The sequence below is a fragment of the Nesterenkonia maliinae genome (assembly GCF_051262655.1).
In the GTDB taxonomy this organism is placed as follows: Bacteria; Actinomycetota; Actinomycetes; order Actinomycetales; family Micrococcaceae; genus Nesterenkonia.
The window spans coordinates 226,332-282,829 of record NZ_JBIMEY010000002.1 but is presented as its reverse complement, the minus strand read 5'-3'; the positions used below and the strand labels follow the sequence as shown (position 1 = coordinate 282,829).

The window sequence follows — 56,498 nt, the reverse complement described above, 5'->3', positions numbered from 1 at the left end:
AAGCGTTGCGTGATTCGCTGACCTGGGACCAATGGATCGAGATGCGGGGTTGGAAGACGGTGAAGATCGATGCCGGGATTGGGATCTTCTTCTGCGATCCACACCCTCCTTGGCAGCGTGGGATCAACGAGAACACCAATCGGCTCTTGCGCCAGTATTTTCCGAAGGGCACGGACCTCGGCATCCACAGCGAAGCGAAACTGGACTGGCTAGCCCAAGAACTCAATAATCGACCACGGAAAAGACTAGGGTTTCAGAAGCCGATCGAACTGATCGAAGACCTCTGTCGCAATGACCGCCGGAATCCACCGTCGCGCTTCTGCACCGGAGTCCGCACAGCATCGCCACTTCTGGAGAAACCTTGATTGAACCGAATGAACCACCATACGACGACGATTTGACGAAGTCGTTCGACCTTAGGGAGGCCTTCCTTGCGAAACAGGAAGCACTCAGCATGGCGCTTCAAGTCACGGCCAGATTCACGCAACATGGCACCACCATCGGTGATGCTAGTGAGGCCAACTGGACGAGGATGCTCAGAGAGTTCCTGCCTGGCCGCTATGGCATAGGACCAGCGTTCGCCGTCGATAGTCGTGGTCGTCAGAGCCAACAAATCGACGTCGCCGTCTATGACCGACAATATGCACCGCTTTGGTTCAGCACTCCTGCCGGAGCACTTGTCGTACCCGTTGAGAGCATGTATGCCGCCTTTGAAGTAAAACCCGAGATCAACAAACCCCTGGCCGACTACGCAGCGGAAAAGATAGCGAGTGTCCGGGCACTGCATCGAACGAGCGCTCCAATCACACACGCGGGCGGGGTCTACCCCGCGCAAGACCCTTCCGAAAAGCCCATCCTGGGTGGGCTCCTAGCTGTTCGCTCGGGTTGGACCGACATAACGGGGCAGGCCGCCGTGCAGGCACTGATCGCCCGGAATGATGACCACCGGATCGATATTGGCATTGCCTTAGACGCGCTTTCGTTCAATATTGATGAGGGACAGATCACCTACAGTGAGTCAGGAACTCAACTCATCTATTTTGCGATGCGCCTGTTCGAGCGGCTTCGCGCTCTGGGGACAGCGCTAGCGATCGAGATGACAGAGTATGAGAGCAACATTCAGCCTCCCAACTAGGGTGCTGCGTTCGGAATCTAGAGAATCTCGCTAACAACGCTTCGACATTCAAGGGGAACCCCGAGGTTCAGACGTCATTTGGTGGTTATCGAATCGCGGAAGAGTGTTCGTGGACGCACCTCTCTGCGCCTGAATGTGTCCATAGTCACACCTATACTTCTTTTCAACTCGTAGTAAGGAGGGGTCATGGGTATTTTCGAAGTGTTTGATGATTTCCAGCAAAGCGTCAACGCAAACCCGCAGCAGGTGCAGATCGCACGCCACCGGCGAGCGAAGTTCAGGGAAGGACTCTTGTCTGCCCCAAATGTAGCGGAGGTCGTGGATTCCGGATCTTTGGCGCGGAGCACACAGCTTGCTCCCATTCACGACGTGGACCTAATTGCCGTATTTGAACCAGATAATGACTCGGAGTGGGGTCAGGACGGGCCCTCGTCCTCGGACGCACTCGATACCGTTCACGATTTGGTCCGAACGACCCTGGCGGACCCAGGTGGATCGCACTCCGAATTGGTTCGTCTGGCCAAGCCGCGGAACCGAGCGGTCAAGTGCTTCGTCGACAACCCGGACGCCGAGCACCCATTCACCGTCGATGTTATGCCCGCTCTACGCAACCAGGATGGAACTCTGCTTCTTCCTAGCAAACGAGAACAACGGTGGACGACAGCTAACCCTGAATTCTTGATCCGAAGAGTTCAAGAGCAGCAGGACACTTGGCGTGAGTACCGCTCCATGGTTCGCGTTCTCAAGCACTGGCGCAAGAATTGCGGTACCAGCGTGAAGTCTCTTGTGATGGAGGCTCTTGCATTGGATTACCTACCGTTGCAAACCAATCGTCCGAATGCCTTGCGCCAATTCTTCGTCGCTGCTTCCTACAACGTTTTGGGCGGGGTGCGGGATCCCGCTGGATTCTGCGGCGAGATTCAGCCGAATCTCGATTTGTCCGCCTTGCAGCAAGCCCTCAGTGACGCGGGGGACAAGTCCACACTTGCCATCGAAGCATCTGGTCGAGGCGATGACATCGCGGCGCAGTGGCATTGGAAGAGCGTCTTCGGCGAGGACTTTCCCACTCCGCCACGAAAATCCCCCGTTCCCGCCGTGGCCGCGCCTCCGATTAGGGATGCCCCTCAAGGTGCCCGTTAGCGCAAAGTGGTGGCTCTACGACGAGAATCGCCTCGAAGCAGACGTCGCCGAGATCACTACTCACTTCCCGGACCTGGAGCCGTTCAGCGAGGAAGGACCGGGAGGGGGCTGGTTCGGCCGGCTGCCGTTGTGGCCATTCCATCGTCCCGCCCCGGTGGACTTTTCAGACGATACGGCGGGGCTCGGCATCGTGTTGGCGTTTCCACCGTCCTACCCGATGGCAATGCCTAGGATTCTGCCGATTGACCCTGAGCCTGAGTTCATGGAACGGACGCAGCACCGTTGGCACGTCAATGGTGATGGTTCATTGTGCCTGCTGCAGGCCCAGCGTGCCTGGACAGGACGAGAGACGGTTACTGATCTGCTGTTGAAAGCTGCCGGCTGGCGATTGGAGTATCAACTAGTCCGAGAAGGCGTCTACCCCGGGATGTCTGCGACCGGAATTGTCACCGACACCTCCCGCGACGGAGCGATAGCCGCCTACTTTGGAGCTTCCGAATGACAACTCAAGAAGTCCTACTTGTTCCAGCAGCCGTCCGCAGGTTCGTTGAGAATCTAAGCGGAGAGTATGGCAAATTCACTCTCCGCTGGTCGGAGCCCGCCCAATGTGGAGCGATCATCGCAGCCAGTGCCGGCAACGCAGATCTCACGCCTTTTCCCGTGCAAGACCATTTTTTGCAGTTCGCTGATTCAGGGCCCGCTGGGCGATGGTTCGTCGGCACCGCTGAGCACGTGGGAATTTGGCGCGACGCGGCAGGACGCGGAGGGGCTATCCCGATTAGAGAGATGCGTGATCGGCTACCCGGTGTGTTATTCCAAGTCGGCTCTCGCCTCAAGTACTACGCGATTATCGTCTCCAAACTCAATGATGTGCCACCCATTTGGACTGGGTGGATAGTCACGTCGGACGAGGTGACACCGATGCAAATAGATGTCGAACGCGACGACGAAGGTCTGTCTACGTTGGGCAGTCGATGGCCTCTCGACAGTCTTCGTCAATCACATGTCGCCGTCATCGGAGTGGGTAGCATCGGATCGGCGGCGGCGACATCCCTTGCCGATCACGGTGTCGGCTCACTAACCCTCATCGATCCGGACAGGTTAGAATTCCACAACCTCGTCCGTCACCAACTCGGCCGCGCCGACGTTGGCAAGTACAAGGCTCCGGCGCTGGCGGACGCCATCCGCCAGAGCCACCCCACAACCTCTATCAACGCCACGAAGGACGACGTCGTCTGGAACACCGAGGCGGTTCGCTCCGCGCTCAGGGATGTAGACGTCGTCGTCGGAGCTACCGACGGGGTTGTTCCTCGTCGCACCATAATCCATACCGCCCGTCGGCTGAAGAAGACGGTGCTACTGGCGTGTGTACTCATGGATGGCGCTCTCGGCGAGATCATGCGTTTCAGGCCCGTAAGCTCACATGGCTGCCTTGAGTGTCGCCGTCGTACACACCCGGACCTGTTCACACTCGATGACTCACTCGAAATGCCCTATGGAACCGGTACAGATCATCTTCCAATGACGGCTGTGGGTACCGACTTAGAGCTTGTAGGCCGACTTCTGTCTAAGGCCACCGTGGCTACAATCCTTGAGCCGGTGGGTATGGCCGATCAGCGTCTTGCGGGGGAAACTGCAATCGTCGGGCTTCGCCCCACCGGAAACGCCCCCGCCCCATACGACGTGACCCGGACAGGCGAAGTCCGATGGCTTCCCGCTGAACCCCCGCAACCAGGATGCCCAACATGCGACCCACCAGTATGACTATCAAAGTCATATCGTCCGCCCTTGCCACTATGCGTGAAGAGATCGCGCTTACACCACCGCATCTCGAGACTGGAGGAATCTTGCTCGGCACACTTGAACCGTGGAATGTCACTGTGGCTGGACATGCTGGTCCCGGGGCAGTCCGGACACCAGCATTCTTCCTCCGCGACCTCGAGTACGCGCAACAGATGGCCGCCGTTGAATTCGAACGTTCTGGAGCGATCTGGATCGGCGAATGGCACACTCATCCCAGCGGGCCGCAACATCCCAGTGCCACGGATCTTGATACTTACCAAAACCTTCAATACCAAGCCAGGGGGCCGCTCCGCGCCGGTGTAATTTCAATCATCATCACGACTTGCAACGGGTGCCTGAACCTCACTGCTTGGTCCTGCGTAAACCGAACCGCTACGCAACTGCACGTGGAGGAATCGTGACGCAAAAAAGACTCGTCCCTGCACCCTGGTCTGCCCCAGGTTCCGAGGAGTTCAGATTTCGTGGATTCTGTATGTCCTGAGCACAGGAGGAACAGATGGGACGAAGAGGCTACCCCGCGGAGTTCCGGCGACGAGTGTTGGACCTGCTCCATGCTGGGCGCAGCGTTGCGAGCATCGCCCACGACCTACAGATCAGCGATCAGACGATCTACGCCTGGCGCCGACAAGACCGGATCGACCGTGGCGAGATCCCCGGGCTGAGCACTGCGGAGAACGCTGAACTGCGCGCGGCAAAGAAAAGGATCGTTGAGCTGGAGCTGCAGCTGGCCGTCACGACGAAGGCGGTGGAGGTGCTCAAAGCCGAGGCCAGCCCAAAAGGCGACACGCGGCGGTCGAGCTGATCGCCGCGCAAAACCTGCCAGTCCAGGTTGCCTGTCGGGTCCTCGGAGTGGCGGAGTCTAGCTACTACGCCCAACGCCGCCGACCACCGTCCGAGAGAGCGATCCGCCACGAATGGCCCGCCGGCGTCATCTCCCAGGTCCACGCGGCGTCTCACGGCCGCTACGGGGTGCGACGAGTCCACGCTGAGATCACTATGGGGCGAGGCATCACCGTCGGGTACCAGCAGATAGAGCTCCTGATGCGCCGGGCTGGATTCAGAGGTTTGACCGGGCGGCGCAAGTGGCGACGGATCCTGCCCGATCAGATCGCCACAGACTTGGTTCAACGCGGGTTCACGCGCCATGAGCCGAACCGATTGTGGGTCACCGATCTCACCGAGCATCGCACGCGTGAAGGCAAGCTCTTCTGCTGCGTCGTTCTAGACACGTTCTCCCGTCGGGTCGTGGGCTGGTCAATCGATTCCTCCCCAACTGCGGCACTGGCCACCAACGCTCTGGGAATGGCCATCGAAAGCCGGCTCGGCTCGAATCCAACGCCAGGCACGATCATTCACTCGGACCAAGGGGTGCAGTTCGGTTCCTGGGCCTTCACCTCCCGGGCCAAGGCCGCTGGCCTGCTTCCTTCGATGGGCTCGGTCGGAGACTGCTACGACAACTCCGTGATCGAAGCATTCTGGTCCAGGATGCAGGTCGAACTTCTAGATACCCGCATCTGGAACACTCGTGTGGAACTGGCCAACGCAATCTTCGAATACCTCGAGATCTGGCACAACCGCCAGCGTCGTCACGGCCGTCTCGGCTGGGTCACGCCCATAGAATATGAACGCAATCGGATCATCACCGCGGTATGAGAACCAAGAAATCCTGACGCCATCAAACTCAGGACGGACCAGATCAAGTACATGGAGGAGTTGCACGGCAGCACGATGATGCGCGGGAAGAAGCAGTGGAGCCCCCATGAGAGGTCGCTTCGCGATCTACATGGACGCGCTGGTTGCCATAGAGCAATCCCATGTGAAGGTGCACATTCAGGGCATCGACGCCAAGGTCTTCAACAAACCGATCTGGTAAACGCCTTAGGGTCTGAAGCTTCGTCAGTGTGGAGGGCGCGCGCGACGGTGGCAACGTCCTGCGCTCGCGCGAGATGTTCGTTGAGTTCGCTCACGAGTCCAGCGTAAATCCGTAATGCCGCGAGCGACCAGTCCCCATCCTCTAACAGGGCCGTTGCGCGCTGACGAGCGACTCCTCATTCGGCAGGCGAGTGCGTCCCGGCTCGCGGCGGATAGATGCCACATGCAATGGTTACCGCTCACTCCCTCCGGCAGAACTGCCTCCCTATTGGACTCGGGCGAGAGGCGGGTTGGGTGTGCCCCGCGGGTTGGGTGGAACTCCAGTGTTGGCGTGGCGATCGTCGCCGTCGTAAGGACCGTTGCCTTTAGTCATCGACTGGATCTTCTTACCTGGGTGGCCCACATGGTAGTGGGGTTGCTCGCTATGATCAGGGTATGCGTACCCGCATTCATAGACTGGCGTCTGACCCCTCACGGGGTTCTTCTTGAACAGTTCGAACATGCTGGACCTTCTCACGGTGATGTGCGCGTTCTCTCTCGAACGTACAGGCAAGCGCTGTTTAATCATCTTCCCAGAGACATTGGTCCGTGTGGTGACGGGTCCGTCGTTCGGGGAGGTTACGAACTATCGAGGTTTAAGAGGACAGCCCTAGATCGCGTGAACGACCGGCAGCTCGTCCCAATGCGTTGTGTATCGAGGACTCCGCATCTCTCGGCGCATCTCCCACGCAGGACCCGTCTTCAACCCCGCTGCACCGAGACCGATAGCCGGTTGATCGAGCTTCGCACGGATCGACTCGATCAATGGCCCGATCCCGCGGTCCTCGTGCGTGTTCGCAAACACGTCGAAGGTCGGTTCCAACCCAGTCTTTCGAAGATCTGTCACGACCACCCCAGCCCGGGCGTAACGCACTCCCTCGTGGATCTTCGGCAGAATTGCTTTCACCGCTCGCGTCAAGATCACTGGGTCCGCCGTGGCGCTGGGCAACTTGATCGTCACCGATGGCCCGTGCGCGCCATCAGTGTTGAAGTGACTCGTCATCGCCCACACCGTCACGAGCTTGGCCTGACGATGATGTTTCTGCAGCCGAGCCGAGGCCCGCTGGGCATAGATTCCGAGCACCTGCTCCATCGTGGCCCGAGTGGTCACCGGCTCAGAGAAGGAGCGGGAGAAGATCAGTTGGTCCTTGATCTCTGTGGCTTCCTCGAAGGGCAGACACGGCACCCCACGCAGCTCCAAGACCACGCGCATCATGACGATGCTGAACCGGTCCCGAATCATCACCGGATCCGCGTTGCGTAGCTGCTGGATCGTCTCGATGCCCATTGCGTTGAACCGCTTCGCCATGCGGCCAGCGATCCCCCAGACCTCATCCACTGGGAGGTTGGAGAGCAGCTGCTCGCGATGCTGCTCGGGCACGGATTCCCAGACACACACCCCACCTAGATGGTCGAGCTTCTTCGCTGCCCGGTTGCTCAACTTGGCCAAGACTTTCGTGCGCCCGATCCCAACGCACACCGGCAGACCCAGATGCTTCCAGAGGCGGTCCTTGACCATTCTGGCCCAGCTCAGAAGCTCAGGCAGAGTGCCGCGGACCTTCACGAACGCCTCATCGATCGAGTACTGCGCCACCTCCGGCGCGCACTCCTGCAAGACCGAAATAAAGCGATCCGACATCTGGCCGTAGAGCTCATAGTTCGAGGACTTCGCCACCAGGTTCAGCCGTTCGGCCGAGGCTGCGAGCTTGAACCACGGCTCCCCCAGCGGGATGCCCAGTGCTTTCGCTTCTTTGCTGAGCGCGACGCAGCAACCGTCGTTGTTTGAGAGCACCACTACGGGCCGGTCCCGGAGTTTCGGGTCAAAGACTCGCTCGGCCGAGACGTAGAAGCTGTTGACATCGATGAGGCCTATGAAGTCACGGCCCTCGGGCTCAGCGAAATTGGCTACACGTTGTGGATGCACTTGATGACGACTCCCCAGATCTCGAGTTCAGAGAGCTCCTGAACCTCGATCGGGGGGTAGGAAGGGTTCTCCGCTTGGAGCACCACTCCCCCATGGACGAGCCTCAGCCGCTTCACGGTCATTTCACCGTCGAGAATAGCGACCACCACGGACATGTCCCCCGCGGTCAGCGAACGATCCACGATCAGTTCATCACCGTCACTGATCCCCGCACCTTCCATCGAGTCACCAGAGACCCGGACAAGGAAAGTGCTGTTGAGATCTCGGATGAGGTACTCAGAGAGGTTGATTGGAGCTGTCTCGTAATCCTGGGCCGGGGACGGATAGCCAGCAGCCACAGACTCAGGAGCCCGCAAGAGGCCCCGAGCTACGTCGGTCTCATCGAGACTCTGGATCTGTTCGATACGCATGGAAGCCTCAGTATCTATCGAACATAGCTTCGATAGCAACGCGGCGGAAACGCGACGGTAAGAGAATCATGGGTTGGCCTATTTGAACCCGTCGCCGGACTCCCCTAGTCGCAGGTCACACGCGAACTGGGCCACCAGCAAGAAGATCGGCTTAGAGGTCACGCACGTCACATTGCGCGGTGTGAAAAGGCCGCCACGTATTGATGCGAATGTCATGGTGAGCGATGGTTTTACGGGCACGCAACTGCGGCAGCTCTCGATCTTCGCTCCTCGCTGGCAACCAGAACATCGTTTCTAGGTCGGCATTGTTGAACTCGCTTCCGGTACTGATCGCCCGCTACGGGGCATTCCCCGACTGTAGGGTGTGTGCATAAACATCCACAGGAAAGAGGAACGCATGCGTCGGAATGCACTTATTGCTGGTCTGGCGTCACTCACGCTCGTCCTGGGAGCCTGTGGAGATGACGGGGAGGAGCGCGCCCAGACCATAGACCCTCCCCCTTCAGAAGCTCCCGACGGTGAGACGGAAAACGCTCCGGAACCCGCGCCTGAGTCGGAGCACCTCGACGTCGAGTCGGCGCTGCTGACCCTGGAGGACATGCCCACAGGCTGGACAGAAGAGTCAGATGACGCTTCGAGTGACACAGATGACGATGCGGCCCTGTGTGACGTGGAGCTGATAGGAGACGCTGAAGCCGTTGATGATGCAAGCGCCGAATTCTCCGCGGGTGACTTCGGGCCTCTTCTTAGCCACACGGTTGCGGTATTTGACGACGATGAAGCGGAACAAGCGCTTGAGGCGTTCACGGAGGCTCTCAGCAACTGCAACGAGTGGACTGAAGAGTCTGAAGATGGACCGTTAACGTTTCGTCCAGCTCCACTGTCTTTTCCCTCCTTCGGCGATGACACCCTCGCCATCCGCTTCAATGTGGCGAGCGAAATGGTCGACATGACCATGGACATGATCGCGTGGCGGCAAGCTAACACCATCAATCTCATCGCGGTTGCTGAGGTCTTCGGAACACCGGACGCTGAGCAGACCGAGGAATTCGTAACGGTGGCGGATGAGCGTATCGCTTCGCTTCTCTAGCCCGCGGTTTGTACTCAACGCAGGTGCTGGTGCCGTTCCAGCAATCACCAACACCTCGAGGCCCTGGGGCCTGCCGCACGATCGGTCATCGAGATGTTAACCTGTCGGCTCCCTGACTGAGACATCACGCCGCCAGTAATATCAACGTATGCCGTATAAGCCCGTCGTCCCTGAAGGTCAACACCTCGGCACGTCACGCAACGTTGATGGTGCTGTCACAGGCCATCTATTCGACAACGAGACGAACGAGCTCAGAGGACACGCCGCCTGGGAATGGGTTGACGAATCCAACAATGAGCACTCGTGGGAGCCCGAGCCCTACGACTCCTCAGAATCGACACCAGAGGAGGATAGCGAATGGATCGAACTCATCGCTACACTCATCATGGCCGGGACCGCTACGGCCGTCATCGCGGCAACCCCACGCATCAAGCGTTGGTGGACTGAAATGGCCTCGCCGCTCCTGCGAGCTGCATGGGAACGGGTCAGCGCGGTCGTCGGCAAGACGAGCAACCGGGCAGACACTGTCAAGCCTTCGGCCATGCCAAGTACGGAGTTGATGACAACTACTCGGGCCTTGGAGCGTGCCGTCGTAGAATCCAGAATCAAAATGCGGAGTAGCGAGTGGGAACAACGATTCCGGGCGATGCTTGCCGCCGGAGTTTTCAAAGATGAGCAGCTATGGATCCTATCCAACGCGAAAATTGAAGATGACCACACCCTTGAGTCGAAGAGCCCTAAGACTCAACTAACGCCTCAACAGTTTGTGGATCGTATCAAGGTCATGCTCGAGACCAATCCCCTGTTGCTAGACGAAGCGACTTCCGCTGAGTTGATTCGAGTTTTCGGCGCGCCGATGACGCCAGAGAAGCCAGAGAAGCCAGGGGAAGAAGACCATGATCCGGCGGCACACACAGTGCCTCCCCATGAGAACGTGGAGATGCTCAGCGATAGTCCCCGCGCGCTTGGAGATGACAAAGAGACTAAGGATTAATTCGGGATCATGGAGGGACTAACAGGCTTGAGTTTTCCCGCCATTCATAGGGCAGCGGGTAGCTCAGCCGACCTCCAAAGAGTTCTCACCCTCGGATAGCGGTTCAATGTGCGCATAGAACATGAAGTGCGGGTCCCGTTTCCTTCTTCGTGTAGCACTGAAATCCGCGTCCTCGGAAAAAGCGACTTTGGGCTGTCGCCAACTCTGGATTGTCTCCGGAGTCTCAGTCCGCAACCACGAACGCAATCGCTCCAGAACCGGCTCTGTTGCTTGATCGACGATGTTCTCCATCGCGGCGATCAAGGCGGCGAAGTGTTCCGCGAAGGCAAGGGGCATCGGATGAGTGAGTGTTATCCCCACGACGTCACGACCCTGGCCTTCATCATTGAGGATGGCCAGCGGCAGGGGCATGACCAGTTCAGATTGGGAGTGAGCCACAGCGGTGTTGCGGTACTTCCGGATGGTGTCGTGCACGGATAGCAGCTCGAGCGGTACGGGCGGAATCTCAGACATCTGATCGAGGCGCGCCTGGACGTTTGAAGTGATGAACGGACGAATATAAGCAGTGACCGCATGCGAGGTCAGGGGTTCCCAAAGTTCGGACCCTTCACCGAGGCTGAAGGCGCCCTTCAAAGCGTTGGCCGCCTCCGACAGGTCGTTGGCATGACTGGTTAGGTCGGTCAGCAGCCGCGAATCTGCTGAGTCGGGCAGGAGCGCGATCCGAGGTGGTGAGATGGTCATTGAGGTACTGCTCCTCGCTCTAGTGACGGACCAGGAGAAGGCCCAATGCGATTCTTTCTAACCCTCAGGATCTGGCGCACGAGGTAGCCGTTCCAAAACACCTCGCTAAGCACATCACTTTCCATAGGATCATGATCTCCGTAGCTCCGCGGTGCCGGCTTCGAACCAGCGCAACGGGCTAAAGCGTGGAAAACCCGGGGGCTTCACTTCCGCCTTGGATTGGGAGCAGCGGTCCACGTCCCAATTTGCCGACTCCACCGACAAGGCTGCCATCGCTCTCCGGCGGGCTCGATGGTACCCCCTCCAACTACTCGAAGAAGTCCTCATCGATCTCGACCACGTCGTAGGACTTTTTCACCTGGACGCCGACGCCGTACTTGATCATGAGCTCTGCTAGACGTCGTCCGTCGATGAGGACGATTCTTGTCGGGACGGCGTTCGCGTAGTCGCGGGCTCCCTGCGTGAACCTGCTAGAGGTGATGAAGACGCCACGATGTGCTCCGAATCCATGAAGTGCACCCATGAATGCCTGGATTGACTCGCGGCCCACGGAGTTTCCGTCGGCGTAGCGTTTCGCCTGGACGTAGATCTGGTCCAGGCCTAGCGCATCCTGATCGATCACACCGTCCACACCGCCGTCACCGCTTCCACCAATACGTTTTCCGCGCTGTTCTGCACCTCCATAGCCCATTGCCAGTAGGACGCTCACGACCGCGTCTTCGAAGAAGGTGGGGTTGCTTTCCCGGAGTCGACGCAGCAGCTCTTCTGCCACGTTCTCCTTGAGCTGCGCGACCCCAAATTCGACCTGCTCTATGGGGTCGAGGCCGGTGATCTCAGAAATGGGCGTGGGGGTCGAACTAATGCTGCCTGCTCGTGGGGTGTCCGGCCAGTAGTCTTTGAACAACCGGTCGGCTTCGCTGAAACTCAGTGATGCGTTCGGGTTCTCCAGGAACCAAGACCGCCCCGGCTCGGTAATGCGGTAGACGGCACGTTGTGGACGTTCGACCCACCCTGCCTTATAGAGATTCGTCAGAGCCCAACCGACCCGGTTATCAGCACGACCATCGCCTGCGGCGAGAGTTTCCTTCCGCGCTTCCTCGGAAAGCTCTGCGGCATCCAGTACGCGTTCTACTAGATTCCTGCGGGGCACTGCCCCACCTGAATTGAGCACTCGCAGAACGTGGGGCAGGAAGTGTGGCCAGATCGGAACATTGGACTCTGCAGGCAATTCGCTCATCGTTCCCCTTGGGACGCGCGGGTGTGGGACACAATTCGGTCTCCTTTATTGTGATGCACTCAGCGCCGCGGAGTCCTCTCCGCCTCCGATCAGCGATCTCAGCATGCCTCCGTCAGTTGGCGTTTCCCTTGCTCTCCGCGCGCCAGAGCGCATGCTCAAAGTGCGTCACGGTCTCGGCTATCTGGGGACGCGCTTCGTAGACCTGGTTGACCAAAGCTACGACATGGTCTGAGCCCAGTTTCAAAGACTTATCCCCGTAGGCGTGTCGAGCGACGAACCGAGTCAGTAGCGAGTCTGCTTTCACCCCCGGGACCCCCAGGTGCATAGCGAAGTACGTGAAGGTGACCTTCCCGAGTCCATGCACCCGGGTGTATGACCTCCGCGCGTCCTCACGGCGCTCGGCAGTGAAATCCGCAGCACGGACGATCGGAGGCTCCAATGTTGTCAACGCGCGCGCAGCTTCTAGGACTGCCCCGCTCTTGGTCCGTTGGCTGGTCTTGCCCTCCCCCATGACCTTCTGGATGGCATGTTCGTCTAGAGAGGCAAGTACACGTAGGTCGTCAACCGCGTTGGGGTGATCGGACCTGAACTGTTTCACCCGGTTGAGCACGCCCTTGCCGGGGTGCTCCGAATCATAGGAGGCCTGGATGGAATAGACGGCGTCTACGAGTGCTAATCCGATCTCATCCGGGTAACCACCACGGTAGGCCGTGAAGAACTCTTTAGGTAGCGAGTCGATTGCTGAAAGTAGGGCCGTCATGTTTGGTTTATCAGTGGCAGCGGTCATAACTGAAGATTACATGTTCAGAATGCGCGGACCCGGACCTTATGGGAACTTCGCAGAGAGGGCCCCTCCTTTGGCTTCCGCACCTTGGCGGACTGCTGCAATACGATCGGTCAACGGACTCGCCCTTCACTCGATGGGTCCTCGCGCAGCCAAGCCAGCGGCAAGACCATGCTTCCGCCGGTGGCCCGCTGGACGAACATTTCCTCAAGCGATTCTCCCCTCCCCCGAGCTCCCTCCAGAAGAGGCCTGTCCCCCTTCTCTGGAAGCTCGTGCGTGGGGATGGGGTTGTAGGCGGAGAGGTCCTGCTACTCGAGCGCTGCGGAAGTGCGGAAGTTGTCTCACCACTTCTCTCCTCCTGCCCCATTCCTACTTTCTTCTGTGGTTAACAGGAAGGGGCGTTCCGCGGGGACAACTTCCGCACTTCCGCAGGTTTTCGCTGAGATTCGCCTGCGACCTGGGCGGATAGCTGCTCGGAACTCGGTGCGGACCTTTAGCGGATGCGCCTTCCGAGTCAGCTCCGCAGAGCTTCCGCAGTCTCACAGGCACTGATGAGCCCCGAGTGACCGTCTAAGGTTTTGTGGAGCAGATCATCATTAAGATGGCGCCAGGGCCCGAAAACGTCGGGAGAATCGCTTCTCCCCCACCATCACCTTCACATGTGGCACATGCCGTTCACCTCCGAGAAGAGCGGGAGCAACACCTTGATGGACGACCATGAGATCAGGGCCTACGGTCCCAACTACGACACGGATCACCTAGCAGTAGACCTCGACAAGAAGGTCCGCTCGGTCGGTGGTGCGACAGTCATCGTCTTCGGTGAGGATCCGGTGCTGCGTGCGATGCAGTCGCGCGCACTCGCGGATTCGCTGGGTCTGAAGCTCACGAAGAACCGAATGAAGGCCGCGGACCAGCACGACCCCGCCAACGGCGTGACGATCGCGTTGCACTGTGCTGATCCGACAGTGACCTCTGACGCCCTGGTCCGCGAATGGGTACTGGACTCCGAGATCATGGGCCCTAGGATCCTGATCGTCGAGGTCGCGGAGAACGCCGAGCTGGCGGCCTCCGCACTGAGCGCCTGCGCGCTCTTCGTGAAGGTGGACAGCAACAACCTTCCGCCGGCAGGCATGGGCAGCACCACCACGGTGGACAGCGGCACCGCTGACTACGATGATCCGAACCTCTGCCCAGGCTTCACCAGCATGAGGGACTACTCGACCCTGATGACAGAACTGGCAGGCGCTGATGGGTTTTAACGGCAGGCGGAAGCACTGTCTGGTCATACCTAAAACCCGGATCAGGATGCATATCCTCGCTTCCGCGTCCTCTTCGTCTGACACTGAGGGAGCACATCTTGGCCCAAGGCTCAGGCTGAACCGATAGACCAATATCCTGAGCTACTTTTCTCTAGGATCTTGCCGGTGACTCCTGCAGTTCGCCTGGCTGTACAGACGTTCTGCTGCCCCGACGCGTTAAACGAACACCTCCCCACGCAGCCCACCCCCTCCCGAGCTCCCTACGAAGAGGGATGTCCCCCTTCTCTGGGAGCTCGTGCGTGTGAATGAGGTTGTAGGCAGAGTGGACGAGTTACTTGAGTCGTTGCATGATTGCGGAAGTGCGGAAGCTGTCACGCTGCTTCTCGCCCCCTCTTACAACCCCACTTTCTTCTGTGGTTAACAGAAGGGGACTTCCGCTGAGATAACTTCCGCACTTCCGCAGGAATTCACCCAGATGCGCCTCTGAGCTGGGCGTATAGTCGCGCGGAACTTGTTGCGGTAGTTGAGCGGAGGGATCCTCCCCGAACCAGTTCCGCGTAGACTCCGCAGTTCCGCTGAGCCATTGCCACCACCTGGCCACGGTCGCTTCTAATCACACCGCTTCTCCGGCAGGATGAGTGGTATCGACCGCTCCGGTCTCTGGGCGTGATCCTCCGCCCCCAGTTGCCCCATGAGCCGGCGTGCCTCTATGGTTTTCGTCAAGCCGCTAGGGAATGCCCAGACGCGATCGGGACGGCGGGCCTTGTAGAGGGTCCAGTCGCGCAGCATCGTGCAGAGAGTTTCCAGCCGGCGCAAGCCAGCGCGAAACCTGGCCAACTGCTCGCAGCGAAACTCATCCCGTGGGGAGTTTGTCTCCGAAATAAGACACCACCGTCGGGTTACTTAAACCCTTTCGGGCCGCCTCTCATCGCCATGGCGGGAATTCCCACAAGGACGGCGACAGTCGCGGTTGCGACTGCCGCGGAAGGAACGACGAATATCAGGGCACCAATGCTCATAGGGGTGATAAGGAGTGAGATGGCCCGGAACGTTCCGACCGATGCGATCGCCCGCCCTCGTTCTTCCAACCCGACCGCATCCGTGGCGAGCGCTGGGCCAAGTGTCTGCAGGACTCCGGCTCCCACGCCCGAGATGAATAAGAACACCCCCGCCCACAGAAGTTGTGGCGCCAATAGCGCCATAAAAGCCAACCCTACGACTGCAAAACCCGCTCCCAGGGCCCCAGAAAGTTTCACCCCCAACCGATGAGCTGGCTTCGCAATACTGGAACCTACGAGAGCTGCGAGGTTCGCCAGCGTAGTCGTAGCTCCCACAAGTGGGATCGAATGCCCTGCCTCAGTCAAGAGAACGGGCACATAGGAGTTCAGGATCCCCCTCCACGCTCCAGCGGTCGCGCCCATCCACCCTGCCATCGTGACGCCATCGCGCCGCCACATAGGCACGGCTTTTTCGCTCGGCTCCCTCCGCGGCTTCGAGAAGGGCTCGTACCGGATAAGGAACGCACAGCTCAGCAGAGCCGGTACGGCAACGCCAGCAGCGATGAAGAGCACAAGCGTGAGAGAGAAGGCACCAATGATCCCAGCGATAAGGGGGCCAATCAGTAGCCCCACACCGTTGGTCACGTTCATGATGGCCAGAGCAGACACCGCCGGTCGCGAAGCGCGCACCACGTGCGTCTGCATACCCGTAAAGAAATAGGCTCGAGCGGCTCCTTGAAGGAGCTGTGAAACAACAAATGCCCACAGCTCGCTGCTCACGCCGAGGAGAACGCAGGAGGCCGCCAGCAGAATCAATGCTGCGAGGATGAAGGTCCGCGTGCTGAAGCGGTCCATCATCGCGCCCATTCCTGCTCTCACGACGATCTGAGCGATGGCGGATGCGCCAACTAGAAATCCCACGGCTGCTAGCTGGTATCCAGCTGCCGTGGCCACAAGCGGAACCGCAACAGTCGCCATTCCGAGTGCGACGGAGAACAGAAAGGCCGTGGTTTGCGAGAGGATGTCTTCCCGTCGCGGCGTGGGCGCCGCACTGTCATTCGCCGACGTCATGTCATATGCCCGTCCTCGCGACCTCCCGGTCGCACAAAGAGAAGCGGGCCCTTCGCCTCCGCGCAGTGTTTGCGGAGGCGAAGGGCCCGCTGGTTATGTATCTCTACCCGTCAGTATGAGGATTCAAGGACTTCGATGAAGTCTTCCGGGAGCTCCTCGAAAGCTGGAACGACCTCGTCGGTGAGTTCCTGTCCCGAAAGGTAGGACAACTCGCGTTGCATTTCCTCTGCTTGGTCAAGAACCTCGGGATCTTCCATGGCAGCTGCCAGCGCGTCCTGCAGGCAGCTGAGCGTCTCCTCTTCCATCCCCGCTGGCGCGACGAGGGGGCGGCCGTACTCGGTCAGCAGTTTGATTCCGTCAATGATGCCCTGTCCGTCTTCAGAGAGATCGAGTTCGCTAAAGACAGCAGCGTCGCCCGCGTCGTCGGGGGCCTCATCGGCAAACGAGAGCACAGCGGTCGTTTCACCGCTCTCGATACTTGCGCGGCGGCTATCGAGCGGACCAGCGATCGCGTCTACGTTGCCCTGGATAAGCGCAAGGTCGGCCTCAGACTGGCTGTCGAAACCAACGATGACCTCGGCGTTCTGTAGGTCGAATGTCTCGATCATTGCGTTGGCCACGATGTAGTCAGAGGAACCGCGGCCGGTCGAGCCAAACCTGAATCCGTCGCTTTCCTGGACGTCTTCCCACGTCTGGTATTCGCTGTCTGCGTTAGTGGTGACGACCAGGTCGTCGATCGCGACGCGGCCAAGGTAGCTGAGATCGTCGAATCCGAACTCTGGCCCTTCTGCGCCTGCCAGAATCGCAGCAGCAGCACCCGTTCCATTGACTATGCCAATTTGGCTACCATCAGCGGGCGCCGCGCTCAGCTGATTGATCGCAAGCAGACCGCCCGCGCCGGGCCTGTTGATTGGGGTCACCGTGGCATCCAGTGCGTTTTCTAGCCCTGGAATGACAAGACGGGCGAGCACGTCGTATCCGCCTCCGGCGTCGTATGGGATCACGAGCTCGATGTTGCTCCCTGCCAGGGACGAACACCCTTCAGCCGTGGCTTCACCGGCGCCTGATTCTGATGAGGACGACGCGGTACAGCCAGTCAACCCGAGAGCGGCGATCACACCTGCACCTAATGCGACACGAGTGACGTGGGATTTATTCTGAAACATGAATTTACCTTCCTTGGTAATTCTGGTGATTCGAACGGAAATTATCCGCCGGAGAACAAGACTCCGCGGGGGCTGGGAATGTATGTAACCCAACGCATGAGGATCCACAGCAGCCCGGTCAGGACTACTGCATACATGGAGGCAAAGAGCCAGGACTTCTTGCCAACGACGACCAGGTAGCTCAGGGATAAGGCGGCCGCAGCGACGAATAGTCCGCATAGGTAGAGAACGAGGAAGAATCCAACGATGAAACCGAGTGTGGACAACCACACACCTCGCGAGGTGTGCGAAAGGACATACTCCGCATCGTTTGGGTCCACGTCGACTCCGGCCTCGGTAGGATCCGGAACTGTTGTGCGTTCTTCAACGGGGCTGGTAGTGCCCACCGTTTTGGTCTTCTCGCGCCGACTTGCCAGCGCGCGCGACGTACTAGCGATCATCAATCCCGCGCACAGGATGCCCAACCCCGCAGCCAGACGCGGCAGCAGCAGGGAGACCACAGGCGAGTAGGTGAAACTCAGGGCTAATGCCCCTGCGCACAACACAAGCACCACGCAGGAGATGACGAGGTCCGGCATAGCTGACCTGGTCGTGGACTGGACCGTCATTTCTTTTTTCCGATCGTTTCGATGACTGGGGACCCGACCTTCTTGTCCCGCCCGTCCGTGCGAGTTGCACGGCGGCTACGTCGTGATGAGCGGATGCTGAAGAACAGTGAGGCCGTCACGGCGAGACCGATGATGATGACACCCGGCCGGGTGAGCCAGTCCAAGCCGAAAAGAGTGTTGGAGAGGTTTAGATACTGCTCAAGCAGTGCCCCCAGCACCAAGGCGAGCAGGAACGGCACACGGGGCCAGTCCCAGCGCAGACACACCACACCTAGTACGGAGGCTCCAAGCATGACGAGTAGATCGCCCCAACTGTTACTCGCTGTGTAGGCGCCGATCACGATGAACATGAACAGGATCGGCGTGATGACGGGGCCACTAATCCTGGTCAAGGCAGCGAGCGGCCGCACCAGCGCGAATGCCAGCACAACTCCGAGGAGACCTGCGATCAGAACCGTCCACACCATCGAGAAAGTGATGTCTAGCTGCGTGGTCAGCATGTCCTGGCCTGGATTGATGCCGAGAATCAGGAAACCGCCGAGCATGACAGCAGTGGCCGCACCACCCGGAATTCCAAAAGCAATTGTGGGGATGAGCGATCCGGCGTCTTTCGCGTTGTTTGTCGCCCCAGCCGCGGCAAGCCCATCGACAGCGCCTTTGCCAAACTGGTCAGGGTTCTTTGAGAACTGACGTGCCTGCCCGTACGAGATCCACTGGGCAACCGTGCCACCAAGACCAGGGAGCATGCCAATGATCACACCGATGGAGGACGAACGGATGGCGACAGGCCAGTGACGTAGCGCATCGGTGACCCCGCGCATCGTGCCAGTGATCTTGGCATCGCTTCGTGTGCCGCTGGCGATAGCTGACCGAGTCAACATCAACTGAAGCACCTCGGCGCCACCGAAGAGCCCGACGACGACCGGAATCAGTGGTATGCCGCTCCAGAGATACATCTGATCGAATGTGAACCGAGGGAGTCCCGCGGTTGGATCAGACCCGACGAAGGACACGAGGAGCCCAATAGCGACCATGGCCATTCCCTTAGCGAGGCTCTTGCCCGCAAGCGTGACGACGAATGCCAACCCCAGGAGTACCAGCATGAAGAACTCTGGTGGTCCGAGCATGAGCACTAGGGGCCGAATTATGGTGATGAAGAGACCCAGGACAACGGCACCAAACAGCATGCCGATGGCAGAGCTAGTCAGAACGATTCCCAGCGCTCGACCGGCCTCCCCTTTTTTGGTCATGGGGTAACCGTCGAGCACCGCTGCAGCTGAGGTGGCTTCACCGGGTATACCGAACAAGACGGACGTGATGTCGCCGGCGGTCCCGGTCACAATCCACATGCTCAGCAAAAAGACAATTCCCTGGACCGGCTCCATGGCGAACGTAAAGGGAAGGAGGAGTGCCAAAGCGACGGCACCACCGAGGCCAGGCAAGATCCCGACGACGAACCCGACGAGCATGCCAACCACCATCAGTGCCAGGGTCTCCCACTGGAGCACCTGATCGAGGCCGCTGGTGATTGCATCGATCATGCGAGACACCCCCGCATGTTGCCAACTCGCGAAGCGTGTACTGCGACTTTGTGATCGGTCTGTCGAGGGACCCGGCTCGCGACTCGCCTTCGTGTGGCAGACACCATTGAACGCCCTTCCTCATTGTCTCAACTCACAAGGCGCTGCATTCGGCGCTCGTGCGAACTCTAGCGTGTGACCCACATCATACGGTCAATGGATGGACCATACCACCAATGAGCCGAAAGGCGACAGGCGAGTATCCTCATAATGTGACCCAGAACCGTCCCCACGCGGACAGTCACTGAGCACCCAGCCCCACGACCGCGGTCTTCAACTGATCTCGGTGCACCTGAATCACAGGAGACGCTATTGTCCGACACCCCCACTAACCCCCCACCTGCGCAGCTGTTTAACCAGGTGAATGTAGAACGCGCCTCGCACGCCATCGTGGACCAGATCAAGCAACTGATCAGAGATGGAAACCTGAAACCGGGGGACCGCCTGCCGAACGAACGTGAATTTTGCCAGCAGCTCGGGGTCAGTCGCGTTACAGTACGAGAAGCCTTGCGGGTCCTTGAAGCAACCGGCTTGATCAAGGTACGGCTCGGCGCACACGGTGGGTCCTTCCTCACCTCCCCCTCGCCAGAAATCGTGGGAGACAACCTCGCGCACCTTTTAACCCTTTCGCCCATATCAGCAAGCGCCGCCACGGAGGCTCGCCAGATATTCGAGCTCGGAATCCTTCCCCTGGTCCTGGAGCGCGCAACTCCGGAGGACATCGTTGAGCTCCGCGACCTCGTAGCTGGCGCCAAGGCCGCAAAGGCGGAAGGCATCTACGCAACAGAGATGTCTGCGGCGTTCCATGTAAAGCTTTCAGCCTGTACTCACAATCCAGCGATTGAGGCGCTTATGCACAGCTTCCACGGACCCCTCATCTCATCTCTTCGTGCGGCGAAAGACGCCGCCCCAGACATGGGCATCAAGGGCGTAGAGGAGCACAGTGACCTCATAAATGCGATCGAGTCCCATGACCTCAAGCAGGCTCGAGCCATCCTGACTGAACATCTGGAGCGAACGGCACAGCGCGTCGCCGCGCAGTGACCCACGCCACAGTTTAGTGTGGTCTAATGGTCCTACCCTTAAGGAGGATCATGGATCACACAGCAACGGCGCGACCATCCGGCCATACCTTGATCATCGGTGCCGGCCAAGCGGGCCTGCAGCTCGCGGCCAGTCTTCGCGAACTAGGTGACACAGCGCCGATTACCGTAGTCGGAGGAGAGAACCGCTCCCCATACCAGCGTCCGCCCCTGTCGAAGGCATTCCTCAGCGGCAAGGCTGGCGAACAGGAGCTGCAGCTGCGCGGTGCCGACTATTACACGACCAATGACATCGCTCTTGTCTGTGGCGAATGGATCGAAACGATCACGTTAGACGATTCCATCGAGGGATCAGGCGAAGCAGTCACTCACACCGGTCGAATGCTCTCGTTTGATCGGCTCGCCTTTACGGTGGGTGGGACACCTCGTCGCATGCGCGTACATGGCTCTGAACTCGAAGGCATCCATTACCTGCGAACCGTCGACGATGCTGTCGCGCTGAGGCGATCCCTCGATCAGGCGTCTCGCGTTGTTGTTGTTGGCGGCGGCTTCGTGGGGCTCGAGATCGCTGCAACAGCGACTGCGAGCGGTAAGAATGTCACGGTTCTAGAGGCACAGGATCGCCTCATGGCACGCGTAGTCGCCCCAGAGATGTCCAGTTTCTATGCAAACGCGCATCAGCGCCGCGGCACCGAGATAGTGCTCGGTGCCGCAGTGTCAGGCTTCCAGGGAACCAGCAGCGTCACCGGGGTCGAGCTGGCTGACGGCCGTGTAATCGAAGCCGATGTTGTCATCGTTGGCATCGGTTTAATCCCACACACTGACCTTGCCGCGTCGGTGGGGCTGGCGAGTGATCGCGGGATCGACGTCGACACGTCCGGGCGCACTCGCATTCCAGGCATTGTGGCGGCAGGTGACTGCGCGGTGAGCTCCCACCCTATCCACGGTCCTGTACGGCTGGAATCTGTGCCCAATGCGATCGCGCAGGCGAAAGCCGCAGCCGCAGCATTGATGGAGCACGAGCCAACTCCGGTGGCGGTACCGTGGTTTTGGTCAGATCAAGCCGATCTCAAACTACAGATGGCCGGCCTCGCGATCGGTTACGACCAAGTCGTGGTCCGGGGTGAACCCGACAGCGAGCGTTTCTCCGCGCTCTATTACCGCAATGGCCAGCTCGCCTCAATCGAGTCAGTCAACGCTACGCGCGATTACATGGCGGTGCGGCGCTTGCTCGAAACAGGCGGCAATATCCCGCCAGAGGTTGCCGGCGACACAGACATCCCATTGAAGTCCTATTTAACGAGGTAACAGTGCAAACGGCCCGAGTGCTCCCAGAGCACTCGGGCCGAACTGTGTCAGATGACGAAGGACTCCAACGCCTCGGGGGCAAACAGGTCTTCAGGCTCTCGGCGGGTTCCAGACAAGCCCTGCTCGTGGTGATAGTGGAGAAAAGTTCCGAGGACCTTTCGATCAGATGCCCCCAGCCCGTAAGACCAGTAGTCCTCGCCTAACACGTCACGGGCTTCTTCTAGGTGGAACATCAGCCATGGGTCCATGAACCGTAGTGCAGAGGAATCATAGATACGTGCTGTCGCCTGCGCCTTCGCCACGGTCAACGCCTTCGTCAGCGATTGAGCCACCCATCGATGGCGCTCATACAACTCCCGCCGCAAAACGACCACGTGCATGATAGGAAAGATTCCAGTGTCCCGGAAGTATGCCTGCTCGGCTTCCTTCGTCTCTGGGAATAGCCGCGCGACGCGACCACCTGGTCCCTCAAAAGTACTCGGAATCCGGGGCGCGAAGATCGCATCCAGGTCGCCCCCAGCGAGCATCTCCGAGAGTGTACGGTCCGACGCGATCCGATGGACGTCGAACGGCACGTCCACCACGCCCTTCTCTATCCGCCCGGGCTTCTCTTGTCCGCCGGTGAAGAACTTCGACGCGTCGAGTGGCAGCTTGTGGTGGTCGGCGAGGATTCCTCGCTGCCACACGCATGCAGTCAGCTGCATTTCGGGCATGCCGATTCGTTTACCCCGAAGATCGGAGGGCTTCTCGATACCGGCGTCAGTGTTGATGAACATGCCGCCGTGGCGGAATTGACGCGACGTGTAGATCGGCAGTGCGACGAAGGGTGGTTCGTCTCCCGCGTCGAGCGCATTGAGGGTTGAGACGTAAGTCGACAGTGACATTTCCGATACATCGAACTCCTGGTGCCTCGCCATGCGAAAGAATGTCTCCTCCACGGGCAACCGCAGGTATGTGAGATCGATGCCGTCGACGGCCACGCTTCCATCTTCAATTCCGCGCGTGCGGTCGTAGTCGCCGCACGCAAAAGTCAGTTGCAAGCGACTCATCCCCTATTCCCTTCTATCCTCGCGGCAAGCCGCGGATAGACGCGCAATGCGTTTTTGTGTGTGATTGCGTCCCAGTCCGCCGGTAGGCGGTCAGAGCCCTTCAGATATGTGAGGGTGTCATCCCATTCCACGCTGGTCTCCGGATCGGCCCCTCGCACGGCGCCAAGCATCTCCGAGGCGAAGAGCACATTTGATGACGGGAGCACATCGAGGAGGAGGTTGTATCCGGGCTGGTGATAGACGGCCGTATCGAAGAACACGTTACGCAGGAGCTCGGAGGGGTCTTGCCACCCATTGCGCATGGCAAGTCCGCGGTAGCGGCCCCAGTGGTAGGGGACGGCACCGCCGCCGTGGGGGATGATGAGCCGTAATCCGGGGAACCGGGTGAACAGATCTGAGGGGAGTAACTGCATGAAGACACTCGTGTCGGCGTTGAGGTAGTGCGCGCCGAGGGTGTGGAAGTTCGGGTTGCATGCTGTTGAGACATGAACCATGAGGGGGACGTCGAGGTCTTCGGCGGCTTCGTAGATCGGGAACCATGATGGATCCGTCAGTGGTTTACCCGCCCATGTCCCGGAGGGGTCTGGGTTGAGATTGGCCCCGACAAATCCAAGCTCCTCCACGGTCCGGCGCAGCTCAGCGAGCACGCCTTTGAGGTTTCCTTCTGGTGTCTGGGGCAGCTGCGCGACGGGAGCGAAGTGTGCGGGAAAGAGTTCGCTGACACGGTGAACCATTTCATTGGATGCAATCGCCCACCTATCCGCGATATCTGGATCTGACTCGTGATGACCCATCCCAGAGGCACGCGGAGAGAACAACATGAGATCTCCGCCCCGCTCACGCAAAACTCGGAGCTGGTTTTCTTCGACACTTTGCCTGACCGCGTCCTCCGAGACCTTGGCACTGAGAGTTGCCACGCTCGGTGACTCTCCTCGGAGTTGGGCCTGACGGAACTGTTGAAGCGGTTCGGGTTCTGTCGTGTAGTGACCGTGAATATCGATAATCATGATGTTCTCTCCTCTTCCCATGTGCCGTAGTCGAGGTATCGAATCCCTGCAGCCTCGAGCATGGGCCGCATGGTGTTCACGTCGAGCGCGATCTCACCTGTGAGATACCGAACGCGGGAGAGTTCTTCTTTTTCTTCGCGCGCCTTCGCGGCGCCTAACACCGCATCGACCTTCCTTCGTGGCACCACTACGACCCCATCATCGTCGGCGAGGACCGCGTCCCCTGGGTGTACGATCTGACCCGCGATGGAGATGGGAACATTCACATCTCCAAGGTTGCCTTTAGTGGTTCCTTCGGCGGAAATATGCCGCGACCAAACCGGGAAGCCCATGGCTTTGAGGTCGGCAACATCGCGCACACCGGCGTCGATGACCAGGCCTCGCGCGCCCTGAGCCATGAGCGAGGTGGCGAGTAAGTCGCCGAAATATCCCATGTCGCACGGTGCCGTTGGAGTCACAATCAGCAAGTCGCCCTCCTGGCACTGCTCAACCGCGACTGCGATCGTCGTATTGTCGCCAGGCGCCACCGTGACTGTCACAGCCGTCCCCGCGACGCGCGTTCCGCTCTGGACGGGTGTGATCTCCGATGCGAGCAGCCCGTTACGGCCCTGTGCTTCGTGCACCGTGGCGACACCGTACTTGGCAAGCGCGTCGAGGAGATGGATGGGCGTGCGGGGCGCGCCCGTCACGACGAGGCCCGCCATCAGGGTGTGACTTTCGCGCTCGTTCGGCCGCCCGGTTGGCCGATCATCTCGGGCATCATCGAGATGTGTATCGCATCCTCGTCGGTCTGGCCTGCGAGCACCCGGATCGCGTGATCGACCTGATCAATGCCGTACCGGTGAGTCGCGAGTTTTTCGAGCGGGAACCTGCCTGAGGCTATCTGTGCCACGGCGAGTTCGCAGGCCCGATATGAGTGGCCCCGTGCCGACTTGATGGTGATCGACTTCTCGGTAATCTTTTTCAGTGGGAAGTCGGGGAACGCAGCCAGTTCACCCTGAACTAGGAGCGTGCCGTCGCGACGCGTCAGCACGTCGACTCCGAGCAACAAGGGTGCTGTTCCGGCTCGCGACGTGCAGTCGAGTACGTAGTCGACCCCGCGCCCCTCGGTGAGGTCCATGACCTTTTCGCGTGGGTCCTCCGTGAGGATGTCGATGACATCGTCGGCACCGAGTTCCAGTGCGAGATCGAGACGCTCCTTGTCACGGCTGGTACCTGTCACGATGATCCGTGAGGCACCCGCTTGCTTCGCGGCGACGAGTTGCGCGAGTCCCTGCTGGCCGGGGCCTTGGATAAGCACCGTGTCGTTATAACCGATGCCTGCCGTGAGCAGCGCCCACTCGATGCCGTTCGAGAGCGGCATGATGAGTCCCGCTAGTTCAGGCGACATGGTTTCGGGGACCTTGTGTAGTACCGCATTCCAGGGCAAGTACATGTACTCGGCGAAGCCGCCCCAGAGGCGTCCCGGCATATCCGAGGATGTGTACCCGAACCTACGAGCATCTGGGTTGGTGCGCCAGTCTGTAGCTTCACAGTGGCGATATTCGCCGATGCGGCACCACTGGCAGTTGTAACAGGCCACATAGTGCTCGACGAAGACGCGGTCGCCTTCTGCAAGACCGTGCCGGAGCCTGAACCGCTCTCCTGCCTCGGTGATCACACCGACATTCTCGTGCCCCATGATGACGGGCCCTTGAGTCGAGGGGGTATCGGGAGGGGAGAAGTACAGCTTGGCGTCGGTGCCGCAGATGCCCGCCACCTCTATTTTGAGCAATGCAGAGTCGGCATCGATCTGCGGCTTGGGAAACTCGCGCATCTCGGTCACCTGGGGTGCTGTACGCACCGCCGCGATCACTGAATTAGTCATGGGCACGTCCTTGAGCTCAAGATTGGCATAATGGTTATACCAGGCTAGCATCCGGTACAGAGAGTCAGCTTTCCCACGAAGCGGAGGATCCATGAACTTGTCCGTACTGATGCGCCCACAGGGGGCGAACCGCGCGCTGATAGAGGAGGGATCATCTTGCGGGCTTGGCTTCGATTTCGTCGATGAGCCCGTTTTGGTGAAGGGATTCCGGAAAATGGTCCGGGGCCTCGAGTTCGATGTCGCGGAGATGGCTCTGACCACCTATCTCACTGCCAAGGAACATGGTGTTGCGTTCACCGCGCTACCGGTATTTCTTGTCCGCGATTTCCATCACCGCGCCACCCAGGTGTTGCGAGAAAATCAGGGCCGGCCCGGTACAGATCTCGCCGGCAGTCGTATAGGCGTGAATCGCGGTTACACCGTCACCACGGGCGTTTGGGGTCGTGCGGCGTTAGCCGAGTCCGGTCTCGATCTCGACTCGGTCGCCTGGGTGTGCTCAGGCGACGAACACGTCGCCTCATATAAGCGTCCTAAGAACGTGTTCCACGCTCCCGAGGGCGTGACGTTGGAGGAGATGCTTCTGGCTGGTGAAATCGACGCCGTCGTCGGCGCGGGCATCGCACACCCCGAGGTAGTCCCGCAGATTGCGGACCCCGACGAAGTGGCTGCCGATGTGCTCCGAGAGCGCGGCGTATTTCCCATCAACCATCTTGTCGTTGTGCGTGACGAGTTGCTCGCACAGCACCCCGATCTCGCCGCTCAGTTGTTCACTGATTTCGCGGCGGCGAAGCGTCCCTACATCGAGCAACTCCGCCACAATCCCCGAGACAACCGCCAGGATCTGATTCTCGCTCAAGCTATGCAGATCACCGGTTCAGATCCCCTGCCCTACGGGATTGAGAAGAATCAGGCGACGCTCAATGAACTCATCGACCACGCCATGGCCCAACGCATCATCACCGCGCGTCCGACCATCGAAGACCTTTTCGCCGACGGCACACAGGAGCTTCAGGGATGACCTCTGACCACGCACGCATAGCCATCGCAGGTGACCACCACGGTGTGCGCCTTATCGACCGCATCGTGGAGATGTTGACTGCAAGAGGGCACGAAGTATCCGACCTAGCCCCGCGTGGCGCCACGACGGTGGACTATCCGCCGCTGTGCGCTGCGGTAGGCCGTATGGTCGCACTGGGGGAGGCTGATCTGGGCATCATCGTGGGCGGCAGCGGTCAGGGCGAGGTGATTGCTTGCAATAAGGTGCGAGGGGTCCGGGCAGGCCTCGCCTACTCAGAGTTCTCCGTCGACATCTCGCGCGGCAACAACAACGCCAACGTGATGGTGATCGGCACCAAGGTCATCGATGACGAGACAGCTCTCGCACTCCTCGATCGATGGTTCGCCACACCATTTAAAGGCGGTATCCACGCAGAACGGATCGCCCAGATTCAACGCATCGAGCTCGCTTACGACGAAGGGTGACCCTTGCTCAAGCCACCTGGGTTCAGTGCCGGGAGAGAAACTCACGCACACGAGCGGTGGACGCGTCGCGTGTCTGTTCGATGACCGGCACATCCCAGTAGTCAGTTTGCGGCAGACACTCTTCTAGGTAGCGCGCAGCCGAGCGGGTGTGCGAGAGATCTTCTCCGGGCACGATCAACGCAGGGACTTCTAACAGCTGAAGGTCCTCCGGCTCCGGTCCCGGAACGGTGTCGCGATCGAACAGAAGCCGCGCGGATCCCGCCACGATCGTCTGGTACCGCTCGAGAGTTGTTTCCGCATAGCGCCTAGCGAAGTCGTCGTCCGTGCGAAGTGCGGCAGCCCATGGGCCGACCCTGGGGTCCTTACTAAACCCCGAGGCGGTGGACTGAGCGTGCTCAACGACGGCTTTGACGCCATGCTCCAGCGCGAATCCAAGGTGTTGCGTGAAGCGCTTCTGCTGGGCCGCCCTATACGTCACCCCGCCGGCTGGCGAGAAGAGCACCATGCTGCGTACACGCCCCGGCTGCGCGATCGCCAGGAGGGCAGCCGATGAGCAGCCCACGCATCCACCCATCGTGTGCACCGCGTCGAGGCCGAGGTGGTCGAGCAGGCCGATCGCCTGGTCAACGTACTTCGGCCATGCCAGTCGCTCGAGGCGCCCGCCCGACTGCCCCGACTCGCGCCTGTCGAAGACAATGCAGGAGTATTCCTGCGACAGGGCATCGATGAATCCAAGTTCCTTGTATCGCCCGAAACTGGTCCAATTGTCCAGACTCGAGTCGAAGCCGCCTGGGCTAAACATCAGAATCGGAGGACCGTCACCGACAATCTCATAGCGGGTGCGGATTCCGTCCACATCAATAACGGGCATAACCGTCTCCTCTGTATCGTCAGCTCACGCCTGGGACATTGATGCCACCACGAATTTGACGTCCGGAGCGAATGTCCTCTGCACAGGCAGTGAGCCCCTCGTGTGCGATACGGGCGACGTTTGCGTACGTGTCGGGCTCCGCATCCAGCCATTTCTCGTTGTATCCGAGCGCCGCCGTGACCATTCGGATTCTGCCGTCCAGCCAAGGTCCCCCGCCGAAGCCCCCAAGTACGGGGATAGAGACCGCCTGCGCCACGGCTGACCCCACGACCGGTCCAGAGTTCGTGAAGTTGAGCAACACTGCGCCTGCAGCTTCCAATCGCTTGGCCTCGGTGACGAACTCCTCCGTCATTTCCTCCGGCACCTGCACCGTGTGAGCGGCGGAATAATCGAGTCCATATTTCAACGAAGTCTGCGGTGTGATCCCAAACTGGGCGAAGACCGGGATCCCCGCACGCGTGAGCTCCTCAACCCCCTCTGGAAAGTCGGCCGCCCCGTCGAGTTTGACGAGGTCGATTCCCACTTCCTTGACGAGACGGATCGCTGCAGGCAGAGCCTGACCGGATTGCAGTGGGCCGAAAGGGAAATCACAACTAAGGAGGGCGCTAGAAACCCCTCGACGCACTGCCTTGGCAACTATCAGTAGCTCATCGAAGGAAATCTCCAGCGGATTCTGCTGCCCCCACAAGTTGACCCCGACGGTGTCACCGATCGAGACGATATCGGCCCCGACCCGATCGGCGATGCGCGCCATGTGGTAGTCCCAGGCGACAAAGCAGACGGATTTCTCACCCGTCTGCTTCATCTCCTGGAGCTGAGGTATCGTCCTCACGCCCTGATCGCCTTCAACAGCTGGAAGAGGTCTTCCTCATCCGCAGGAACCAACAGGATGCGAGCATATGGGCGGAGCGCACTCAGCGCCTCGCCGCTGAGCGCCCCTGCGTCTAGCAGGAGTAGACCTGCCGTCATGATGGACCGCTCGCGGCAGGCGAGTCCCACCTCCGCGGCGGCGGCCGAGACGACCGAATTCGTGGCAACCATGATGACGGAGTCAGAGTGCTCTATTTCCTTGACCATCGGACGCCGCTCACCGCTCAGGGTAATGAGCTCCTCACCTGAATTCGACGTCGTATAGAACTGCGCTTGCCCCCAGGGGCTTTGAGAGATCGACAACACAGTCACTGCCGCCGTCTCATCGAATGCGATAACGCGGGTAGAACGGGCGTGTGCCAATGGATAATCGATGCGGTACGCGGCTTCTTCTGCCGTGGCAGCTCGAGCGCAGGCGCTGACTGATATAGGTGTAGTCATGTCTACACCGTGGTCTGCCGCACGCCTTCGCGTGCCTCGAAACCGTTTCCGATACCTTCGACGAACGGTTGGTCCGCCGGGAGAACGATCGCCACCGAGCGGATGTTCTGGTGCTCAGGGATGTTCCCCATCGGCTCCGTGCCGTGATCACGCAAGGCTTCGACGACGCGGCGTAGTTTCTGACGAGCCTTGATGATCCCGGCATCCGTCGCAACGAGCCGTTCCTTGGTGCGATCTACGATCGGCCCCATACTCTCCTGGAGAGAGGAATCTTGGATCGCGATGCCCTCGACGCCTGAGAAGAGTTCACCACTCTTCTGTTTTTCCCGATCGATCAGGTAGTCGTTCTCTTTGTTGGCTTCGGGGAGATACGTACCCGGAATGTTCTTGCTATGCACGCCTGCTCCGGCTTCCATCGCTGAGACCTCCGCCTCGGTGAGGTCGCGTGTGGGGTGGTAGTCAAAGCTCCAGGCCCAGCAATTCTCATCATCAATCGGGACCCAGAAATGACCATGCACGGGATGGTCACCGCGTGGAGGAACCAATGTGAAGTTGGGCAACACCCAGGGCGTGACGCGCCAGTAGTAGTGACCTTCTTCCGCGTTACGGCGAGCACCAATCAGGAGCCCACCCTCGTTCTCGACGACTTCGAAGGACGGCTTTACGTCGCCTTTGTTGTACTGGTTGCCCTTGGCCCCAGCGAACAACGGGTCGGCCTCAAGCCCACCGCCCGTGGGGCCACCACCGTGCAGCCACGTCACGTGACTTGAGTCGATTCCACCCTCAAGTGCCTGGAGCCAATTGCTCTCCTGGAAGCGTTTCGACGTGAAGGTCTGCCCTGAAGGAACTGTCGCGAATTCCCATGACGGAAGCGGCGGCTGCTTCTCGGGATCCCCCAGGTAGGCCCAGAGCAGGTCGCCTACCTTGACCAACGGATAAGAACGGAGTTTGACGTTCTTGCAGAATTCAGAGTTATTGAGCTCGCTGGGAACTTCAATCGCTTGTCCCCCGGCGTTGTACTTCCAGCCGTGGTAGGGACAGCGGATACCCCCGCTCTCGACCCGAGCGAAGAACATCGATACGCCACGATGCGCACAGAACTCATCCATGAGTCCGTATTCGCCCTCGGGTGTGCGAACTGCGATAAGCCGCTCTGAGAGGATCTTCACACGCACGGGTGGGCACCCGTCCTCGGGGAGCTCCTCCGTGTGCAGGACCGGCTGCCAATAGCGCCGGAACAAGTCGCCCATGGGAGTACCGGGGCCGGTCTGGGTCAGCATGTCATTGATATCTGGACGCAACATCGCTAGTTCTCTCCTGTCAGTGCCATGCTTCGGGGCGCGGCTCGACGACGAGTCCGTCGAGCTCGTCAGTCATGGGGATTTGGCAGCCGAGACGGCTGGCCTCTGTGTAGTCCGATACTCCGAGATCGAGCAGGTCAGCTTCCAACTCGCTAGGCCTCCCGACTCGCTCACGGAAGTCATCCTTGACCCACACATGGCACGTGGCGCAAGACATCTGACCGCCGCATTCACCCACGATCCCCGGGACGCCCGAGCGCACAGCCGCGCTCATCACGTTCTCGCCGACCGTCGCATCAACCGCGTGCTCGTCATCGCCGCTACCGACATAAACAACTTGTGGCATTGGAGGCTCCTCCCAAATAACTAATGGCCAGACCAATGTACCCTAAGCTCTGGATGTGTCAACAGACACACTTCGCAAACCCCTGGCCTCAACGACGGCACATGCCGAGGTCGACACCCACCGGTGAGCTAATGCGACCACCATCCAGGGGCACGATTCTGCAGAGCTTGAGAGTAAGTCGGACATTTCAACAGACAAGAAGGAAGATCATGCTGAATGGCTTCAGAGAAGAACGCTCGCTAATCGCCGACGCCTGCCGCGTGCTTGCGGGCCGCGGCCTCGCCGATGGAATTCTCGGACACATCAGTTTGCGAGTTGATGAGGAAAGCCTCCTGGTGCGTTGCCGAGGACCGCGCGAACGTGGCCTCGGTCACACCGAGGTCGAGGACATTCGCCTCATAGGATTTGACGGCACCGAGGCTCTCCCAGGAGAGCTAGACGGGTGGTCCGTGCCAAACGAGCTGCCTCTACACACTGCAGTACTCCGGGCGCGTGACGACGTTGATGCGGTCGTACACGCCCATCCTCCACGCATCGTTGCAGCCGACCTAGCCGGCATCGCCATCCGCCCGATCATTGGCGCATTCGACATTCCCGGCACCCAACTCGCGGCAGGGGGCGTGCCCATATATCCAAGGGGCGTGCTCGTTCGAAATCAGTTGCTCGCATCAGAGATGGTCGCTGCGATGGAAAAATTCCCCGTCCTCGTGCTCCGGGCCCATGGCCTCACTAGCGCGGCCTCCACCGTGGAGCAGGCCGTCCTCCAGGCCATCAGCGTCGACACAATCGCTGGCCTCTCAATCGACATCCTTTCGGCTGGGGGAACGCTTCGCGACATCCCCGACGAGGACATGGCAGAGCTTCCCAACCTCGGAGCCGGATTCAACACGGAAACCGCGTGGCGGCACGAGATGGCGCGCATAAACGGGATCGTTGCCTCCCGCTCGTAATCGACTATGACCGCTGGTGGGTGTGCACGATATAAAGGTCGCAATTGGCTTCACTCGCAACAGTTCGCGCGATACTTCCCAATACCCTGCTGGGGCCTTGCACTCTTCGATTCCCCACCACGATCACCTCGACACCCAGCCTTTCACCTTCACTAATGAGCGCTGCCGCAGGGGTGCCTTCGATGGACTTCGCGACAACGGTCAAACCAGCAAAATCCTGACGCAGCCTGGACGCCGCTGCATTCGCCGTGCCTTCGGCTGTGGTGGAGGATCTGGCCACCAGCGTCTTGTACGCGTGGGTTCCGGTCGCCCGCTCGTTGTTGCGAAGCGATTGAACGGTCTCACCTGTTTTTACTGTGAATGCTGTAATCACGTGCAACTCGGCCCCGAGGGCAACGGCTAGTGACGCCGCCTTCACCGCCGCTCGGAGAGCGGTCTCGCTATCATCTACGCCCGTTAAAACAATATTCGACATCGATATTTCCTTCGCTGTATTTCGTTTCTAAAATTTAGATGCACCATTTTGCGCGTGCAGCGCCTTCCGCCATGTGACCATTCATATGGTTAGTCCAATCATAGGAGGTCTTCGGAGCGATCGTGGGCGCCGAGATCCGGGGCACGACGCAAGGGAAGGAATGCAAGTGCGGAGTGGCTGCCGGCTCATCATCTACGGATGCCCTTCCAGAGCTAGGAGCTGGGCATCCACACATGCACAGCCTCACCCATCGGTACGAGGTAGTGGCATTCTCGGTGAGCCACTCGAAGGCGAACACGGAGGCCGCATTTGTTCGACCAAATCCAGCATGGTGCGCGTGTTACGACTGAGGGGATTCATCTTCCGGACCCTGACGGTGTCACGTGTGCGCAGGTGATCGAGTATGGCCCGGAGGACGAGCAACATGCGCTCCGCGAGTATCATGATTCTATTTGCTCCACTGTCGCCATGATCGGTGAGGCCACGTCCCACCGAGCTTCCTCCGACGTATCGATCTGAAGGTCTGCATTCGAATGGGACGTGATAACTCTCGTACGCTACGCATGCCACCCAGATCACACGTCTCGTCAAGACGTCCCTAATTCAGTAATAAGACGATGGATTTTAAAAGGGATTCCGAGACATGTTGTGGACCTGGAATCCAAGAATTTCTTCAGCATCCGACATAGCTTGCTCGTATCACGAGACGAGCGTTTGCGAGACTCGATATACAGTCTTGACTTTCTTCGTTTGCTGTCCACACCGGACCAACTTCTACGACCAAGGCCTCCCCTCCGGCGTCGCACCGCACCACGCATACTGTCGTCACCGCTCCTGCTTCTCACCCAATTCTCAGTATCGAACCACCGCAGGTGATGACTGGGGATCACGGGCCCAGTCCATGGACCACATACTCCACCCGACGAATCCACACCTGTACGACGAACCATTGCTTGGTCGATACTGCCCATACGGGCTTCACGACGCCGCGCCTATCCGTCCCCATGGGAACTATCTCGTTATCCTGGATGAGACGGCATGGAGACTAGGAAAATCATTCCTGAAGTCCCCTCTCCGAACCCGCAACAGCACCAAGCGAAGGACAGCACTAGTGCCCCCGAGAGTGAAAATGGATACCGCACCGTCCACCATGAAGGAACTCAAGGACACTCTGTGGAAGGCAGCGGACAAGTTGCGCGGCTCGATGGATGCCTCTCAGTACAAGGACGTGATCCTTGGCCTGGTGTTCCTGAAATATGTCTCGGACGCGTTCGAGGAACGCCGCGCGCAGATCCAGACCGAATTAGAAGCCGACGGACTCAACTCTGAGCAGATCGCCCAGCTTATCGACGACGTCGACGAGTACACCGGGCGCGGCGTGTTTTGGGTGTCTGAGAAGGCCCGGTGGACCTATCTTGCTGAAAACGGCAAGGGCCTCCCCGCGTTGGACGGAAGCGAGCCCAAATTGGTTGGCCAGCTCATAGATGAAGCCATGGAACTCGTCATGCGGGACAACAAGTCGCTGGCCGCCACACTCCCACGGATCTACAACCGGGATAACGTAGACCAACGCCGACTCGGCGAGCTGCTGGACCTGTTTAACTCAGCCCGCTTCACGGGCCAAGGCGTCAGCAAAGCGCGGGACCTCCTCGGCGAGGTATATGAGTACTTCCTCGAGAAGTTTGCCAAAGCCGAGGGCAAGCGCGGCGGCGAGTTCTACACCCCTGCCGGCGTCGTCCGAGTTCTAGTAGAAGTCCTGGAACCACACCGTGGCCGCGTCTACGACCCGTGCTGCGGCTCCGGAGGCATGTTCGTCCAAGCCGAGAAGTTCCTCGCCGCACACAACATGGAAGGCTCGGACATCTCCGTCTATGGCCAGGAGCTCAATGAGCGCACCTGGCGGATGGCCAAGATGAACCTCGCCATCCACGGTCTCAACGCCAACCTTGCGTCCCGGTGGGGAGACACTTTCGCCCGGGACCAGCACCCCGAGCTATCCGGGACCAACGGCGCGGATTTCATCATGGCGAACCCTCCTTTCAACATCAAAGACTGGGCCCGTTCCGAATCCGATCCCCGCTGGAAGTACGGTGTACCCCCGGCTGGAAACGCCAACTACGCTTGGATTCAGCACATCATCTCCAAGCTTGCACCAGGCGGGAGCGCCGGCGTCGTCATGGCCAACGGCTCCATGTCTTCCAACTCCGGTGGTGAAGGCGAGATCCGCGCTCAGCTCGTCGAAGCAGATCTGATCTCCTGCATGGTGGCCCTGCCCACCCAACTCTTCCGCAGCACCGGTATCCCCGTGTGCACGTGGTTCCTCGCGAAGGACAAAACCGCAGGTTCTCGGGGCTCAGTGGATCGGACCGGGCAAGTACTCTTCATCGACGCCCGGAACCTCGGCTACATGGTGGACCGCGCGGAGCGCGCACTGTCCGACCAAGACATTGCAAAGATCGCCGATACATACCATGCTTGGCGCGGCACGGCCTCAGCCATTGAGGCTGGGCTGACGTACGACGACGAAGCCGGCTTTTGCTACTCAGCCTCGCTTGCAGAGGTTAAAGGTGCGGAGTATGCGCTGACACCCGGTCGGTATGTCGGAGCGGCGAACGTCGAAGATGACGGCGAGCCTATCGAGGATAAGGTCGCAAGACTGTCTTCGGAGCTAGCTCAACAATTCGATGAATCGGCGCGGCTCACTCAGGTTGTACTCGAGCAAATGAAAAGAATCAATGCTTGAGCTAACTGTTGATGACCTTGGGACCATATTCGATGGGCCGCACGCCACTCCCACGCGGATAGACCAGGGGCCGTATTTCCTCAACATTTCGAGCCTCAACGAAGGTCGCCTCGACTTGGCGGCGTCAGATCATGTTTCCGAGACCGATTTCGCGAAATGGACTAGACGGGTCGAACCAATGGAAGGCGACCTCCTGTTTTCGTACGAGACACGTCTAGGCGAAGCAGCACTCATGCCAGCCGGTGTTCGAGCCTGCTTGGGGAGGCGAATGGCCTTGATTCGACCTAATCGTGCCGTGGTCGACCCAAGATTCTTGCTCTACCTCTACCTCAGCCCCGATTTCCAACGGACAATAGAACGACAAACCATTCAAGGGGCAACGGTAAACCGAATAAGCCTCTCCACCATGGGAGCCTGGCCGGTGCGGATCCCGGAGCCGTCAGAGCAGAAAGCCATAGCGGACGTACTGGCCGCACTTGACGACAAGATCGCCACAAACACAAAACTCGTGGAAGTGGCGGTCGCACTCCTGGAGGCGCAGTTCTCATCTATGGGCATGAATCAACCTCCAAATGAAGATGACGTGGTGGTGGGCCTACACGACCTGGTCGAGCTCAATCCCAAGCTGCCAGCGCCATCCGACCCCCAGCCTGTCTATGTCGACATGCAGAAACTCCCCACCTCGACTATGAGCATCAGCGCCTGGGGCCACCGCCCGGCTAAAAGTGGCGCTCGCTTCATGAATGGAGACACACTGCTCGCGAGGATCACGCCGTGCCTGGAGAACCGCAAGACTGGGTTCGTGGATTTTCTTGAGGAAGATCAAATCGGAATCGGCTCGACGGAATTTATCGTCTTGCGGTCTCGCCCGGGCGTCTCCGTGGCATTCCCGTACTTCCTTGCTACCAGTGAACGCTTTCGAAATTTCGCAATTCGGCACATGGTGGGCACATCAGGTAGACAGAGAGTGAGCGCACTCGATCTAAACGGGTACACCATGGTTTACCCGACCCAAAGCGCCCTGACACAGTTCAATCGCTCCGCAGAGTCCACGCTCCCGCTAGTGAAGTCACTCACGGACGAGAATAAAATTCTAGCCACCACCCGAGACGCCCTTCTACCTCAGCTTATCTCTGGGAAACTCAAGATAAAGGACGCGGAGACCTTCGCAAGGTAAAGGACTGATCTCTCTCACCAAGATCGCTCATTCATATTGCAACACATTGCGGCAGAGCCCAAACGACATCGAACGATCCAGATCTGGTCAACCAGGGGGAACACTGTGACAGCCTCACACGTTGCTGCTTTTTCTGAATCCGACTGGGAGGCTATGGCTCTCGAAATGCTCGGAGAACCGCTCGGTTGGCGGAGCATGCCAGGGCAGGACATTGCGCCGGGTAGCGGTGAGCGGGATTCTTGGGCCGAGCTGCTGATCCGCCCGCGACTCTTCGCTGCTCTGCAGCGGTGCAATCCGGCGGTTCCGGTGCAGTATCTGCAGCAGACTGTAGCGGAGATTTCCTCGCCCGCATCGAACGATGCCATCTCCGAAAATCACCGCATCCATGACTATCTCGTGGGTGGGTACCGGCTGACGTATATCGACTCGGATGGCAGTGAAGCCAACCCGACCATTCACCTGCTGAGTTCTGACCCGGACGAGAATGACTGGCTTGCGGTCAACCAGGTCACCCTGGCGCAGGGCGATCACAAGCGCCGCTTCGATCTCGTGCTCTACTGCAACGGCATGCCGGTCAGCGTTATCGAGTTGAAGAAGGCAGGCAGCACGTCTGCGGACGTCACCGCTGCGCACGCCCAGTTGCAGACGTACTTGCGCGAGTTTCCCATGGCCTTCCGCTTTTGTGTGTTCACGCTTGCCTCCGATGGGATCCAGGCTAAGTACGGGACTCCTTTCACCCCCCTAAACCACTTCTCGCCGTGGAAAGTAGACGACGACGGGGTGCCTGTTGCTCCGGGTCACATGGAGGACGGCGAAGTCGTGACGGCACTGGAGACTTCACTGCTGGGCCTCTACAACCAGGAACGCTTCCTGCAGCTGATCCGCAACTTCACCGCGTTTGACGAGGGATCGGACGGCCTGTCCAAGCGCATCGCGAAACCGCACCAGTACTTTGCCGTGACGAAGGCGGTAGGCGGCACCGTGCAGGCCGTCGAAAGCAACGGCAAGGCCGGCGTCGTCTGGCATACCCAAGGGTCAGGCAAGTCCATGGAGATGGAGCTCTACGCCAACCTAGTGGCACGGCACCCCAAACTTAAGAACCCCACCGTCGTCGTCATCACGGACCGGAACGAGCTCGACGGTCAACTGTTCGAGAGCTTCGATCGCAGCCTACTACTCGCCGAGGCCCCCAAACAGATCAAGAAGCGCTCCGAGCTTCGCGAAGAACTGACCAATCGCACCACCGGTGGCATTTACTTCACGACGCTCCAGAAATTTGGGCGAAACAAGGCCGAGAAGGACGCCGGGTCTGACCATCCGCTGCTCTCGGACCGACGGAACATTATCGTCGTTGTAGATGAAGCGCACCGTTCCCACTACGACGACCTCGACGGCTACGCCCGACACCTCCGGGACGCACTCCCCCACGCAACTCTGATTGCGTTCACCGGCACGCCCATTTCCTTCGATGATCGGAACACTCAGGACGTGTTCGGTGAGTACATTGATATCTATGACCTCTCCCGTGCAGTCGAGGACGGTGCAACAGTGCCGGTGTACTTCGAGCCACGCCTCATCAGGGTGAGTCTCGCCTCGACGGTGACCGAGGAGCTCCTAGATCAGGCAGCCGACGAGGCCACCGAAGGACTTGAAGAAAACGACCGGGCACGGATCGAAGCGAGTGTCGCTGTCGTCAACGCCGTCTACGGCGCACCGGAACGCATCGCTGCATTGGCCGCAGACCTGGTAGCGCATTGGGAGAATCGCAGCGCCCGGATGGGCGAGTTCATCGAAGCCCCCGGAAAGGCGATGATCGTCGGCGGTACGCGAGAGATTTGCGCGAATCTGTACACCGCGATAACGAAACTGCGGCCGACTTGGCACTCCAATGACCTCGGCAAGGGCAAGATTAAGGTCGTTTACTCCGGGGATGCGACAGACCAGCCTCCCGTCTCAGACCACGTGCGCCGCAATTCAGAGAACGCGGTGATCAAGGAACGACTCAAGAACGTCGACGACGAACTGGAACTGGTGATCGTCAAAGACATGATGCTCACAGGCTACGACTCCCCTCCTCTCCACACCCTCTACCTCGACAGGCCGCTCAAGGGCGCATTGCTGATGCAGACCCTCGCCAGGGTCAACCGAACGTTTAGAGGCAAGCAGGACGGGCTGCTGGTGGCCTACGCGCCCTTGGCAGACAACCTTGCTAGGGCGCTCGGCGAGTATACGAACGACGACCAGGTGAATAAGCCCGTGGGCAAGAATGTCGACGAGGCCGTCGGAGTCACGATGTCGCTCGTAGCTTCACTACGCGAGGTCCTGGGCGGCTATGACTGGAAGTCTGTACTCGCCAAGGGCGGTCCTAAGGCCTTCATCAGCGCGGCTACGGGGGCAGCCAATTATCTGCGAAGTCCAGAGACGCCGGGCAACCAGCCAGGGGCGGACGAAGAAAGCCTCTCCTCCAAATACCGTCGGTACTCCACCCAGCTCTCCCGGGCGTGGGCGCTGAGTTCAGGGGCAGAGAACCTTGCCGAGCTCAGGCCGGAGATCCAGATGTACGAGGAAACTCGTGTCTACATGGCAAAGTTCGACGCCGAGGCCAGACAGGCCAGCGGGGAACCTGTGCCGGAGGACATTCAGAGGCTACTTGGGAACCTCATCGCCACAGCCACATCCTCGGAAGACGTTCTGGACATCTACGAGGCTGCGGGCATGCCTAAGCCTTCACTTGGCGATCTAACCCCTGAGTTCATCACCAGGACGCAACAAGCCCGGAACCCCCAACTGGCCATCGAGGCACTCCGAAAACTTATCGCCGATGAATCCGCGAAGACAACGCGCAACAACACTATCCGACAGCGGGCTTTCTCCGAGCGAATCACCGAGCTCATGAACAAGTACACCAACCAGCAGCTGACCTCCGCACAGGTGATCGCCGAGCTGGTCGCCCTGGCACGGGAGGTCGCCGCCGAGAGCAACCGGGGAGCACAGTTCACACCCCCGCTGGACACTGACGAACTCGCGTTCTACGACGCGGTATCCCAGAACGAGGCAGCCATAGAGGTTCAGGGTGAAGGAATGCTCGCCGAGATAGCACGTCAGTTGGTCAACGTCTTACGGCGGGACGTGCGCACAGATTGGACTGTGCGTGACGATGTCCGCGCCAAGCTCCGCTCATCCATCAAACGTCTTCTCGTGACCAACGGATATCCTCCGGACAAGCAACCGGAGGCGATCAAGCTCGTCATGGAGCAGATGGAGACCATGGCACCTCGGTTCGCCGAGGCTCGGGGCTAGCGGACTCCCTGACGGCCAGGACGTCTCAAGCTGACGAGCGTTTGCCGGCCCGCTCCGCAAACGCATCGATCGCAGCGAGCACCTCGTCACTGCGCCAGAAGGGTCCGAGTTTATGCTCAGACTTAGACTTCGCGATACCAGCTTCGACCAAAGCCTTCAAAGGCGGGTACACGTTCGGTTGCTGCACGCCGAGCTCTGAGGCCGCGGTCGCGCTATTGAGGACCGGGCGGCGGGCGAGGATGTCGAGGAGTCTCCATGCGTTGGAATGGCGCCGAGCTTTGAGTCGCTGATTCCAGCTCTCCCTGATCCCGTCGATCTCAGCGACCAGTTGCCTCGCATTGTGCACAGCGCGCATGGACGCTGTAGCAAAGGACTCGATGATGGGGTCGACATCGCCGGCCCGATAGGCCGTCAGAGCATCGTGATAACCCTCCACGTTGGCCAATAACCCTGCCGAGACCGGCACCGCCACGTTCCGAGTCACACCCTTGTGGCGCAGCATAGCCTGCGCCAGGGCGCGACCTGTGCGGCCATTGCCATCGCTAAAGGGGTGAATGGTTTCGAACTGAGCATGAGCTATCGCAACCGATACCAATGGCTGCAGCTGAGGAGCATTAGCGAAGTCGGCCAGATCACTCATGAGCTTCGGGACATGCTCATTGTGAGGTGCCACAAAGGACGCTCCGGCTGGACTGTCTGAGCGAGTGCCGATCCAGACTGGTTGGTCTCGCCACTGACCCGGCGTGTGCCGTGGTTGGTGCTCCATGAGCACTGAGTGCAGACTTTTGATGGACTCCACAGACAGATCTTGCGCCAGGTCCAGGGCAGCTCTCATGGCCTGGGTGTTCGCCGCGATATCCTCGGCATTCCTGCTTTTGCGCACACCCAGCTCAGCGCTGAAGATCGCACGAGCGGAAGCTGTCAGGTTCTCGATCTGAGACGAGGACGCCGCTTCAGATCGGAGAAGAACGGGAGCGAACGCTGCGACCCTGGGACCGAGCTCGGCGTCGAATCGTGTGAGCTCGCGCTGTGCCTCCTCAGCAGCATCACGAACATCCGAGCTGGGCACCGGAACGAGACCGGCGATGAACGAAACCACCGCTGATTGGTATCGCTCCCCCCTTGCATCCTTCTCGGCGCGCACACCCCAGGTGGCGAACCCCGAAGGAACCCAGCTGCGCTGCTCATACTGCAACGGAGGCCATTGCGCCTGCGAAGTCATAACTAATCTCCTGAGAATTATGAGTAAGTGGAGTATCTCATAATTTCAAAGTCGGACCTTATGACTTTCAATGCTGACCCCAGCTGTAGTGCCGGCCCGGACAGCTGCCCCCTGATGAAGATAGGACGCAGGCCCGGCGGGTAAGGAAACCGAGACCTGCTAGGAAGGTACCGCGCTAGGAGCGGAGCTCCAGCACAGATGGGTCCTCGCCGGACAACCATCCGCACGCAAAGAACCCAAGGGCAGTCAGTAGCGATCAGACGACGGACGACGGCCCAGGAGAAAACTAAGAAGCGCGGCTGCGGCTGAGGGATTGACTCCTCGGACGGGGTGGTCAGGGAACCCTGCAGCATCCATCATCTCGGCATGGGTAGGGATCTTCATCTCAGCGGTCTGGCGTACCCGCTCTGTCGTGGGCAAGCCCAGAATCAGGTTCCGCTCAAAAGTGGAGCGGCACTCGACGATGTCACGTCGCATCGCGTCGAAACCCTGCCAGGCAAGACTCGGTTCACGGTCATCTTCCATGTGCCAAGTATCCCGCAGAAGGAGGTCCTGTGGAATAGACCTCCAGCGGAAGTAGAGGCTGAGCGCCATGTCAACGCTGCCGCTCATGAAGCGACGCCTCCCCCCTCCTCGCGCGAATTGCCGACCGATGAAACGGCAGCATCAGAAGGCGTCAGTGTTACGGTGCTTGTAATTCTCGGTGTCGGTACCTCTGCCGGGGTGTCTCCATGGTCTGGTTGGAGCGCGAGTGAGTGCTGATCTGCGATTGAGCCGCAGTTGTCTAGCGAGAGTCACATTGCGCCGCCTCACGGAGGGGACGGTCTACGCCACACGTATTGCTGGAGAAGAATGGTGCATTTCGCGACCAACGAGGTCTATCCCGATTGCCACGGAACTAAGCCGGCAGGTAGGCGGAGTGGATGTACGTAGCCCCCAATGACGCCTGAATGGCGGTAGCAGCCGGTGGCTTCTTTAGCCCTTCGCAATTACCTCAGATGTGAGTTGCTGCATCGCGGTTCCCGCCTCGCTTTCAGTCTCAACCACTCCTTTCCCTGCGGTCCTCGCTTCGGTCCACACCGAGGAGTCGGGCAAAACGGTTTCTGCGAGCCGAAAGTTGGGGAAGTCGCGGAGATAGGTCTTGAAATCCTGGACATGGGAGTGGACACAGTCCGTTGCCACACGATTGAGGACGACGATCACAGACAGCTTCGGGTTGAAGCGCCAAGCTCTCTCCACCTGGCGTTGCAGTGGCTCGAGAGCATCCAAATCGTTCTGGTGTGCGGCAGTAGGAACTAATAGCAAGTTCGACGCCAGGAACCCTTCTCGGATCTCCGCGGGATCCCCTACCGAAACATCGAGAAGCACGTAATCGTTGCTCGTTCTGAGGTGCTTAAGTGTGCGTGACAGGAAGCCGTCACCTGTGTACGTTGGAATCGGCGGGAGCCCTGCAATGACTCGGTCTTCGCCCCAGCGTCGAGCGGTCCCCAACGTTATATCTGCGTCCACAACCGCAGGTTTGTAACCGCGCTTCTGCAAGTCGATGGCTAGGTTCATTGTGATCATGGTTTTTCCCACGCCACCCTTGAGGTTTCCAACGGTAAGGATCATCCGCTCAAACTAGCGCAACGGCGCTCCCTCAGGATGCACCCAATTTGCACGCTCGATTCGAAACAAATTTGCCTTCTTTGGTCCTGCTGGTTTACCAGAACCTCTGATTCGCTGATGTAGCCGAGATCCACCCGGAAGTCCGGGCGTGTCGAACGAGTATCTAGGCAACGAGCGGCTATCGGTCAGATCCGCGATCAGTCGCAAGTCGTCCCTACAAGCGTCTGGACAGCAGAAATGCGGTCATGGGCGACGGGTCGGCCACGCGTGGGCACGTCCGCCACGTGGGACGCCCACTACGAATTGTTGCCTCACCTGAGCCGCAGGCCCGAGCGGTGCGCACCGCTGAGGCCGATGCCTCGGCGTCGACGAGCAGCTGACGCGCATCGAGGTTGCTGAGAGACCGCTGCTCACACGGAAGCTCGCGCTGAGCAGAGATCTCGTTCATCCGATTGCCGGAGGGATCGGTCACGGGGGCCAGAGAGATAGTGATCGTCGCGCGCCACACGGTGGTGACGCTCGAGACCCTCTTCGCCTGGAACCCATGGGCTTCTTGGACGCTCATTGGCCACCACTCGACGCGCTCAAGGCCAGACACCAACGACGCCTCATCGAGGTAGTGGTGCGAGATCTCGGGCTTCTGCGCCGGGCTTCGCCGAATTGCACCCTCCACGAGCCGCCGGCACCGGTGATCCTGATGGGCACTGTCGAGGGAGTGCTGCGCGGGCCAGTGGCCATCTGCGGACGTGCCCGGACGCTAGGTGCGTCCCAGGCAGGTAGATCAGCTATCTGTCGCCAGTGCGAGGTCATACGTCGCTTGGAGGTTCGTCCAGAAGCGCTCAGAGATCGAAGCGCTGCGCGAGCAGCTTGGCCACCTGAGCGGTGATGTCTTGGGCGCCCTGAGTGATCGAGGTGAACTGCGCCGGGTTGCGACCGAGCTCTTCGGCCACCTGCTCCGGTGCCAGCCCGAGGGGCTCGATGAACTCCTCCAGCAGGACCACCCCTGGATGGATCAGATGTGTCGAGGGTTCCACGGCGTCTTCCTGCGGAATGTTGGCCTCGTCGTAAGCACGCGCACGCTCGAACTCATCCCGGTCAAGAAGTTCCAAGCCGGCCAGGCGCAGCACGGGACCCGGGGTGGTGTGCCCCAGAGACTCGTCCAGAGCCACTCTGATCTCAGCCATGAGGATGTCTCGATGCAACAATTTCAGCGCCTGCACCCGAGGAAGCTCTGGCCCGTACTGAGCATGTGCCAGGTCGCACTGGTAGGGGCCTTCATCTCGGCCGGCTCCCGCACGGTGCCCGGGCTGGGTCGGCCCAGCTGCTCATTCAACGCGACAGTGACCTGCGCAGACAGGATGTGCCGGCGCAGCTCGCTCATGGCCAGCCATCGTTCGGTGGGGTTCTCGGGTCTCTCCACCAGATCAGTATCGCGCGGGCCGACCCGACAAGAAAGAGTGCACGAGAGCAGCTCTAAAGTTTCCAGCAGTATCCGAAACGGTGATGTGACTCGAACTGGAGGAACTCACCGGCCCGAGATGTAACTCTCGACTCTGCCCAGTGTGACGAGGCCCAGGAGCCAGCTTACCTTGACGGCCGGGGCGAGGCCTGGCGCAGGGGTGTACATCCGTGAAGGGTCAGCCGAGCACTGAAACCTCTACTGCCCTGTTACTGACCTGCGCCAGTTTCCAGCCAAACTAGCCATCCTTAGGTTGCGTGAGACTTCGCATGAGGTCCCGGCCCAGACGACTCAACCGCCGAGTTGCGGCCCATCACTGCGAGGTTCCGGCTCAGCCCAGTGCCGAGCCTTCGCCCTGACGTAAGCCTGTGCGGCCTCGTTCTTGTTCAGGCGTTGCTGTCGACGCTCCTCAAGGAATCGGTCGAAGCGCTGACGTAGCGTCTCCCCCGCCGGACTCTTCATCGCATCGAGAAACGTGGTCACATCTTCGATGATCCCCTCGCGCTCCGCGATCGTCGCTTCACGCTCCTCCAGGGCCTCTCGCTGGTGTTTCAGAGCGGATCGAACTTGCCTGACCAACTCCAGCTCCACCGAGATCTGCTGAGACGCCGCACCGGTCTTTAGCTCCATCTGGGCGACGTCTTGCTCTCGCTCATCGAGGTGAGTTGATCGTTTCGCGACCCGAGCTTTCTCGTCTTCGACGATGTCGATGGAATCTCTCAGTCGCTGGTCCCCGGCTACAACCTTGTCCCGGTACTCATCCAACCGTGCCTGATAATCCTCCAACCCGGTTTGCCGACTATCGAGATCGCTCTCCTGCAGTTTGAGGGCCGCAGTCTGCGTCTCGACGACCCGTCGAGAATCCATGACCTCGGTGTACTCATCCTTGCCCAGGCCTGAGAGGTGACGCTCGGGATCGAAGTCGTGCTCCACCGGGTAACCCTTTGCGACCATGTGCTCGCGCAGCCCGCGCTGATAGCGCGACATCTTCGCCCGACGCTGCTCCAGAACCTGAACAACCTCACCGGTCTTCTCATCGATGACCGGCTGCCCGGTGGTCGCATCGAACTTGTCCACGGTGACATCACGATGGACATCCCACATCCGCGAAGCGTCGACTCGGAGGTTCCCGTCGTGCTTCGGGTCCGGGGCCAGGGTGTCGGCCATGATCTGGATGTGTGGCGTGGACTCATCGAAGTTGATGTCGTATCCGTGGATGGCGTCGATGCCTCCGGTGAGCACGTCCGAGCCGTAGTAGGCCAGGACCTCATCAAAGTAGGCGATTGCGTCACTGCGGTTCTTCGCCACCCAGCGGCTGCGCAGCTTTGGTTCCCCGGTCTCCTCGTCGATCACCGGCTGGCCAGTCACCTTGTCCAGAAGGGGGTAATAGTTCGGCACCTCGTCGCACATCGTCTTGGGCAGATGCACCACAACGAGCGTGGTCTCGAAAGAGTTCGGCTTCCACTTCCGGTAGACGTTGTCGATCCTTGAGTCTCCATAGTCCAGCACCTCTTCGATGGACTTGGGGCGACGGAAGGTGCCGTCTCCGTTGTTGACCATGGCGACGTTGAGATGCGAATCAGCCGGAACGATATTCGGATTCAGCCTGGCGTGGGTCTGCACCGCTTCATCGTCCAGTTCTCGCATGGACTCATGGAGCAGCGAGGCACGGTCCTCGCGGGTGTTGCCCGTGCCCTTGGTCCCTTTGTGCTGGAGATGCCGGATATTGCCACCCGCACGTCCTGTGGTTCCATTCATCTGTGCACTTTCCACTCTCTGAGCCAATCGTCACCTCGGTAATGGGAGCCTCTGCTTCGCTTCTCCCAATACCGAGGTGACGCACATTCCTGTCTCGTGGGTCCCGGCTTCGCTGCCCTTCGAGACCGGAATGTATTTAGCCCCGTAAAGACAAACGCTGCGCGTTTGTCCGGGGCCCTCCGGGGGTGGGCCTTCGGCCCGAGGTAAGAGTCGCCGCAACCTCGTCCAGAGCGATGCTCTGTCCAACGTTGCGGCGACTCTTACGGAGAGGTCTGCTTCAGCCCAGCAGCGCCGCGCTGAAGAAGACCGGAGTGTCCGCGCTACACGGGCCCAGGGGGAACGGACTCACCTTCGGAAGTGTCCGAAGATTCTGCCGCCTGGTCATCCACGGCCGGCACTGAAGTGTCCGTGCGCTGGGTACTGATCTGCCACGCAAGGTGCTTGCGTACCTGATCCGAGTCCAGTGCGAGCTTCAACCGCTGGACGGCCTCCTCAGTGTCCGCACCAACCGACTCCGAGAGCCAAACTCCGAGGGACTGACGCGCGGACACCAGCGCCTGAGCTTCGGCCTTGGCCTTCGCGCGCTTGGCCGCCCTGATCTGGCGGTCGAGCTGACGACGCTTGACCTCCATCTGTTCCAGTGATTCAGGCATTGGACCTGTACCCCCGGGCCGGGTCTACGTGACACCCATACTCATCCATGGCGGCGATATCGACATCCCGCTCCGTCAGACAGTCGCGGTGGCTGCAGGACCCAGAGTCACATTCCCAGTCGGGGCCCCGGTCTTCTACGTAGAAGTCATGTGCACCCGCGTGATCCTCGGCGCGGACGAGGTTCACTTTGAGGCGGTTCATTGCGATATCTGCGAGGGTGTTGCGTTCCATGAGGTCTCTCCTCTGCCGGGCTCTCGCGTCGGCATTCATATGTGCTGGATGGGTAGGTCACGGCGTTCAGCGCGGTGTGGAGATCAAGGATCCATTCGGACCTCCTCTGGAGCAGTCGCTGACTTCGGTCACGGAGTACTCTGAGATCGCTTGGCGACCAGTAGATCAACCGCATTGCGGTCGAGTCCGGTCCGGGCCATTTCCGCCTCGAGGCGGTCATCGATGGCCTTTGTTCGTGCGCGGAACATCGACCATTCAGGCTTGATCTGCGAACCCGGGAACTGGCAGCCGTTCGCCTGGCAAAGGCTGTTTCCGATGCCGAGGCGTTCAGACTCGGCATGGAACTCGGCACACGCGGGTGCGGCGCCCGCGGTGAGGACACGCGCCACCCATGACTGGACATCGCGGTCGTGTTCCTCGAAGGCCAACTGCGTGCCGATGACATCAGCGTCGGAGATGCCCACGTTCGGTGGAACGAGGATCCAAGTCTTTGCCCGCTTGCTCGCTGGGTCCGGGACCACCTGTTCCACGTGCCATCCAGCCTTGCGGAGGTCTGGTGCGACACGACGCAGCTTTCCTGCCATACCCCTGGGCTCAGGCCAAAACTTGTAGTCCACGGGACGTGGGAGGAGCTCGAGCAGCTCTTTGCCGGTTCCCACCCACCGGGCGGAGATGGTCTCGGTAACCGCAGTCAGGAACTTGTCGGTACCGACGATCTCCGAGGCGACAGTCGCCTGGGCGCTCGTGTAGTGACTCAGACTGTTTGAGGCAGTGGCGAGGTCGAGGGCTGCCAGCACCTCCGCAAAGTCGGCCATACGAGGCCGCTCCGCCAGCTGCACTCCCGGCAGCTCCTGCAGAACCAATACGACCTGGTCAAGGAGGCCACCAAGCATGGACGGGTAGGCGTCTGCCCACGCGGCATTGAGTTCCCGTTCAGACCGTCGGGCTGAGGGCGGAATGACCTCGAGGTTCGCCCAGAGCGTACGTTCCGCCAGGTCAGCGTTGAGTGCTCCGACATCGATGGTGGTGTAGCCCATAACCCCCTGAAGCTGGATAACTCTGGCATCGTCGTCGGTGTAGAGAGCCCGGTCCACGTCACCCTCTCCCGTGACAAACCGACACATCCCGTCGGAAAGCCACGGCGGGATGGCAGACAGGTTGTCGTAGATGACCCCGCGGGAGTGTGCCCCGGAGTGCAGCAGACGATCCGCGTCGGAAGGCGGGCGCCGCACCGAGGCCGCCGTCGGGTCGAACAGGGCAAAGACACGGCGAGCACTGCTGGTCTTCGCCGTGCCCTGCTCACCCAGAAGGGCGAGCAACGGACACGGCATTCCCACCAGCGCGTAGGTTGCCACGAGCCAGCCCTTGATCAGCTGTCGATCGGCATCACTGCGCACGTTGACGAAGCTCCACAGCTGATCGAGGTCGCCACCAGGCTCTGGCAGCGGCAGGGCATGTGTGAGGTTCGTGCGGCGGAACAGCACGGGGACTTCGGCATCGCCATCAAGGATTTCCCAGGCCTCGGCGGTAATCCGGAGAACCCACTCCTCCTGGTTCCCCATGTCAACGTAGATCTCGTCATCACTGGTCCGGGCGGCACGCAGGAAGAGCTCAACAGGCTCGCCCTGAGCTTCTGCCTCGAAGCCCAAGACGTCCATCGCCTCGGTCAGAGCCTTCCGCGACGCCGTGATCCCCTTGACGCGGTAGAAGAGGCCCGCCAGCTCCTGCCGTACGGACCTCCGCCCCCCAAGCAGCGGCCTCGCCACATGGCGACCCTTGGGGACACCGAACGGCTTGCCGCTGGTGTCCATACCGAAGTGATATTGGTGGAGGGCGAGCTCGATGAGCTGCTGAGGGATCGACTTCCCCTTCTTCTTCTCCGAGCCACTCCCGGGTTCGTCGGTCTTGCTGTCGCTCTCAGTCTGTTCGATACTGGTCATAGTGCGGATCTCAATTCCACTCAGGGCCCCGGGTAGTCATCAGCTGCCGCGGGGCCACATACTTTCTTGGACGACTTCTCTTCGCTCTTGCGGTCCGATGCCGACATCAACGAAGGACCTTGGGTTCGGGGACTGGTCAGGCCTCCCCCTGCTCGGTCAACCAGGCGTCGACGGCTTCCTGCCGCCACCTCACCGCGTTGCCGAACTTGATGGCGGGCGGCAGCGGCTCACCCCTAGACCGCCTTCCGTAGATGCTTGATACCGAGCACGAGAACAGCTTCGCGAGGTCTTCCGCAGTCAGTAACGGCCTCACTGCGATCCCCGGAATGGCCGGGGTGTTGGCGATGGAGCTGATAGTGGCCATGATCATTCCTTTCGTTTTGCCAGATTCAGTTACCTGTAAACCGTAGCATCGTTTTGTCTGATCTGGTAACTTGTTAAAGTGCCTGACATACAGAGTTACCCAGAAGCAGTCGGTTCGTTCCTTCGCGCCTATCGAAAAGAAAATCGTCTGACGCTCGAGGCCGTCGCCAGAGCAGGGCACAAGTACGGTGCCCGCTGGGGCGTCGCCAGCATCAGGAACATCGAAGCGGGCAAGGCCGCTCTGACGGTCCCAACCCTGATCACGCTGGCGTTGTCACTCAGGAAGCTCACGGGCAAAAGCCTCACCCTTTCCGAGCTCACGGGCGAAGGTAGTTCCATCTCCCTCGGGGCGGATAAATCTCTTCCTGTCACGCGTGCGTGGTTGGCCGAGGTCATGGCCGGAAGCGCCATTGAACTTGACTTCAACGACAGGGCCGAGGCAGCCCGACTACGAAGTGAGATCACTGAGCAAGAAGAAGCAGAGGCCTTCGGCCAACCGAACCGAGTTCACGACAGGACCGGGGCGGCGCGGCAACGCAGTGGGATGACTGAGCAAGAAGAAGCAGAGTCCTTCCGCCAGTCGGACGAAGTCCACGACAGGAACTTGAGTCATATTGATGACGCGGCTGTCCAAGAGGCACTATGGGAAGACCGTCTACAGCCCCCCGAACCACCTGAGGAACCAGAGGAGCCACGGGGACCAGGGGAGCCACAGGAGCTCTTTGACGATCAACCGCCGAGCTTGGCCGAAACACGTGCTGCCGAAGCGTTGAAGATAGACCCGCTGGAGCTGAAGTTGTGGGCCTGGACCCTTTACGGTCGGTCGTTGGAGCAAGAATCGATCGCCCGTGTAGGCCAAGACGCGTCGCCTCAGAAGCGGGGCGCTGCAACCCGTGCTCTCATTCGGGAGATAAGAAGCCACAGGGGGCACAATGCCTAGGCCGCGCACCCCAATCGGCACCTACGGAGAGATCCGGGTAGAGATCCCACAGAAAGTCGTGGACGACAACCTCCAGCGCACCCAAGAAGGCAAGCCAATACGCGCCAAGCAATACCGGGCCCGCACCTACTATCGGTTCTCGAACGGTAAGAACCAACAGATCGAACGATGGGGCACGAGCCGCTCACGGGCGACCGCAGCATTGAAGGCTGCGCTCCTGACCATAGAGCCCGAAACGGGCAGTGAGTTGAAGGCCATCACGAACCTGCGCGCGCTGGGGAAGAAGTTCTTGGTCAGTAAGCGAGACCTGGGGAGATCAGAAGGCACGCTGGAAACCTACAGCTACGCTGTGGACGCCCATATCTCGAAGAAGATAGGCGATCTCAGCATTGCTGAGGCCAACCCGGAGCGGCTTCAAAGGTTCCTGACTCGCGTCGAGAAGGAGTCTGGGCCTGGAGCTGCGAAGAACTGTCGATCGACACTGAGCGGGATGATGGGCCTAGCGGTGCGAAACGGTGCCATCACCCATAATCCCGTTCGAGAGCTTGAGCGCATCACGCAGCGCAAGAAGAAGGGCAGTTCGGCGATCCCCATCGGCGAGCTCCCCACGTTCCTGGAGAAGGTGCACGCCGACTCAAGCTTGCTCGCCTGGGACACGGCGGAACTGATCGACTTTATGCTGTCGTCTGGCTGGCGCGTGGCCGAAGTCTGCGCCTTGGATGTGAAGTCGGTGAACTTCGCCGCCGGCACGGCCACGGTGGAGGCCATCAACGTTCGGGTCAAGGGACAAGGTGTGATCCGTCAGGAGTTCCCCAAGACAACGAAGTCTGGCCGCACCACACCCCTGCCTCAGCCCACCGTGGATCTGCTCCGCAGACGTCACGAGCGACTCAAGCGCGATACGACCCTGCTGTTCCCGACGCCTCAGATGAGACTGCGAGATCCGTCGAACACCCAGCGCGAGGTCCGAGATCGACGTGACCTCTTGGGTTACCCCGAGCTCTCCACTCACTCGTTCAGGAAGACCGTTGCGACGATCCTCGACAAGGCAGGGCTCTCCGCGACCGATATCGCCGACTACTTGGGCCATGAGAACCCATCCATGACCCAGGACGTATACATGAACACCGTGAAGGGGGCGACGGAAGCAGCCAGAGTCATGGAGAAACAGCTCGTTGGACTGATTTGAATTTACGGGATTTATACGGAACGGCTGACTGAAAGTACTTCTGGTCCGGGCCCCAGACACAAGAAAACCCCTGGATATCCAGGGGTTTTCTATCCCGTTGCCGGGTAAAGGTGGCTCCGACCGGCGTCGATCCGGTGACCTTTCGATTTTCAGTCGAACGCTCTACCAACTGAGCTACAGAGCCATAGTTCGCCGAACTGAGCGACGACTCGCTCTCCGACCAGATTCTCTGTACAGAGAGTGAAGCGACCCTGACGGGACTTGAACCCGCGACCTCCGCCGTGACAGGGCGGCGCGCTAACCAACTGCGCTACAGGGCCTTACTTTGTGCCGATTGGCACGGAGAGAAACTTTACCAGTCTCACTCATTCTGGCCAAATCACACGTACGTGAGATTCAAACCATGATCCGCGGCTCATCACCACAGACTCCGTTTCACCGGAGTACCCCCAACGGGATTCGAACCCGTGCCGCCGCCGTGAAAGGGCGGTGTCCTAGGCCGCTAGACGATGGGGGCCGATCCCTGGTGGGAACCTCTAGAAGTTTAGGTCCAGCACCCCCTCAGAGCAAATCCGAACTCCCGGGCCCGCGTCCCGGGCCCGCGTCCCGGTCCCGCTTACCTAGGATGAAGCCATGGCATTTCCTATGAGCGATGAGGATTTCGACGCCGCCACCACGGAGGCCCTGGACAGCATTCCCGCGGATCTGGCCGGCCAGCTCGAGAACGTTGCGGTCTTCGTCGAGGACCGATACGAGCCGCAGCCGTGGGAAGACCCCTCTACGGTGCTGCTGGGACTCTACGAGGGCATCCCGCTGACCGAGCGTGGCGGGGAGGGCTGGTCCATGCCAGATCGCATCACGCTGTATAAGGACTCGATTCTTCAGATGTGCCACAGCCGCGAGGAAGTGATCGACCAGGTCACCATCACCGTGATCCATGAGGTCGCCCACTTCTTCGGCATCGACGACGAGACTCTGCATCGGCTGGGCTGGGGCTGAATGCGACAGGTCCTCGATAAATGAGGGCGATGAAAAGCGCAATAACACAGTTCCATCACAATGGTTGGGAGGCTCAACCTTCAACCTACTTGAAGGTTGAGCCTTTCGCTTTGGGCCGCTACATCCCCGGAATGACGGGGAAGTAGTCATCGGAGATAGGTAACAGAAACGACACGGGCCTATTGCCACTATGACAATCCCGCATCTATTGTTGCCGACGTAGCGCCGAAGACTCGAAATTGCGGTTCCCATTACCTCGCTTCGGCCTCTGAATCACACGACGATCACGCGGGATGGAGAGCTTTCAACCTCTCCCTCTTCCGTTCCGTCCTGTGTGCTCAGGGGCCTCGCACCCGCAATCAGATCTGCCCCGTGAGACGGGTTGCGGCGCTTCCCAAGTGAGGACTAAGTGAGGATCATCCACAGTGAAATACCGTCGCAATTTTGCGGTGGCCGCAGTCACTGCCGCCGTCGTGACGACAGCGCTGGTCGGGACAACTCTCCCCGACCTGGTGGCCGACCGGGCCGCCACTGCCGTCGAACAGAATGATAAGAACTCAGTCACTCTGACTGAACTCCCCGCGGTTCCCTCCGCCAAAGAAATCTCAACCGCCCGGGACTCGTCCCAGGCCACCGAGCAGATGATCGACGAGATCGCTGACCGGATCTCGCAGGCCAGCCAGCGAGCTCTTGAGCTGGAGACCTCGATGCAGGAACAGCACCAGGCAGCCGTCCAGGCCCAGGTCGATGCCGATGAGGCGGCAGCCGAAGCTGATGAAGCGCGCACCGCCGCTGAAGAGACCCAGGCCGCCGCCGTTGAGGAGTATCAGGAGCCTGAGGCCTCGGCCGCAGAGGTCCTGCTCACCGAAGAGGACAGTCTGGCCGACGCCGCGACTGATGCCCAGCTCGAAGAACAGGCTGAGCTGGGCGCCGTGACTGCCGAGCAGGAGGCCGCCGAGGCCGAGAGCCTCGCGGAGCAGGCGCGCCAGAACTCCACCAGCGCCGCAGAGGCTGAGGAGAACGCGGATCGCGCCACCGAGACCACGCGCAACGACGTGGAACAGGTCGGCGAGACGCTCCAGGGGCTGCTCGAGAACCTGATGGAGCTCGAGGGCTGGGAAGGTGATCTGCAGAGCTTCTTCGAACAGGTCCTCGGCAACAGTGACTTCATCGACGAGAACGGCGAAGTCGATCACGAGCAGCTCACGTTCCGGATCACCGCGCTGCGCGCGGATGCCGAACAGGCCCGCATCACCGACGAAGCCGCTGAAGAGGCAGCCGAGGCCGAGGCCGCTGAGGAAGCCGCTGAACAGGCAGCCGACGCCGAGGCTGCTGAGGAAGCAGCTGCCGCAGAAGAAGCAGCAGCACAGGCCGCCGAAGCGGCTGAAGAGGCCGCAGCCGCCGAGGCCGAAGAGGCCGCGGAAGCTGAAGCCGCCGCTGCCGCCGAGGCCGCGGAGACTGAAGAGGCCGCGGAAGCTGAAGCCGCAGCTGCCGCTGAAGAGGCCGCAGCACAGGCCGCCGAAGCAGAGGAAGACGCAGCCGCCGAGCAGGCCGCCGCGCAGGCAGCAGCCGCCGAAGCAGCCCAGGCTGAAGAGGTCGCCGCCGCGCAAGCCGCGGCAGCCGATGACGTGACGTCCTTGGAAGGTGCGGACGGGGAAGCCGCACCTTCCGAGGAGCCACAGCCTACGCCCGCTCCGGAGCCGGCGATCGCCTCATTCGGCGATCTCAGCACCAGCATGCAGTCGCTGATGCGTCAGGGTGCCGAGCTCGAGTCCTCCTTCAGCGGAGGAGCTCAGGACTACTACCGAGCGGTGCTGAGCAACGGTGCACTGACCAATGCGGACGGCAACGCCTCCTGGAACAAGCTGCGCTGGCACGTGGACTACCTCGCGGCACAGGTCGAACCGGAGCCCGAACCAGAGCCCGAACCAGAGCTGGAGCCAGAGCCCATCCGGGCCCAGGCATCCGCCCCGGAGCGCACTCAGGCAACGGCTCCTGCCCCGGAACGCATCCAGGCCCCTGCCCCGACGCAGAGCCAGCCGCAGTCCGCGACCGTGGTCCCGGCCAGCAGCAGCTCGAACGGCGCCGAGATCGCGATCAACTGGGCGGTCGCACAGGCCAACCGCGGCGACGTCAGCTACGTGTTGGGCGCCAACGGGCCGGATGCCTTCGACTGCTCCTCGCTGATCCAGCAGGCCTTCGGTCAGGCCGGCGTCAGCCTGAGCCGCACCACGTTCAGCCAGGTCAACGAGGGACAGGCAGTATCTGTAGGCGACATGCGCCGCGGAGACCTGGTCTTCTTCGGCAGCGCCACGGCACCGGGCCACGTGGGCATCTATCTGGGCAACGGCCAGATGGTCGATGCCTCCAACCCCTCGCGCGGGATCACCGTGCGGTCGGTCTACCAGACCCCGTCAGCTGTTCGACGGATGATCTGAGTTCAGCGCACGTATGACTGAACAGCTTCTCACTGAATTCTCCCGCTCGCGGTAGGGCGGCGAGATGAGTGCAAGATGATGAGGGCTCCCGGCGTCGGACACCGGGAGCCCTCATTTCGCTATGTCTGGATGAATTCTGGGCCTGGAGCGCCTCAGTCTCCGAGCACCGGTCCGAACTCCGGACGGTTCTCCAGGCGGGAGTCTTCGCTCTCCGGAACCACCATCAGCGGCCCCTCAGCATGATGCAGGACACCCTGGGAGGTTGAACCGAGGAGCATTCCCGCGAAGCCTCCGCGGCCCCGTGTGCCGATCACGGTCAGCTGCGCGCCGCGGGTCTCCTGGACGAGCACGTCCACAGCGGTGCCGTCGATCACCTCGGCGTCGATCTGCAGATCCGGGTAGTGGCTGTGCAGCCAGAGCCGACCCGCTTCGAGCTTCTCGCGCAGCTCCTTGAGCGCGGCGTCGTTGTCGATGTTGGTCGGGATCCAGACCAGCGTCGCGCCCACCGGGGGCAGGGCACACACGATGCGCAGGCTGGTGCCGCGCTCGCTGGCCTCCCGGGCAGCCACCAGCGCGGCGACGCGACCGAAGTCGGATCCATCCACCCCTGCCGCCACGGGACGCGAATCCTTGGCCCGGATCGGGGGTGCGCCTTCGGCGATGACCGACGGTGCGGCACTGCCGGGCTGCCCCGACGCGCTTCCCGGCTGGGAGGGCCCGCCGATGATCGGGATGGCGCCGGTGGCCGTGGTGACCGCGTTGGACTCCTTGGAGGAGAACTTCAGCGGCACAAGGACGGTCGGGCACTTGGCATGGGCCGGAAGCGCGGAGGACACCGACCCGAGCAGCCGGCCGAGGAACCCTCCCCTGCCGCGGCTGCCGACGACGAGGACCACCGCGTCGTGGGAGTAATCCAGCAGGACTCCGGCGGGGTCCCCCGACTCAACCTCGTAGCGGACCTCCCCTGGGTAGTCCCGGAGGAACTCAGCGGCCTGCTCGACGACCTTCTCCGAGCCCTGACGCAGCGCCGAATCATCCATCAGCGCGTAGCCGCCGTCCATCGAGGAGGCGGCGAAGGCCGGGATCGAATAGGCGGTGACCACGGTCAGCAGCAGCTGCCGGCGATGGGCCTCGGCCGCAGCCCAGTGCGCGGCGCGCAGGGACTGCTCGGAACCGTCCACGCCGACGACGACGCCGCGGGTCCTGCCGCGTGCCGAACCGGCCGGGCGCGGAGACTCCGCTGAGGCGGGAGGGCGTGAGGACCAGCCGCTCCGCAGGGAGGCGCTGTCTGGAGATTCACGGTGCGGTGCGGGGTTCATGGTGAGCTCCTGGTGGCCTAAGCGGTCAACTTGCGCCCATGATATCGCTCCATGCCTGATGAGACACCCGCTCCCCGGCTCAACCGCCGGGGGTGACCGCCTGGAGCAGACGGGCCGGGTGGTTCGTCGTGATCTCCTGGACCCCGATGTCGATGAGCAGAGCGGCATCCTGCGGGTCATCCACGGTCCACACTCGGAGCCGAGACCCGCGTGCCACCCAGGCCTTGATCTCAGCGCGGTGATCCTTGACATAGGCGAGGCCAGGACCGGCGATTCCGACCCGCCCGTTCCAGATCA

Annotated in this window: 53 protein-coding genes, 3 tRNA genes and 1 pseudogene (2 of these 57 cut by a window edge); 23 read left to right on the top strand and 34 right to left on the bottom strand. The window is 60.3% G+C overall.

Annotated elements, in window-relative coordinates; genetic code table 11:
* From ACHAA4_RS05790 to ACHAA4_RS05755, 8 genes and pseudogenes are all read left to right on the top strand, one after another.
* Window positions 1–284: pseudogene (locus tag ACHAA4_RS05790) on the top strand (IS30 family transposase); its annotated part reaches 142 nt to the left of the window's first position; the annotation flags it as partial.
* A 77-nt stretch (window positions 285–361) separates the two neighbouring features.
* Complete coding sequence (locus tag ACHAA4_RS05785; protein ID WP_435773240.1) at window positions 362–1,135, top strand: DUF6602 domain-containing protein; 774 nt, start codon at window positions 362–364, stop codon at window positions 1,133–1,135.
* A gap of 186 nt (window positions 1,136–1,321) precedes the next feature.
* Window positions 1,322–2,275: an SMODS domain-containing nucleotidyltransferase gene (locus tag ACHAA4_RS05780; RefSeq protein WP_435773239.1), complete on the top strand. Its 954-nt coding sequence runs from the start codon at window positions 1,322–1,324 to the stop codon at window positions 2,273–2,275.
* Window positions 2,253–2,777, top strand: coding sequence for a hypothetical protein (locus tag ACHAA4_RS05775; RefSeq protein ID WP_435773238.1), 525 nt, complete (start codon window positions 2,253–2,255; stop codon window positions 2,775–2,777). Before ACHAA4_RS05780 ends, ACHAA4_RS05775 begins: the two co-directional genes overlap by 23 nt.
* Window positions 2,774–4,039, top strand: a complete 1,266-nt coding sequence (locus ACHAA4_RS05770) for a HesA/MoeB/ThiF family protein (RefSeq protein ID WP_435773237.1) — start codon at window positions 2,774–2,776, stop codon at window positions 4,037–4,039. The genes ACHAA4_RS05775 and ACHAA4_RS05770 overlap by 4 nt, the downstream gene beginning before the upstream one ends.
* The gene (locus ACHAA4_RS05765) at window positions 4,012–4,479 is read left to right on the top strand and encodes a M67 family metallopeptidase (protein WP_435773236.1); all 468 of its coding nucleotides are present in this window, start codon (window positions 4,012–4,014) and stop codon (window positions 4,477–4,479) included. The genes ACHAA4_RS05770 and ACHAA4_RS05765 overlap by 28 nt, the downstream gene beginning before the upstream one ends.
* A 95-nt stretch (window positions 4,480–4,574) precedes the next feature.
* Complete coding sequence (locus ACHAA4_RS05760) at window positions 4,575–4,880, top strand: transposase (protein WP_435773235.1); 306 nt, start codon at window positions 4,575–4,577, stop codon at window positions 4,878–4,880.
* A complete protein-coding gene (locus tag ACHAA4_RS05755; protein ID WP_435773455.1) occupies window positions 4,877–5,731 on the top strand; it encodes an IS3 family transposase in 855 nt (284 codons plus the stop codon). Before ACHAA4_RS05760 ends, ACHAA4_RS05755 begins: the two co-directional genes overlap by 4 nt.
* Before the next feature lie 868 nt (window positions 5,732–6,599).
* Here the strand turns inward: ACHAA4_RS05755 and ACHAA4_RS05750 are convergent.
* Together ACHAA4_RS05750 and ACHAA4_RS05745 are read right to left on the bottom strand one after the other, a co-directional pair.
* A complete protein-coding gene (locus ACHAA4_RS05750; protein ID WP_435773234.1) occupies window positions 6,600–7,913 on the bottom strand; it encodes a Y-family DNA polymerase in 1,314 nt (437 codons plus the stop codon).
* Window positions 7,895–8,323, bottom strand: coding sequence for a LexA family protein (locus ACHAA4_RS05745; protein WP_435773233.1), 429 nt, complete (start codon window positions 8,321–8,323; stop codon window positions 7,895–7,897). Before ACHAA4_RS05745 ends, ACHAA4_RS05750 begins: the two co-directional genes overlap by 19 nt.
* A 397-nt stretch (window positions 8,324–8,720) precedes the next feature.
* Here ACHAA4_RS05745 and ACHAA4_RS05740 point away from each other — a divergent pair, with 397 nt between their 5' ends.
* Window positions 8,721–9,413, top strand: a complete 693-nt coding sequence (locus ACHAA4_RS05740; RefSeq protein WP_435773232.1) for a hypothetical protein — start codon at window positions 8,721–8,723, stop codon at window positions 9,411–9,413.
* 148 nt (window positions 9,414–9,561) lie between these two features.
* A complete protein-coding gene (locus ACHAA4_RS05735; RefSeq protein WP_435773231.1) occupies window positions 9,562–10,407 on the top strand; it encodes a hypothetical protein in 846 nt (281 codons plus the stop codon).
* Between the two features lie 63 nt (window positions 10,408–10,470).
* Here ACHAA4_RS05735 and ACHAA4_RS05730 read toward each other — a convergent pair whose 3' ends face one another.
* From ACHAA4_RS05730 to ACHAA4_RS05720, 3 genes are all read right to left on the bottom strand, one after another.
* On the bottom strand, window positions 10,471–11,148 hold the full coding sequence (locus ACHAA4_RS05730) for a hypothetical protein (protein WP_435773230.1): 678 nt from the start codon (window positions 11,146–11,148) through the stop codon (window positions 10,471–10,473).
* Window positions 11,149–11,455: 307 nt separating this feature from the next.
* Entirely contained in the window at window positions 11,456–12,385 is a 930-nt protein-coding gene (locus ACHAA4_RS05725) for a restriction endonuclease (RefSeq protein ID WP_435773229.1), read from the bottom strand.
* A gap of 112 nt (window positions 12,386–12,497) precedes the next feature.
* Entirely contained in the window at window positions 12,498–13,172 is a 675-nt protein-coding gene (locus ACHAA4_RS05720) for a DUF8548 family protein (RefSeq protein WP_435773228.1), read from the bottom strand.
* A gap of 665 nt (window positions 13,173–13,837) precedes the next feature.
* Between ACHAA4_RS05720 and ACHAA4_RS05715 the strand changes: the two genes are divergently transcribed.
* Complete coding sequence (locus ACHAA4_RS05715) at window positions 13,838–14,428, top strand: hypothetical protein (protein ID WP_435773227.1); 591 nt, start codon at window positions 13,838–13,840, stop codon at window positions 14,426–14,428.
* 899 nt (window positions 14,429–15,327) lie between these two features.
* Here the strand turns inward: ACHAA4_RS05715 and ACHAA4_RS05710 are convergent.
* The 4 genes from ACHAA4_RS05710 to ACHAA4_RS05695 form a co-directional block, all read right to left on the bottom strand.
* Window positions 15,328–16,497, bottom strand: coding sequence for an MFS transporter (locus tag ACHAA4_RS05710; RefSeq protein ID WP_435773226.1), 1,170 nt, complete (start codon window positions 16,495–16,497; stop codon window positions 15,328–15,330).
* Window positions 16,498–16,607: 110 nt separating this feature from the next.
* Complete coding sequence (locus ACHAA4_RS05705) at window positions 16,608–17,663, bottom strand: tripartite tricarboxylate transporter substrate-binding protein (RefSeq protein ID WP_435773225.1); 1,056 nt, start codon at window positions 17,661–17,663, stop codon at window positions 16,608–16,610.
* Between the two features lie 41 nt (window positions 17,664–17,704).
* Window positions 17,705–18,241, bottom strand: coding sequence for a hypothetical protein (locus ACHAA4_RS05700; RefSeq protein WP_435773224.1), 537 nt, complete (start codon window positions 18,239–18,241; stop codon window positions 17,705–17,707).
* Between the two features lie 26 nt (window positions 18,242–18,267).
* Window positions 18,268–19,812, bottom strand: a complete 1,545-nt coding sequence (locus ACHAA4_RS05695; protein WP_435773223.1) for a tripartite tricarboxylate transporter permease — start codon at window positions 19,810–19,812, stop codon at window positions 18,268–18,270.
* Between the two features lie 351 nt (window positions 19,813–20,163).
* Between ACHAA4_RS05695 and ACHAA4_RS05690 the strand changes: the two genes are divergently transcribed.
* Window positions 20,164–20,895 (top strand): FadR/GntR family transcriptional regulator, encoded by a 732-nt coding sequence (locus ACHAA4_RS05690; RefSeq protein ID WP_435773222.1) that lies wholly within the window; start codon window positions 20,164–20,166, stop codon window positions 20,893–20,895.
* Window positions 20,896–20,945: 50 nt separating this feature from the next.
* Window positions 20,946–22,202, top strand: a complete 1,257-nt coding sequence (locus tag ACHAA4_RS05685; protein WP_435773221.1) for an NAD(P)/FAD-dependent oxidoreductase — start codon at window positions 20,946–20,948, stop codon at window positions 22,200–22,202.
* Window positions 22,203–22,249: 47 nt separating this feature from the next.
* Here ACHAA4_RS05685 and ACHAA4_RS05680 read toward each other — a convergent pair whose 3' ends face one another.
* From ACHAA4_RS05680 to ACHAA4_RS05665, 4 genes are read right to left on the bottom strand one after another with little or no spacing between them, the layout of a single operon-like run.
* Window positions 22,250–23,251: a substrate-binding domain-containing protein gene (locus ACHAA4_RS05680; protein WP_435773220.1), complete on the bottom strand. Its 1,002-nt coding sequence runs from the start codon at window positions 23,249–23,251 to the stop codon at window positions 22,250–22,252.
* Complete coding sequence (locus tag ACHAA4_RS05675; protein WP_435773219.1) at window positions 23,248–24,279, bottom strand: amidohydrolase family protein; 1,032 nt, start codon at window positions 24,277–24,279, stop codon at window positions 23,248–23,250. The genes ACHAA4_RS05680 and ACHAA4_RS05675 overlap by 4 nt, the downstream gene beginning before the upstream one ends.
* Window positions 24,255–24,962, bottom strand: coding sequence for a 4-carboxy-4-hydroxy-2-oxoadipate aldolase/oxaloacetate decarboxylase (locus tag ACHAA4_RS05670; RefSeq protein ID WP_435773218.1), 708 nt, complete (start codon window positions 24,960–24,962; stop codon window positions 24,255–24,257). The genes ACHAA4_RS05675 and ACHAA4_RS05670 overlap by 25 nt, the downstream gene beginning before the upstream one ends.
* Window positions 24,962–26,125, bottom strand: coding sequence for a zinc-dependent alcohol dehydrogenase (locus tag ACHAA4_RS05665; RefSeq protein ID WP_435773217.1), 1,164 nt, complete (start codon window positions 26,123–26,125; stop codon window positions 24,962–24,964). The genes ACHAA4_RS05670 and ACHAA4_RS05665 overlap by 1 nt, the downstream gene beginning before the upstream one ends.
* Before the next feature lie 91 nt (window positions 26,126–26,216).
* Here ACHAA4_RS05665 and ACHAA4_RS05660 point away from each other — a divergent pair, with 91 nt between their 5' ends.
* A complete protein-coding gene (locus ACHAA4_RS05660) occupies window positions 26,217–27,143 on the top strand; it encodes a substrate-binding domain-containing protein (protein WP_435773216.1) in 927 nt (308 codons plus the stop codon).
* Window positions 27,140–27,607: an RpiB/LacA/LacB family sugar-phosphate isomerase gene (locus ACHAA4_RS05655; protein WP_435773215.1), complete on the top strand. Its 468-nt coding sequence runs from the start codon at window positions 27,140–27,142 to the stop codon at window positions 27,605–27,607. The genes ACHAA4_RS05660 and ACHAA4_RS05655 overlap by 4 nt, the downstream gene beginning before the upstream one ends.
* A gap of 22 nt (window positions 27,608–27,629) precedes the next feature.
* Here the strand turns inward: ACHAA4_RS05655 and ACHAA4_RS05650 are convergent, their stop codons facing one another.
* From ACHAA4_RS05650 to ACHAA4_RS05630, 5 genes are read right to left on the bottom strand one after another with little or no spacing between them, the layout of a single operon-like run.
* Window positions 27,630–28,478, bottom strand: coding sequence for an alpha/beta fold hydrolase (locus ACHAA4_RS05650; protein ID WP_435773214.1), 849 nt, complete (start codon window positions 28,476–28,478; stop codon window positions 27,630–27,632).
* A 19-nt stretch (window positions 28,479–28,497) separates the two neighbouring features.
* Window positions 28,498–29,310, bottom strand: coding sequence for a 3-methyl-2-oxobutanoate hydroxymethyltransferase (locus ACHAA4_RS05645; RefSeq protein WP_435773213.1), 813 nt, complete (start codon window positions 29,308–29,310; stop codon window positions 28,498–28,500).
* Window positions 29,307–29,789, bottom strand: a complete 483-nt coding sequence (locus ACHAA4_RS05640) for a hypothetical protein (protein WP_435773212.1) — start codon at window positions 29,787–29,789, stop codon at window positions 29,307–29,309. The genes ACHAA4_RS05645 and ACHAA4_RS05640 overlap by 4 nt, the downstream gene beginning before the upstream one ends.
* A gap of 2 nt (window positions 29,790–29,791) precedes the next feature.
* Window positions 29,792–31,093: a Rieske 2Fe-2S domain-containing protein gene (locus ACHAA4_RS05635; protein WP_435773211.1), complete on the bottom strand. Its 1,302-nt coding sequence runs from the start codon at window positions 31,091–31,093 to the stop codon at window positions 29,792–29,794.
* Between the two features lie 16 nt (window positions 31,094–31,109).
* The gene (locus ACHAA4_RS05630; protein WP_435773210.1) at window positions 31,110–31,436 is read right to left on the bottom strand and encodes a 2Fe-2S iron-sulfur cluster-binding protein; all 327 of its coding nucleotides are present in this window, start codon (window positions 31,434–31,436) and stop codon (window positions 31,110–31,112) included.
* Window positions 31,437–31,645: 209 nt separating this feature from the next.
* Here ACHAA4_RS05630 and phtC point away from each other — a divergent pair, with 209 nt between their 5' ends.
* Window positions 31,646–32,386, top strand: coding sequence for a 3,4-dihydroxyphthalate decarboxylase (gene phtC, locus ACHAA4_RS05625; RefSeq protein ID WP_435773209.1), 741 nt, complete (start codon window positions 31,646–31,648; stop codon window positions 32,384–32,386).
* Window positions 32,387–32,390: 4 nt separating this feature from the next.
* Here the strand turns inward: phtC and ACHAA4_RS05620 are convergent, their stop codons facing one another.
* A complete protein-coding gene (locus tag ACHAA4_RS05620; RefSeq protein ID WP_435773208.1) occupies window positions 32,391–32,861 on the bottom strand; it encodes a universal stress protein in 471 nt (156 codons plus the stop codon).
* A gap of 1,129 nt (window positions 32,862–33,990) precedes the next feature.
* On the opposite strand from ACHAA4_RS05620, the gene ACHAA4_RS05615 reads away from it, so the two are divergent.
* The 3 genes from ACHAA4_RS05615 (at window position 33,991) to ACHAA4_RS05605 (ending at window position 40,081) form a co-directional block, all read left to right on the top strand.
* Complete coding sequence (locus tag ACHAA4_RS05615) at window positions 33,991–35,604, top strand: class I SAM-dependent DNA methyltransferase (RefSeq protein ID WP_435773207.1); 1,614 nt, start codon at window positions 33,991–33,993, stop codon at window positions 35,602–35,604.
* Entirely contained in the window at window positions 35,597–36,781 is a 1,185-nt protein-coding gene (locus ACHAA4_RS05610) for a restriction endonuclease subunit S (protein WP_435773206.1), read from the top strand. Before ACHAA4_RS05615 ends, ACHAA4_RS05610 begins: the two co-directional genes overlap by 8 nt.
* Before the next feature lie 105 nt (window positions 36,782–36,886).
* Window positions 36,887–40,081 (top strand): type I restriction endonuclease subunit R, encoded by a 3,195-nt coding sequence (locus ACHAA4_RS05605; protein ID WP_435773205.1) that lies wholly within the window; start codon window positions 36,887–36,889, stop codon window positions 40,079–40,081.
* 25 nt (window positions 40,082–40,106) lie between these two features.
* Here ACHAA4_RS05605 and ACHAA4_RS05600 read toward each other — a convergent pair whose 3' ends face one another.
* From ACHAA4_RS05600 to ACHAA4_RS05555, 10 genes are all read right to left on the bottom strand, one after another.
* Window positions 40,107–41,303 (bottom strand): Fic family protein, encoded by a 1,197-nt coding sequence (locus tag ACHAA4_RS05600; protein ID WP_435773204.1) that lies wholly within the window; start codon window positions 41,301–41,303, stop codon window positions 40,107–40,109.
* Between the two features lie 246 nt (window positions 41,304–41,549).
* On the bottom strand, window positions 41,550–41,915 hold the full coding sequence (locus ACHAA4_RS05595; protein ID WP_435773203.1) for a hypothetical protein: 366 nt from the start codon (window positions 41,913–41,915) through the stop codon (window positions 41,550–41,552).
* Between the two features lie 363 nt (window positions 41,916–42,278).
* Window positions 42,279–42,914: an AAA family ATPase gene (locus ACHAA4_RS05590; protein ID WP_435773202.1), complete on the bottom strand. Its 636-nt coding sequence runs from the start codon at window positions 42,912–42,914 to the stop codon at window positions 42,279–42,281.
* 836 nt (window positions 42,915–43,750) lie between these two features.
* Window positions 43,751–44,095, bottom strand: coding sequence for a helix-turn-helix transcriptional regulator (locus ACHAA4_RS05585; protein ID WP_435773201.1), 345 nt, complete (start codon window positions 44,093–44,095; stop codon window positions 43,751–43,753).
* Between the two features lie 23 nt (window positions 44,096–44,118).
* The gene (locus ACHAA4_RS05580) at window positions 44,119–44,331 is read right to left on the bottom strand and encodes a hypothetical protein (protein ID WP_435773200.1); all 213 of its coding nucleotides are present in this window, start codon (window positions 44,329–44,331) and stop codon (window positions 44,119–44,121) included.
* 330 nt (window positions 44,332–44,661) lie between these two features.
* A complete protein-coding gene (locus ACHAA4_RS05575; protein ID WP_435773199.1) occupies window positions 44,662–46,128 on the bottom strand; it encodes a cytochrome P450 family protein in 1,467 nt (488 codons plus the stop codon).
* Window positions 46,129–46,448: 320 nt separating this feature from the next.
* Window positions 46,449–46,781, bottom strand: coding sequence for a hypothetical protein (locus ACHAA4_RS05570; RefSeq protein ID WP_435773198.1), 333 nt, complete (start codon window positions 46,779–46,781; stop codon window positions 46,449–46,451).
* Window positions 46,774–47,013, bottom strand: coding sequence for a hypothetical protein (locus tag ACHAA4_RS05565; RefSeq protein WP_435773197.1), 240 nt, complete (start codon window positions 47,011–47,013; stop codon window positions 46,774–46,776). Before ACHAA4_RS05565 ends, ACHAA4_RS05570 begins: the two co-directional genes overlap by 8 nt.
* Window positions 47,014–47,141: 128 nt before the next feature.
* Window positions 47,142–48,953, bottom strand: coding sequence for an AICE element replication initiation protein (locus tag ACHAA4_RS05560; protein WP_435773196.1), 1,812 nt, complete (start codon window positions 48,951–48,953; stop codon window positions 47,142–47,144).
* A gap of 136 nt (window positions 48,954–49,089) precedes the next feature.
* Complete coding sequence (locus tag ACHAA4_RS05555; RefSeq protein ID WP_435773195.1) at window positions 49,090–49,317, bottom strand: helix-turn-helix transcriptional regulator; 228 nt, start codon at window positions 49,315–49,317, stop codon at window positions 49,090–49,092.
* A gap of 78 nt (window positions 49,318–49,395) precedes the next feature.
* On the opposite strand from ACHAA4_RS05555, the gene ACHAA4_RS05550 reads away from it, so the two are divergent.
* Together ACHAA4_RS05550 and ACHAA4_RS05545 are read left to right on the top strand one after the other, a co-directional pair.
* Entirely contained in the window at window positions 49,396–50,256 is an 861-nt protein-coding gene (locus tag ACHAA4_RS05550; protein ID WP_435773194.1) for a hypothetical protein, read from the top strand.
* Window positions 50,257–50,314: 58 nt separating this feature from the next.
* Window positions 50,315–51,445, top strand: coding sequence for a site-specific integrase (locus tag ACHAA4_RS05545; protein ID WP_435773193.1), 1,131 nt, complete (start codon window positions 50,315–50,317; stop codon window positions 51,443–51,445).
* Between the two features lie 111 nt (window positions 51,446–51,556).
* Here the strand turns inward: ACHAA4_RS05545 and ACHAA4_RS05540 are convergent.
* The 3 genes from ACHAA4_RS05540 to ACHAA4_RS05530 form a co-directional block, all read right to left on the bottom strand.
* Window positions 51,557–51,629 (bottom strand) — tRNA-Phe (locus ACHAA4_RS05540).
* 62 nt (window positions 51,630–51,691) lie between these two features.
* Window positions 51,692–51,765: transfer RNA gene (locus ACHAA4_RS05535), tRNA-Asp, on the bottom strand.
* A 124-nt stretch (window positions 51,766–51,889) separates the two neighbouring features.
* Window positions 51,890–51,962: transfer RNA gene (locus tag ACHAA4_RS05530), tRNA-Glu, on the bottom strand.
* A 116-nt stretch (window positions 51,963–52,078) separates the two neighbouring features.
* Between ACHAA4_RS05530 and ACHAA4_RS05525 the strand changes: the two genes are divergently transcribed.
* Window positions 52,079–52,444, top strand: coding sequence for a metallopeptidase family protein (locus ACHAA4_RS05525; RefSeq protein ID WP_435773192.1), 366 nt, complete (start codon window positions 52,079–52,081; stop codon window positions 52,442–52,444).
* 449 nt (window positions 52,445–52,893) lie between these two features.
* Window positions 52,894–54,882, top strand: a complete 1,989-nt coding sequence (locus tag ACHAA4_RS05520; RefSeq protein WP_435773191.1) for a C40 family peptidase — start codon at window positions 52,894–52,896, stop codon at window positions 54,880–54,882.
* A 152-nt stretch (window positions 54,883–55,034) separates the two neighbouring features.
* Here ACHAA4_RS05520 and ACHAA4_RS05515 read toward each other — a convergent pair whose 3' ends face one another.
* The gene (locus ACHAA4_RS05515; protein WP_435773190.1) at window positions 55,035–56,201 is read right to left on the bottom strand and encodes a universal stress protein; all 1,167 of its coding nucleotides are present in this window, start codon (window positions 56,199–56,201) and stop codon (window positions 55,035–55,037) included.
* Window positions 56,202–56,280: 79 nt separating this feature from the next.
* Window positions 56,281–56,498 carry the 3' portion of a glycerophosphodiester phosphodiesterase gene (locus tag ACHAA4_RS05510; protein WP_435773189.1) on the bottom strand. It continues 814 nt past the right edge of the window, so the window shows 218 of its 1,032 coding nt (coding positions 815–1,032); its start codon lies off the right edge, out of view; its stop codon occupies window positions 56,281–56,283.

Bases quoted from the DNA above. Each gene is read 5' to 3' on its own strand.
- ACHAA4_RS05730 (WP_435773230.1), bottom strand. From the start codon at position 11,148: ATGACCATCTCACCACCTCGGATCGCGCTCCTGCCCGACTCAGCAGAT.
- ACHAA4_RS05760 (WP_435773235.1), top strand. From the start codon at position 4,575: ATGGGACGAAGAGGCTACCCCGCGGAGTTCCGGCGACGAGTGTTGGAC.
- ACHAA4_RS05675 (WP_435773219.1), bottom strand. From the start codon at position 24,279: ATGGGAAGAGGAGAGAACATCATGATTATCGATATTCACGGTCACTAC.
- ACHAA4_RS05610 (WP_435773206.1), top strand. From the start codon at position 35,597: ATGCTTGAGCTAACTGTTGATGACCTTGGGACCATATTCGATGGGCCG.
- ACHAA4_RS05705 (WP_435773225.1), bottom strand. From the start codon at position 17,663: ATGTTTCAGAATAAATCCCACGTCACTCGTGTCGCATTAGGTGCAGGT.
- ACHAA4_RS05600 (WP_435773204.1), bottom strand. From the start codon at position 41,303: ATGACTTCGCAGGCGCAATGGCCTCCGTTGCAGTATGAGCAGCGCAGC.
- ACHAA4_RS05590 (WP_435773202.1), bottom strand. From the start codon at position 42,914: ATGATCCTTACCGTTGGAAACCTCAAGGGTGGCGTGGGAAAAACCATG.
- ACHAA4_RS05745 (WP_435773233.1), bottom strand. From the start codon at position 8,323: ATGCGTATCGAACAGATCCAGAGTCTCGATGAGACCGACGTAGCTCGG.
- ACHAA4_RS05735 (WP_435773231.1), top strand. From the start codon at position 9,562: ATGCCGTATAAGCCCGTCGTCCCTGAAGGTCAACACCTCGGCACGTCA.
- ACHAA4_RS05695 (WP_435773223.1), bottom strand. From the start codon at position 19,812: ATGATCGATGCAATCACCAGCGGCCTCGATCAGGTGCTCCAGTGGGAG.
- ACHAA4_RS05660 (WP_435773216.1), top strand. From the start codon at position 26,217: ATGAACTTGTCCGTACTGATGCGCCCACAGGGGGCGAACCGCGCGCTG.
- ACHAA4_RS05575 (WP_435773199.1), bottom strand. From the start codon at position 46,128: ATGAATGGAACCACAGGACGTGCGGGTGGCAATATCCGGCATCTCCAG.
- phtC (WP_435773209.1), top strand. From the start codon at position 31,646: ATGCTGAATGGCTTCAGAGAAGAACGCTCGCTAATCGCCGACGCCTGC.
- ACHAA4_RS05710 (WP_435773226.1), bottom strand. From the start codon at position 16,497: ATGACGTCGGCGAATGACAGTGCGGCGCCCACGCCGCGACGGGAAGAC.
- ACHAA4_RS05670 (WP_435773218.1), bottom strand. From the start codon at position 24,962: ATGGCGGGCCTCGTCGTGACGGGCGCGCCCCGCACGCCCATCCATCTC.
- ACHAA4_RS05570 (WP_435773198.1), bottom strand. From the start codon at position 46,781: ATGCCTGAATCACTGGAACAGATGGAGGTCAAGCGTCGTCAGCTCGAC.
- ACHAA4_RS05555 (WP_435773195.1), bottom strand. From the start codon at position 49,317: ATGGCCACTATCAGCTCCATCGCCAACACCCCGGCCATTCCGGGGATC.
- ACHAA4_RS05685 (WP_435773221.1), top strand. From the start codon at position 20,946: ATGGATCACACAGCAACGGCGCGACCATCCGGCCATACCTTGATCATC.
- ACHAA4_RS05615 (WP_435773207.1), top strand. From the start codon at position 33,991: ATGGATACCGCACCGTCCACCATGAAGGAACTCAAGGACACTCTGTGG.
- ACHAA4_RS05620 (WP_435773208.1), bottom strand. From the start codon at position 32,861: ATGTCGAATATTGTTTTAACGGGCGTAGATGATAGCGAGACCGCTCTC.
- ACHAA4_RS05565 (WP_435773197.1), bottom strand. From the start codon at position 47,013: ATGGAACGCAACACCCTCGCAGATATCGCAATGAACCGCCTCAAAGTG.
- ACHAA4_RS05595 (WP_435773203.1), bottom strand. From the start codon at position 41,915: ATGAGCGGCAGCGTTGACATGGCGCTCAGCCTCTACTTCCGCTGGAGG.
- ACHAA4_RS05740 (WP_435773232.1), top strand. From the start codon at position 8,721: ATGCGTCGGAATGCACTTATTGCTGGTCTGGCGTCACTCACGCTCGTC.
- ACHAA4_RS05655 (WP_435773215.1), top strand. From the start codon at position 27,140: ATGACCTCTGACCACGCACGCATAGCCATCGCAGGTGACCACCACGGT.
- ACHAA4_RS05560 (WP_435773196.1), bottom strand. From the start codon at position 48,953: ATGACCAGTATCGAACAGACTGAGAGCGACAGCAAGACCGACGAACCC.
- ACHAA4_RS05525 (WP_435773192.1), top strand. From the start codon at position 52,079: ATGGCATTTCCTATGAGCGATGAGGATTTCGACGCCGCCACCACGGAG.
- ACHAA4_RS05770 (WP_435773237.1), top strand. From the start codon at position 2,774: ATGACAACTCAAGAAGTCCTACTTGTTCCAGCAGCCGTCCGCAGGTTC.
- ACHAA4_RS05775 (WP_435773238.1), top strand. From the start codon at position 2,253: ATGCCCCTCAAGGTGCCCGTTAGCGCAAAGTGGTGGCTCTACGACGAG.
- ACHAA4_RS05715 (WP_435773227.1), top strand. From the start codon at position 13,838: ATGCCGTTCACCTCCGAGAAGAGCGGGAGCAACACCTTGATGGACGAC.
- ACHAA4_RS05650 (WP_435773214.1), bottom strand. From the start codon at position 28,478: ATGCCCGTTATTGATGTGGACGGAATCCGCACCCGCTATGAGATTGTC.
- ACHAA4_RS05720 (WP_435773228.1), bottom strand. From the start codon at position 13,172: ATGACCGCTGCCACTGATAAACCAAACATGACGGCCCTACTTTCAGCA.
- ACHAA4_RS05665 (WP_435773217.1), bottom strand. From the start codon at position 26,125: ATGACTAATTCAGTGATCGCGGCGGTGCGTACAGCACCCCAGGTGACC.
- ACHAA4_RS05640 (WP_435773212.1), bottom strand. From the start codon at position 29,789: ATGACTACACCTATATCAGTCAGCGCCTGCGCTCGAGCTGCCACGGCA.
- ACHAA4_RS05635 (WP_435773211.1), bottom strand. From the start codon at position 31,093: ATGTTGCGTCCAGATATCAATGACATGCTGACCCAGACCGGCCCCGGT.
- ACHAA4_RS05680 (WP_435773220.1), bottom strand. From the start codon at position 23,251: ATGAGTCGCTTGCAACTGACTTTTGCGTGCGGCGACTACGACCGCACG.
- ACHAA4_RS05765 (WP_435773236.1), top strand. From the start codon at position 4,012: ATGCCCAACATGCGACCCACCAGTATGACTATCAAAGTCATATCGTCC.
- ACHAA4_RS05515 (WP_435773190.1), bottom strand. From the start codon at position 56,201: ATGAACCCCGCACCGCACCGTGAATCTCCAGACAGCGCCTCCCTGCGG.
- ACHAA4_RS05780 (WP_435773239.1), top strand. From the start codon at position 1,322: ATGGGTATTTTCGAAGTGTTTGATGATTTCCAGCAAAGCGTCAACGCA.
- ACHAA4_RS05700 (WP_435773224.1), bottom strand. From the start codon at position 18,241: ATGCCGGACCTCGTCATCTCCTGCGTGGTGCTTGTGTTGTGCGCAGGG.
- ACHAA4_RS05585 (WP_435773201.1), bottom strand. From the start codon at position 44,095: ATGGCTGAGATCAGAGTGGCTCTGGACGAGTCTCTGGGGCACACCACC.
- ACHAA4_RS05630 (WP_435773210.1), bottom strand. From the start codon at position 31,436: ATGCCACAAGTTGTTTATGTCGGTAGCGGCGATGACGAGCACGCGGTT.
- ACHAA4_RS05725 (WP_435773229.1), bottom strand. From the start codon at position 12,385: ATGAGCGAATTGCCTGCAGAGTCCAATGTTCCGATCTGGCCACACTTC.